Origin of the sequence: Erythrobacter tepidarius, assembly GCF_002155695.1 — a bacterium.
GTDB lineage: Bacteria > Pseudomonadota > Alphaproteobacteria > Sphingomonadales > Sphingomonadaceae > Erythrobacter > Erythrobacter tepidarius.
Genome location: NZ_MUYJ01000016.1, coordinates 1 through 51450, shown reverse-complemented (window position 1 = coordinate 51450; position 51450 = coordinate 1). Strand labels below are relative to the sequence as shown.

Below are 51450 nucleotides of genomic sequence, written 5' to 3'. Positions count from 1 at the left end.
GAGTTCAACAGCCTCGACGCCCAGCGCGAGGCTTGCGAGGCCTTCGTGACGAGCCAGAAGGCCGAAGGCTGGGCCACCATTCGCGAACGCTACGATGACGGCGGCTTCTCCGGTGGCACGCTGGAGCGCCCCGGCTTGAAGCGCCTCATTCAGGACGTCGAGGCCGGTCTGATCGATGTGATCTTGGTCTACAAGATCGACCGGCTGTCGCGCTCGCTGATGGATTTCGCCAAGCTGGTCGAGATCTTCGACCGCAATCGGGTGACCTTCGTGTCGGTCACGCAGTCGTTCAACACCACGACCTCGATGGGCCGGCTGACGCTGAACATCCTCCTCAGCTTCGCACAGTTCGAGCGGGAGGTGATCGGCGAGCGCATCCGCGACAAGGTCGCGGCATCCCGCAAGCGCGGCATGTGGATGGGCGGTCACGTCCCGCTGGGCTACGACGTGCGCGACCGCAAGCTGGTCGTCAACGAAGCGGAAGCCGCGACGGTCCGGATGATCTTCGAGCGCTTCGTCGCCATCGGCTCCGCCACGACGCTGGCGAAAGCGCTCGCGGCCGAGGGCGTTCTGAACAAGCGCGGCAAGCCGATCGACAAGGGCTTCCTCTACAAACTGATCAACAACCGGGTCTATCTCGGCGAAGCCGTGCACAAGGGCAAGGCCTATCCCGGCGAGCACGAAGCCATCATCGATCAGGTCCTGTGGGACAAGGTTCACAGCATCTTGGCAGAAAGCCCGCGCCTGCGGGCGAAGAATACCCGCCGCCAGACGCCAGCCCTGCTGAAGGGGATCATCTTCACCGAGACGGGCACGGCGATGACGCCGACGGCGACGAAGAAAGGCACGCGCCTCTACCGCTACTACGCGTCCATGGACCTGATCCGAAACCGCCCGACCGGCGACGCCTCGGGCCCGCTGCGCTTGCCCGCAGGCATGGTCGAGGACGCCGTGGTCGGCGAAATCCGCCGCATGATCCGCGCGCCCGAGATCGCGGCGCGGACGATCAAGGCCCTGCGCGACGAGAGCCCGACCATCGATCAGAAGGCGGTTGTCCAGGCGCTCGGCGAGTTCGACCAGCTCTGGGCGGCGCTGTATCCGGCGGAGCAAACCCGCATCGTCCAGCTTCTAGTCGAGCGGGTGACCGTCGGCAAAGACGGCATCGCCGTCGATCTGCGCCATGAGGGTCTGGGCTCGGTCCTGCGGGACATGATGGCCCCCCGCCAGACGGAGGCCTGTGCATGACCGACTCGACGAACACCATCCGGGTCGTCATCCCCCTGACGATCCGCAAACGCAACGGGCGGCCGATGATCCTGCCGCCCGACGAGGTGACGGTCCGGGACGGCCGGTTACAAGATCCTCATGTGCTGCGCGCCATCGCTCGCGCTTGGAGCTGGCGGCGGCAGCTGGAATCCGGTGCCGCTTCCACCATTCAGGATATCGCCGCGGCCGAGAAGGTCTCCGACCGGTTCGTGAGCCGAATAATGCGGCTCGCCTATCTGTCACCCGAGGTGCTTGAACACCTCGTCATCAGGCGCGTCCCACCGGCGCTGTCATTGAACGACCTTGTTTCGGTCGCCGATCGGCCGTGGGCGGAGCAGATGGACGCTGTATTCGATACCATTTACTCCTAAGAATATCGCCTCTGGCACGAAGGAAGCGCTCGACCATTCTTGTTAGCTTATGCTCGAAACGGTGAGTGAAAACGTCAATGAGCTTACGGTAGGTTGTCTGCGAGATCCTCGAAGGTCATAAAGCGAACGCCGTAGGTCTCGGTAAGCCATGAGCGATGGATCGGGTCGAGGACAGAGTTGGTGGCGTTGCTGTTGCCCACGTCCGCCGAGCAGAAAACATCAATACCATAAGCGACATGGACGGCTACACTGTCGCCGTCAGCCCACTCGCTGAACGCTCGCTCTACACTGCGTTCTTGGTGGACATCGGTCGCTTGGTCGAGAGACTGAAACCAAGCGGATGCTGGGTCCGAAGCAGACATGTTCCTACCCAGCGCTTTCACCTGAGCGAAGCCTATCCCCCGAGCTTCGATCGCTCGCGCGACCTCATGAGCCTTGTCGATCCACGCTTTCAGATCATCGCCTTCGCCCCGTCCCAGATAGTATTCTCCAGCGTGGTCGGTCAGATGATAGGCACCTATCCTTGGCACGCCCTTTAATACTTTCACGCCTAATGTCTTGGCCGCCTTTACACGCTCTAGAACCTCGGGATGCAGCGGCTTTCGGCGTGGCTGTTCAACGCGAAATTCCATAGCGATAGTTTCCAAATCCCCGCTACCGACCTTCTCCTGGATTACGTTCGGCAGGTCTGCGTAATCGGTGATCTGGCTCGTTTCCGGATGCATAACTGTCTGGGTAGCAGCGAACACATCGGCTCGGTCACGGCGCATGATGCCCTCAATGGTGAGCATAGTCTCCGAATAGAAGCCCTTTAGCTTGCCATTCGCGAGCGCGCTGTGGACCTTTTTCATTTGCGGCTGTCGAGGGTCTTTTGGGAACCGCTCGGGCCGACATGCCAAGTCCAAGACGTTAGTGTCGAATGTGACGCGAAGCACCATAAAGCCCCCTGTGCTACATGCAGCGCGGACGCCATCGGCTCAACGCGCACCGATTGCCCGCTATCAGAGAGAGTGCTTTCCTCTCCGGGCGGAAAATATACTCTGCCACACCAAGCTCGTAACTACGCCGCATTTCGCTCCGCAATGCCTATCGTGTTTTTCCGCGGCGGCCACGCCAACCGGAAGAACGCCCGCTGAATGCATTGTCGAGCGAACTGCGAAACCCGTTGGAAACGCTGGTGTTCACGAAGCCGAACCGGGCCGGACGAGGTTCGGTCGGTTAGAGACGGAGGGCTGTTCAGAGACAGAAATTCGGCGCAGGGCCAGTCTCCGAGGTTCGGGCGTCTCGGCTAAGCGCCTTTGAAACAAAAAGAAAAAGGCCCCCAACGGGAGCCTCATCTCGGGTTCGCTACAAGATAATGGCGGAGAGGGTGGGATTCGAACCCACGTTACCGTTGCCGGTAAACCGCATTTCGAGTGCGGCGCATTCGACCACTCTGCCACCTCTCCGCGAGGCCTGTCGCGCATGGTCGGGCCGCATGGTCGGGACGGCAGGCGACAGGAAGCGCGCCCGTTAGCGCAGGGTTTGAACCTTGCCAAGTCCCGATGAACCACAAAATGCGGGCATATCTCGCAACCGCACAAAAGCCGCGCTTGTTTTGCCGGAGCAAAAGTCCATATTGGCGGCATGGAACGCGCAGAATTCTTCTCAAGTCAGGCAGGCCGCACGATCATCGCCCCGCGCCAGACCCGTGCGCGCTTCGCCATCGGCGATGTGGTGCGCCACCGCCTGTTCGGCTTCCGCGGCGTGGTGTTCGACATCGATCCGGTTTTCGCCAATTCCGAGGAATGGTACCAGTCCATCCCCGAGGACATTCGCCCGCGGCGCGATCAGCCGTTCTATCACCTGCTCGCCGAAAATGACGAATCCTCCTACGTCGCCTATGTCAGCCAGGGCAATCTGCTGGCCGATCCCGAGGGCGGCCCGGTCGATCACCCGACGGTTCGCCAACTGTTCGACAGCTTCAAGGACGGCCGCTACCGGATGCGAGCCTCGCTGACGCACTGATGCCTATGGCAAGCCATGCGGCTTGCTGGTTCTCGCAAAGGCTCGGGCGGGCGGTTGTCCTTGCGGCCCTTTCGGGCCGGGCAATGCCCGAGCTCCATGTCAGCTCTTAAGCTTCCATCCGCTGCGCAGCAGGGCATAAACCGCCGCCGCCATCACCAGGTTGAGCGCCAACAGCGCGCCCCCGGCGGCCGCCACGGCCTGCGCCCCGCCGATGTCGCTTTGCCCGAGGAAGCCATAGCGGAAGCCCGAAATCACATAGAAAAACGGGTTCGCGCGGCTCACCGTCTGGAACACCCCGTGCAGATTCTCGATCACATAGAACGTGCCCGACAGCAGCGACAACGGGGCGATGATGAAGTTGGTTATCGCGGCATTGTGATCGAACTTCTCGGCCCAGATCGAAGTCGCAAGGCCGAGCGTTGCCAGCATCAGCGAACCCATCAGGCCGAACCACACCACCGCCCAGACGTGCGCCACCGCCAGCGACACGCCCGGCCACAATGCCATCGCCAGCGCCACAGTGCAGCCGACAAGAATCGCGCGAGTCACCGCGGCCGCCAGGATCCCCGCCATCAGCTCGCCAGAGGACAGCGGTGGCATCAACAGATCGATGATCGTCCCCTGCATCTTGCCCGACAGCAGCGAGAAGGAGGAATTGGCGAAGGCGTTCTGCATCATCGCCATCACGATCAGGCCCGGTGCGACGAAGGTGGCAAAGGGCACGCCCAGCACCTCGCGCCCCTCGCGCCCCAGCGCGACAGCGAAGATCACCAGAAACAGCAGCGTGGTGAAGGCCGGTGCCCAGATCGTCTGTGTCTGCACCTTGAGAAACCGTCGCACCTCCTTCATATAGAGGGCGAAGAGACCCACGCGGTTGACCCCGGTGATCACCGGAACACCGCGCGGGGAAAACCGGGTGCCCCCGCCGGTCTTGTCATCAGCCATGATTTCCGTCACGGGGACGGCGTTGCCATCGGGGTGCGCTGAAGCAGTATCGGCCATGGTCTGAGCGCCTAGGCCGGAAGGGCTTGCGTGGCAAGCATGGCTCCCGGCAAGGGGTCGATGCGCAGGCACCGGATACAGGAACAGGTAGGTTTTATGAGCTGGACGGACGAGCGTATCGCGACGCTCAGGAAAATGTGGGAAGGTGGCGCGACTGCCAGCGAAATCGCGGCGGAACTTGGCGGGGTCAGCCGCAATGCGGTGATCGGCAAGGCGCACCGGCTGGGGCTGAAGGCGCGCCCTTCCCCGGTCAAGGCCAACGAGAAGAAGGCCAAGCCGGGGGCTGGCAAGAAGCCGGTGACACCCGCATCCAAGCCCGAGAGCGCCGCGCGCAGCGAAGCGCCCGAGCGGGTCGCTGCTCCGGCAGCCGACCGCGCCCCCGCGCGGCCCGCGCCGACCGCCACGGCACGCCCTCCGGCGGACGAGCGCGCCGTCGCCCCCAGTCCGTCGCAGCCCCTGCCCCATCCGCAGGCCGAACTGCCCAAGATCGTCTCGGTCGGCCCCGGCGGCTTCCTGCGCCAAGGCCCCGGTGACCAGCAGGCCCCGATCCCCCCGGCTCCGCCGCGTCGCCTGGTACCGGCCAAGCCCAGCCCAGAGATCGCCGGCAAGACCAGCCTGCTCGATCTGTCGGACAAGGTGTGCCGCTGGCCGATCGGCCATCCGGGTGAGCCCGACTTCCACTTCTGCGGCGAGCCGGTGAACCCCGGTTTTCCCTATTGCGTCGAGCATTGCGGCCGCGCTTATCAGGCCCAGCTGCCGCGCGGGGTGCGCCGTCCGCCGCCGCCGCTGCCCTTTGGCGGCCCGCGGGTCCGTTGAGCTCAGCGCTGACGCCCATCCCTGCGAATCCGACGGTGCAGCCGGCAAACCGTTCAGCTTGAAGGCCACTTTGCTGAAGTTGGAGACAGATGAGACACTGTCCGGAAGCGAAAAACCGCCCCGCGCAAAGGCGCAAGGGCATTGGTTCGGCCAGGTCAGGAACGGGCGCGTGCGGTTCATCGGCGCAACGTGAACCGCAGGACACAGTGTAGGAAAGCCCCGCACGAGCTTCGGCCCATCGCCCGTTACGGACGCGAAATTCGCCGGTCCGAACCGGCACCCCCACGCGCTGGCTTGCCCTCGGGATGCGCTATCGCCCCGCGCTGGAAGCAGACGGGCAAGGCCGCCGGGCCGCCGCGTCCGCGGGTGCCGCGTTCGGCAGCAAGCCTCTTGCCCGCCTCAAGCCGAGGCGGCTAGGGCTGCGGCATGATCTGCCGGATTCCTGCCACCCTCGGCCCCGCGGCCCTGCTGTGCGCGTCCTGCCCTGCCCTTGCCATGCTGCCCGAACCGGTGCGCGCCATGATCGATGCGGCGATCGCCACCAATGATGAAGCCAAGGTGCGCACCGTCGTGGAAATCGCCAAGCAGACCAATCCCGACGCCGTCGCCGAGATCGACGCGATGCTCACCGCCTTCGAGACCCGGCTGACCGAGAAAAAGACCGCCGAAGCGGCTGCCAAGGAAGCCGCGATCCGTTCCGCCGGGTTGTTCGATAACTGGTCGGGCAAGGGCGAATTCGGTGCCTTCCGCGCGACCGGCAACAGCTCGAACACCGGGATCACCGCCGGCCTCTCGGTCGCCCGGCAGGGCATCGCTTGGCGCCACAGGCTGACCGGGCGGGTCGATTACCAGCGCGCCAACGGCACCACCACGCGCGAACAATACCTCGCCCGCTACGAGCCCAACTACGAGCTTTCGGACAAGATCTACCTCTATGCGCTGGCGCAGTACGAACGTGACCGGTTCCAGGGATTTTCGGGCCGTTACGCGATCTCGGGCGGGCTCGGCTATCAGGCGCTGAAGCGGGACGACATCCAACTCTCGCTCAAGACCGGCCCGGCCTATCGGGTCACCGAATTCACCGACGGGCGCAGCGAAAGCCGGATCGCGGGGCTTGCGGCGCTCGATTTCGACTGGAAAATCACTGAGCGCCTCACGCTGACGCAGGATGCCAATGCGGTGGCGGAAGCTGGCGGTTCGGCAGTCGCGATCATCGATTCGCGCAACACCACGCTCGATCTCGTCACCGGGCTGAATGCCGCGATCAGCAGCAAGCTCTCGGCGCGCTTTTCCTATGCGGTGGAGTATGACAGCAACCCGCCGCCCGGCGCCGTGCAGACCGACACGCTCAGCCGCGTGACGCTGATCTACGATTTCTGAACCAGCACCCACTTTCAACAAGGCAGACGACCCAAGCTCATGGAGCTTGGGCGTCAGGTCTTGTGCGCGAACCAGATGAGGTGATGGGCGCCCTTGTTGCCCGGGCGCGAGCGGACCTTCCACTCGGTGACCGTCAGGCCTGTGTCGCGCAGCCGCGTGCGGAAGGACGGATCGGGCGCGGCTGACCACACTGCGAGAATTCCGCCAGGCTTGAGTGCATCGCGCGCCCTGGCAAGGCCGGTGCGCGAATAGATGCGGTTGTTGGCTTCGCGCGCGATCCCGTCGGGGCCGTTGTCAACATCGAGCAGGATCGCATCGAATTTCGCGGCGGTGCCGTCAACGGCATCGTCGATCAATGCCGCGACGTCGCAGATCCTGAGGTCGAGCCGTGGGTCCGACAGGCCATTGCCGGTCAGCGCCGCCATCGGCCCTCTGGCCCATGCGATGATCGCCTCGCAAATCTCGGCGACCACTATTTGCGCCTTCGGCCCCAGCCGTGCCGCCGCCGCGCGATAGGTGAAGCCCAGACCGAAACCGCCGATCAGGATCCGGGCATCGTCCCTGCCAAGCTGGTCGATGGCGAGATCGGCCAGCTGCTCCTCGGAAAAGCGCATCCGGGTGCTCATCAGCTCGTTGCGCCCCATCATGACCATGAAGTGGCCGGCGTGGGTGTAGAGTTCGAGGGTTGCGCCGTCCTCGATCCGGGCAGTGTCGATCAGTTCGCGCTTGCGCATCGGTGCAAATCCGAAGACAAGGCCGCCCGGATCGCTCCGGACGGCCACTTGTCGACACCTCGGTTGAGGCGATCAGTCCTTGAGGAAGTCGGGCAGAGCCGCCGGGCCGCTTTCGCGCTCGCGGCCGCCACGGCCGCCGCGGTCAGTGCCGCGGCCGCCCTTGGGCCCGCGACGATCGCCGCGCGGCTCGCGCGGTTCGCGCGGCTGGCGGGTGTCTTCCAGCTCCTCGCCGGTCTCCTGATCGACCACGCGCATCGACAGGCGCACCTTGCCGCGGTTGTCGATCTCGAGCACCTTGACCTTCACTTCCATGCCTTCGGAGACGACATCAGTGGGCTTTTCAACCCGCTCGTTGCGCATTTCCGAGACGTGGACGAGACCGTCCTTGCCGCCCATGAAGTTCACGAAAGCGCCGAAATCGACGATGTTGACGACCTTGCCGGTGTAGATCTTGCCCACTTCCGGCTCCTCGACGATCCCGAGGATCCAGCGCTTGGCGGCTTCGATTTCCTCGAGGTTGGACGAGCTGATCTTGATCACGCCTTCGTCGTCGATGTCGACCTTGGCGCCGGTTTCAGCGACAATCTCGCGGATCACCTTGCCCCCCGTGCCGATGACATCGCGGATCTTCGACTTGTCGATCTGGATCGTCTCGATCCGTGGCGCGTGCTTCGACACTTCGCTGCGGGCACCGGACAGCGCCTTGGCCATTTCGCCAAGGATGTGCTGGCGGCCGGCCTTGGCCTGCGCCAGCGCCTTGGCCATGATTTCCTGCGTGATGCCGGCGACCTTGATGTCCATCTGCATCGTGGTGATGCCGTTTTCAGTGCCGGCAACCTTGAAGTCCATGTCGCCGAGGTGGTCTTCATCGCCCAGAATGTCCGAGAGAACGGCGAATTCGTCACCTTCGAGGATCAGACCCATCGCGATGCCCGACACCGGTGCCTTGATCGGCACGCCCGCGTCCATCAACGAAAGGCACCCGCCGCACACCGTCGCCATCGACGACGAACCGTTGGACTCGGTGATGTCCGACAGCACGCGGATGGTGTAGGGGAAGTCTTCCTTGCTCGGCAGCACCGGGTTGAGCGCGCGCCAGGCGAGCTTGCCGTGGCCGACTTCGCGGCGACCCGGCGCGCCGAAGCGGCCCACTTCACCGACCGAATAGGGCGGGAAGTTGTAGTGCAGCATGAAGCTGGCATAGCTCAGGCCTTCGAGGCCGTCGATCATCTGCTCGGCATCCTTGGTGCCGAGCGTGGTGGTGCAGATCGCCTGGGTCTCGCCGCGTGTGAACAGCGCCGAGCCATGGGTGCGCGGCAGGAAGCCGACGATCGCCTCGATCGGGCGAACCTCGTCGAGCTTGCGCCCATCGATGCGGCGGCCGTCCTTGAGGATGGCGGTGCGCACGATGTCGGCCTCGACCTTCTTCAAAGTCTTGATCGCCACCATTTGGGTCTGCGGGGTTTCGTCGGCAAATGCAGCCTTGGCCTTGTCGCGCGCGACGTTGAGCGCATTGGCGCGCTCGGACTTGTTGGTCAGCTTGTAGGCCGCCGCAATATCCGCACCCACGAGCTGCATGAGCTTGGCCTTGATCTCGGCGGTGTTGTCCGAAAGATCGATTTCCCAAGGCTCCTTGGCGGCCTTTTCGGCCAGCTCCACGATCGCGCCGATCACCTTGCGGCATTCGTCATGCGCGAACATCACTGCGCCGAGCATCTCATCCTCGGTCAGTTCCTTGGCTTCGGATTCGACCATCATCACCGCCTTGTCGGTGGCGGCAACGACGAGATCGAGCCGGCCTTCGGCCAGCGCCTTGTCCTGCTTGGGGTTGAGCACATATTCGCCATCGATGTAGCCGACCCGGCAGGCGCCGATCGGCCCCATGAAGGGCAAGCCCGAGATGGTCAGGGCGGCCGAAGCGGCAATCATCGCGACAATATCGGCCTCGGTCTCGCCATCGAACGAGAGGACCTGGGCGATAACGTTGATTTCGTTGTAGAAACCTTCGGGGAACAGCGGACGGATCGGACGGTCGATCAGGCGGCTGGTGAGCGTTTCCTTTTCGGTCGCGCCGCGTTCACGCTTGAAGAAGCCGCCCGGGATACGCCCTGCGGCCGAAAATTTTTCCTGATAATGGACGGTGAGCGGGAAGAAGTCCTGCCCTTCCTTGACGCTCTTGGCGGCGGTCACGGCGCACAGCACCACGGTTTCGCCATAGGTCGCCAGCACGGCGCCATCAGCCTGACGGGCAATGCGCCCGGTTTCCAGAGTGAGGGTCTTTCCGCCCCACTCCAGCGATACGGTTTTCGTGTCGAACATCGGTTTTCCTTCTGACCCGCGCGGCCATATTGCCGGGCGGGGCCTCATGTGCCGGGGAAACAACCGTCCCGGTCCGGTGCGGGGCGCTGGTTCGGCCCCGAGGCGATGCAGGCCGGATGCCTGCCAAGCCCCAAATGCACGAAGGGCGGCCCCTTGAGCCGCCCTTCCCGCGAACTCTTACTTGCGCAGGCCCAGCTTCTGGATCAGCGCGTTATAGCGCTCGACATCCTTCTTCTTGAGGTAGGCGAGCAGCTTGCGACGCTTGTTGACCATCATCAGCAGGCCACGGCGCGAGTGATTGTCCTTGTGGTGATCCTTGAAGTGCTCGGTCAGGTTGCGGATGCGCTCGGTGAGGATCGCAACCTGCACTTCCGGGCTGCCGGTGTCCTTGGGGTCACGGGCGTTCGCGGCAATGATTTCCTGCTTCTTTTCGGCGGTCACCGACATGGTATTCTCTTTCTTGCTCAGCGACATCGGGAAGGTTGAAGCCCCTCACGACCTTGGCCGTGCCATCCGAAATCTCCATCAGCGCGACCGGGGCGGCGCCCAGTTTCGCGAGGTAGAGCCCGGATGATTGGGGCATGCCAGACAGCACCCGGCCCTGCCGGACCGCCTGCGCGCTTGCCTGGTCGAGTGCGAGGGCCGGGATGTCGTCCAGCCCCGCCTCCAGCGGCAGGAGGAGGTGTTCAAGCCCTGCGCCCTTAGCGACTTCCTCCAGATTGTCCAGCGAAATCGCCTGCTGCTCATGGAAGGGGCCGGCCTTGATGCGGCGCAGATAGGTGACATGGGCGCAGGTGCCGAGCGCCTGCGCGATGTCACGCGCGAGGCTGCGGATGTAGGTGCCCTTGGAGACGTGGGCCTCGAGCGTGACTTCATCCCGCCCTGGCGCATCCGGCAAGAGCGAAAGTGCATGGATCGTCACGCTGCGCGGTGTCAGTTCCACCCTCTCGCCTGCCCGCGCCCTGGCATAGGCGCGCTGGCCATCGAGCTTGAGCGCGCTGTAGGCGGGCGGAACCTGCGCGATTGCGCCGGTGAAACGCGGCAGCACGGCCATGACCGCATCCCGCGTCGGGCGCACATCGCTGGTCGCGACAACGGCCCCTTCGGTGTCGAGCGTGTCGGTCTGCTGCCCGAAGCGAAGGGTAAACACGTAGATCTTGGAAGCATCCAGCATCCGGCCGGCGAGCTTGGTCGCCTCGCCGAGCGCGATCGGCAGCACGCCCTCGGCCAGCGGATCGAGCGTGCCGCCATGGCCTACCTTCGTTTTCGCATAGCCGTGCTGCCGCAGCATCCGCTTGACCGCGCTCACCCCCTGCGTGCTGCCAAGCCCGCGCGGCTTGTCGAGGATCAGCCAGCCCGACAGCGGCACGGCCTTGCGCTCGTCACCCATGGTCCTGCTCAGGCAAAGGCCGCGTGGATCGCGCCGGCGAGCGAGAGGTAGAGCTGCATCGCGAACAGCACCGGCGGCATAAAGATTTTGCCCAGCCAGCTCGTCCCGAACACCCAGCTGGCCGCGACGAGGACAAGGATCAACGCCATGCCGATGCCCTGCAACCTTTCCCACACCGCCCGCATCGACGCCGGCAACACGCCGCCTAGGATGTGCGAGCCGTCAAAGGGCGGGATCGGCAGCAGGTTGAAGATGCCCAGAAACAAGTTGGCCAGGATGAAGTAGAACAGCCCGGTTCCCAGCCACAGCGGCTTGCCCAAGGCGTTCAGCACCAGCGCGGTGCTGCCGTCGTCGCTGAACGTGGCACCGTCGGGCAGCACGAGGCCGTAGAGCACCGCGCCGACCAGCGCGAGGAGGAAATTGCTCGCCGGGCCTGCCGCCGCCACCGCCATCATCCCGAAGCGCGGATTGTTGAGACGCCACTTGTTGACGGGCACCGGCTTGGCCCAGCCGAACATCGGCCCCCCCAGCAGCGCCAGCGTGCCCGGCACCAGCAATGTTCCGACCGGATCGACATGCGCGATCGGATTGAGCGTCAGCCGGCCGCGCTCGGAGGCGGTGGGATCGCCCAGCAGCCGCGCGGCATAGCCATGCGCGACCTCGTGAAACACGATGGCCATCACCAAGGCGGGCGCCAGCACGAGGATCAGGGCAAGGGTATCGGTCATCGCGCCCAAGATAGGGTGGCGGATCGGCCAAAACCATAGGGCGCGGGCAGGATCATCGTCCCAGCGCCTGGGTGAAGTGCTTGCGGCACAAGGCAAGATAGCGCTCATTGCCCCCGATCTCGGTCTGCTGGCCCTGTTTGACCGGCGCGCCGCTTTCGTCGACGCGCAGGTTCATCGTCGCCTTGCGCCCGCAGTGGCACACGGCCTTGAGCTCCACCAGCGCATCGGCAATCCCCAGCAATACTGCCGAACCGGGGAAGAGTTCGCCCTGAAAATCGGTCCTCAGGCCATAGCACAGCACCGGAATGCCGCCCTCGTCCGCCAGCCGCGCCAGCTGCCACACCTGTGCGCCGCTGAGAAACTGTGCCTCGTCGACCAGAACGCAATCGAGCGGTTCGGCAGCATGCGCCGCGCTGACTTCGGCCCACAGATTGGTGTCGGAATGGAAGCGGTGCGCCGCGCTTTCCAACCCGATCCTGCTTTTCACTAGCCCGCCCGAGCGGCTGTCAAGCGCTGCGGTCCACAGCATCGTGCGCATCCCGCGCTCGCGGTAGTTGAAGTCGGCCTGCAACAGGTGAGCGGATTTGCCCGCGTTCATGCTGGCGTAGTAGAAATAGAGCTTGGCCATCGCGCCAGCCTAACCAGAGGCTGGGCGCGGGGCGAGACGTGATTGAACCTTTTGCCCGGATCAAGCGTATAGGCAATGCCATGCTGAACCCCGTTGCCTGCCTCCGGATGATCCTGCTGCCCCTGCTGGCCGTCTTCGCGCTCGCCAACACGCCTAGCACGGCGCAGCGCTACATCCTCGATGCGGCGGCCAGCGATGTCTCGGCCAGGGTTCCGTTCTTCGGCCTTGCCAGCAAGACCGCCCGCTTCCCGCGGATGGAGGGCGCGGTAACGATCATCCCCGGCGCCCCCGAAAAGGCGGTGATCGATGTCACTTTCGATGCCAGCGCGATCGAGGCGCCCGATTCGGTCACGCTCGCAAGGCTGAAGGGCGAGAAGTTCTTCTGGGTCGAGAAATACCCCACGATCCGCTTTATCGGCCGTTCCATGAAGCTCGTGAGCGCGACCAAGGGCACGGTTTCGGGCGAGCTGACTGCGCGCGGCGTGACCATGCCGGCGACGCTCGCCGTGACCTTCGATGCCGACCCGGTGCGCAATGCGGGTCGGCCCGTAAGCTTCACCGGAACGACCACCATCGACCGCCGGCAGTTCGGGATGAAAAGCTATCAGCTGATCGTCGGCAACAAGGTCGATATCACCTTGCGGGCGCGAATGGTGCCGCGCTAGCCTGACCTATTGCTCTTCGTCCTCGGCGAGATCGCGGGCGACCTTGGGATGACGCAGCAGCGCCTCGATCCGGTCGGCCTCGGCAAAGCTTTCGTCCTTGCGGAACTTGAGCTTGGGCGCGAATTTGAGGCCGAGCCGCTGGGCCACCTCGCGCTGGAGGAAGGCGGTGTTCTGCCTGAGGGCATGGACCACGTCGTCATCCGAGGTCGTCGGCCCCGCCCCCAGCAGCGCCTTCACATAGGCCGTCGCGTAGCGCAGATCCGGGGTCATGCGCACCTCGGTCACCGCGATATGCGCCGCACTGACGATAGCGTCATGCACCGCGCCGCGCGCGAGCAGTTCCGAGAGGATATGCCGCACCCGCTCGCCGACCTTGAGGACGCGGACCGATTGCTGTTCGGCGGTGAAGGGCGCTCTGGCCATCAGCGGGGCATCCCGGTCTGCTCCGGGGTGGGGCGCGGAGTCGGGATCGCGGTCGACGTGGCGCGGGCGTGGAGCGTGCCGTCTTCCGCCAAGAGCTCGCCTTCGAGGAAGATCACCCGCTGCCCGGCGCGCACCACCCGTCCCTTGCCGATCAGCGGCCCTTCCGGGATCAGGCGGATGAGGCTCATCGAGATTTCGAGATTGAGCGGGGCCATCTGGCCGCCGGTGGCCGCGACATAGGCATAGCCCATCACGTCATCGAGATAGCCCGCGACCAGCCCGCCCTGCACGCCCCCGCGCCAGGTGGTCATCTCGCGCTTCACGTGAAAGCGCATGGTCGCGGTCTGGCTCGCTTCGTCGAAGCTGACGAACTCGGAGCCGAGCAGCGCCGTGTGCGGCGACTGCCCGGCATCCTCGGGAAAGTAGACCTTCTCGCTCACAGCGTCCGCTCACGCTCCTCGACCGAGAAGACTTCGAGCATGTCACCGGGCTTGATGTCGTTGGTATCCTCCAGCACCACGCCGCATTCGAGCCCGGCGCGCACTTCGTCGACGTCGTCCTTGAAGCGCCGCAGCGAGGCGATCTTGGTGGCGGAAACGATGACATCGGCGCGGGTGAGGCGCGCAAACAGCCCCTTGCGGATCGCGCCTTCCAGCACGAGAAGCCCTGCCGCCTTGTCCTTCTTGCCCGCCGGGAAGACCTGCTTGACCTCGGCCCGGCCGACCACGGTTTCGATCCGCTCCGGCCCGAGCTCGCCCGCCATCTCCTTGGCGACTTCCTCGGTGAGGTGGTAGATGACGTCGTAATACATCATCCGCACCCCGTCGCGCTTCACCAGATCGCGCGCCTTGGCGTTGGGACGCACGTTGAAGCCGATGATCGGCGCCTTGGAAGCCGCCGCCAGCAGCACATCGCTTTCGGTGATCGCGCCGACGCCGGCATTGAGCACGCGCACCTTGATCTCGTCGTTCGACAGCGCGTGGAGCGCATTGACGATCGCTTCGACCGAACCTTGCACATCCGCCTTCACCACCACCGGATATTCGATGACGTTGGAGGCGAGGTTGTTGAACATCGTATCGAAGTTGGTCGGCGCCAAAGCGGTGCGCTTTTCGGTCGCCTTTTCCTGACGATACTTGGCAACTTCGCGCGCGCGCTGCTCGTTCTCGACCACGGTGAGCAAGTCACCTGCGGACGGCACACCGCCCAGACCGAGCACCTCGACCGGCATCGACGGGCCAGCTTCCTTGAGCTGCTGGCCCTTGTCGTCGATGATCGCGCGGACACGGCCAGACTGGGTGCCGACCACGAAATTGTCACCGCGCTTGAGCGTTCCGCGCCTCACCAGCACCGTCGCCACCGGGCCGCGGCCCTTGTCAAGCTTGGCTTCGATCACGGTCGCCTCGGCAGGGCGATCGGGGCGGGCCTTGAGTTCGAGCAGCTCGGCCTGGAGGTTGATCGCCTCGATCAGCTTGTCGAGCCCCGCCCCGGTCTTGGCCGAAAGCTCCACGTCCTGGACCTCGCCGCTCATCGCCTCGACGATCACCTCGTGTTCGAGCAGGCGCTCGCGGATCTTCTGCGGGTTGTATTCCGGCTTGTCCGACTTGGTGATCGCCACGATCATCGGCACGCCGGCCGCCTTGGTGTGATTGATCGCCTCGATCGTCTGCGGCATCAGCCCGTCGTCACCGGCAACCACCAGCACGACGATGTCGGTGACATTCGCCCCGCGCATCCGCATCTCGGTGAAGGCGGCGTGGCCCGGAGTGTCGAGGAAGGTGATCTTCGAATTGTCCTTGGTGGTGATCTGGTAAGCGCCGATATGCTGGGTGATGCCCCCAGCCTCGCCCTTGGCCACATCGGTTCCGCGCAGGGCGTCGAGCAGGCTGGTCTTGCCGTGATCGACATGGCCCATGATCGTCACCACCGGCGGGCGCGGACGCAGCGTCTCTTCCGGATCGGTATCCTCGCTGGTGTCGATATCGACATCGCTTTCCGAGACGCGGGTGATGTTATGGCCGAACTCCTCGACCAGCAGCTCGGCGGTGTCCTGGTCGATCGTCTGGTTGACGGTGACCATCATGCCCATGTTGAACAGCGCCTTCACCAGATCGGCGCCCTTCTCGGCCATGCGGTTGGCGAGTTCCTGGACGGTGATCGCTTCGGGCACGACCACATCGCGCACCTGTTTTTCCCGCGGCTTGGACACACCGCCCCCCTGAAGGCGACGCTCCTTCTCGCGCGCACGCTTGAGCGCGGCGAGGCTGCGCGCCCGGCGGCCTTCGTCCTCGTTGAGCGCGCGCGTGACCGTCAGCTTGCCCGAGCGGCGGTTGTCCTTGCCGGCATCGATCGGCGCGGCGCGCTTTTCTTCCTTCTTCTTGCCCTTGATCTCGGGGCGCCTCGGCTCGGGCCGCTCGACCGGCGTGAAGCGGCGCGCTGCGGGCATGGTGTCGCTGCGCAAGGCCGGTGCCGTCGTTTCGGTCTCGGCCGTTTCCGGGGCCTCGACAACCTCTTCCCCTGCCGGCAAGGCCGCAGCTTCGGCGGCGTGCCTGGCAGCTTCTTCCTCGGCGCGGCGGTTTTCCTCGGCGCGGCGGCGCTCTTCTTCCTCGCGCTCGCGGGCCTCGGCCTCTTCACGCTTGCGCGCCTCTTCGGCGAGCCGGAGCCGCTCTTCCTCGGCCTCGAGCTGGAGCCGCCTGACGCGTTCCTGCGGAGTCTCGCCCACGGGTACCGGGCGCGCGGGACGCGGCGCCGGGGCCGGCTTGGCCGCGACCGGAGGCGTGGGCGGCGGCGGCGGTGCAGCAGGTTCGCTGACGGGCTTACCGAGCACGCGGCGACGCTTCACCTCGACCACCACCTTGTTGGTGCGGCCGTGGCTGAAGGTCTGCTTGACCTCGCCCGCATCGACCGAGCGCTTGAGGCCCAGAGGTTTGCGGATGCGCTGGTTGTCGTTTTCGTCGCTCATTATCGCTCGTCAGTCCTTCACGTATTCGTCTTGTGCCGAACGGCCAGCCGGGTGCGGCCGCTCGCTGTTGCCGGGGCTGTCCCGACCGGAATTGTCCCCCATACCGCTCATGCCGGCGGGCGCGCTGCCGCCAGCAACAAAGCGCGAAAGCCGGGAAACTGCCTGCAGCACCCGCATCGCGGCGCGCATGTCGCCGGGATGGCCGGCAACGCCGAGGTGGACGACATTGTCGCGGCCCAATGCCACAGACAATGCCATGCGGTCCAGAGGCAAGACCAGCCCGCGTTCCCCCGATCCTTCCGCCCCGCGCCCGACGCGCCAGGCCTGATCGAGCTTGCGCCGCCCGTCCTCACTGCTGTCGCTGGCGTGCAGCAGGGCCGCGAGCCTGCCGGCGCGCGCCTGCTCCGCGATCCGGGACGCGCCGAGCACGATGTTGCCGCTGCGCAATTCCAGCCCGAGCCGGTCACCGAGGTGGCGCGCCAGCGCGGCTTCCACCCGCGCGGGCAGATCGTCCGGAATGGTGAGTTGAGCACCCTTGAAGGCGCGCATCAGCGCCCGCTTCAACCGGCCGTCGGCCACCGCTGCCGCGAGCGCGTCGCGGCTCACGCCGATCCACGCACCGCGCCCCGGCGCCTTGGCCGCCGGATCGGGCAACACCAGCCCGTCCGGCGCAATCGCCAGCCTGACCAGCACAGCACGCGCGTCATGCGCGCCTGTAAGGATACAGCGCCGCTCGCTCCCGGCCACCCGATCAGAGGGGGCCGAAAGCAAAGGCGCGACGATGTCGGACGTCAGGCGCTCATTGGGTGGAGTCCGCATCGGCGGCCTCCTGCGTGTCGGGCTCGTCTTCGAACCAGTGCGCACGGGCAGCCATGATGATTTCGTTGCCCTGCTCTTCGGTGAGACCATATTCACCCAGCACGCCGCCCTTTTCGGCCTCGCGCTGCGCACGCCGCAGCGGCGGACCATCGGCATTGTTGCGGCGCCGCGGGGCCTCGCGCTTCTTGGCGATCAGTTCGTCGGTCGCCAGATCGGCGAGATCGTCGAGCGTCTTGATACCCGCCTTGCCGAGCGTGACCAGCATCGCTTCGGTGAGGTGCGGAAGCTCGGCGAGGGCATCCTCCACGCCCAGCTCGCGGCGCACCTTGCGGTGCGCTTCCTCCTGCCGTTCGAGCGCTTCGAGCGCCCGTCTCTGGAGTTCCTCGGCCAGTTCCTCGTCGAAGCCTTCGATGCTCGCAAGTTCGGCGAGATCGACATAGGCCACCTCTTCCAGCTCGGCAAAGCCTTCGGCCACCAGCAGCTGCGAGAGGGTTTCATCGACGTCGAGCTCTTCTTCGAACATCTTGGAGCGCTCGGCGAATTCCTTCGAGCGCTTCTCCGAGGCTTCTTGCTCGGTCATGATGTCGATCTGGTGCCCGGTGAGCTGGCTCGCCAGGCGCACGTTCTGGCCGCGGCGACCGATCGCTAGGCTGAGTTGCTCGTCGGGCACCACCACCTCGATCCGGCCGTCTTCCTCGTCGAGCACGACGCGGCTGACCGTCGCCGGCTGGAGCGCGTTGACGACGAAGGTCGCCGTGTCTTCCGACCAGGGGATGATGTCGATCTTCTCCCCCTGCAATTCCTGCACCACCGCCTGCACGCGGCTGCCCTTCATCCCGACGCAGGCGCCGACCGGATCGATGCTCGAATCATAGCTTATCACGCCGATCTTGGCGCGGCTGCCCGGATCGCGGGCGGCGGCCTTGATCTCGATGATGCCGTCGTAGATTTCGGGCACTTCTTGCGCGAACAGCTTCTTCATGAAATCGGGGTGGGCGCGGCTGAGGAAGATCTGCGGGCCGCGGTTGTTACGCTCGACCTTGGTGATCAGCGCACGCACGCGCTCGCCCACGCGCGCCGCCTCGCGCGGGATCTGCTGATCGCGGCGGATCACGCCCTCGGCACGGCCGAGGTTGACAATCACATGACCGAATTCGACCGATTTGATCACCCCGGTGATGATCTCGCCGACGCGGTCCTTGAATTCCTCGTACTGACGCTCGCGCTCGGCATCGCGCACTTTCTGGAAAATCACCTGCTTGGCCGACTGCGCATCGATGCGGCCGAGATCGACAGGGGGCAGCGGATCGACGATGAAGTCGCCCACCTTGGCGCCGGGCTGGAGCTTCTGGGCCTGCTTGAGATCGACCTGCTTGAAATAGTCCTCGACCTCCTCGACCACCTCGACCACGCGCCACAGCGTCAGATCGCCGGTCAGCGGATCGAGCTTGGCGCGGATGTCGTTTTCCGCACCATAACGGTTGCGCGCGGATTTCTGGATCGCTTCTTCCATCGCCTCGATGACGATCGCCTTGTCGATCATCTTTTCCGAGGCGACCGCATTGGCGATCGCGAGGAGTTCGGCCTTGTTGGCGGAAATGGCACTGGCCATCAGTCGTCTGCCTTTTCTTCCTGGGTGTCTTCGATGAGTTCGTCAGCCCCGCTGATATCGAGCGGGCGGGTGGCGGCGATCAGCGCGTCGGTGAGGACGAGCTTGGCCGAATGGATCTGGTCCAGCGGCAGACGCACATCGCCCGCCTTGGCGTCGGTGAGAAGCACCATGCCGTCCTCGATGCCGTGGAGCAGCCCCTTGTTGGTGCGCTGGCCGGCATAGCCCTTGACCATGACGATCCGGGCCACGTGCCCGGCCCATTTGGTGAAGTCCTTCTCGCGGGTCAGCGGCCGGTCGATACCCGGCGAAGAGACTTCGAGATGATAGGCCCCCTCGATCAGCACCTCGCCCGCTTCCTCGGCCGCGTCGATCACGTCCGAGACCCGGCGCGAGAGCGCGGCGCACTGGTCGATCACCAGCTGGCCGGTGGCCGGATCCTCGGCCATGATCTGCAAGGCCATGCCGCCGTCGCCCGCCTCGGACGGCAGGAACGCGACGCGCACGAGCTCGAAACCGAGGGCCGCAGCCTCGGGTTCGATCAATGCAGTCAGGCGCGCGATATCGGCCATGAGTTCTCCGGCGGGGCGGCATCGTTGCAACGCGGTTTGGGCCGGCCCCGTCAGGCGCCAGCATCCAAACCTTGTCACGACAATGTCGGGATGGATGCGCACTTAGGCGCGGACACGCGATTTGGCAAGAGCCAAGCGCAGATTGCGGCCAGCCAGGCGGCCTGCGATCAGAGGCGGCCTTCCCCGCTGACCCACCGCCGCACCTGATCGCGCAGGCAATCGCGCTGTTGCTGCGCAAAGCCCTCGGCATGGCGGCGCACAGCGAGGACAGCGGCATCGGACAAGGGCTCGTCGAAGGCCAGACCATTGATGCCTCCGCCGGTGCCGGCCTTGCGCCAGATGACCTCGGCAAAAACCTCGAACCCCGCGACCCTGAGATAGAGGCACATTCCCGGCGCGAGTGGTTCGGCTAGGCCGATCCGCGCGCCGGTGCGCGACAGATCGAGCAGGATGCAATTCTGCGTCGCATGGGTCGAGACCATCCGCACCGGAACCGCCAGCCGCAGACGTGCCGCGCTACGCCGCCCGGTCAGCGGAGGCGTGGCCGGCTCGGACCCCGGCGCGCGACGTGGAAGGGCGACTGGCTGCACCATGACATGGCAGCCTGCGGCATTATGGCGGAGAAGCGCTGAACCGCGCCCTAAGGAAAGTTACGCGGCACGGCGCGGCTGTGCGCCGGCTTACGGTGCAAACCCGATCGTCCCGTCAGCTCGCCGCGCTATCCTGGCCTTCCATGATCCCATGCTTGCGGATTGCATGGCGCAGCTGGTCATAGGTCAGGCCCAGCGCCCGCGCGGTCTGGCGCTGGTTCCAGCGGTGCTTGCCGAGCGCATGTTCGAGAATGGCACGCTCATGCGCATCGACCGCCGCGCGCAGATCGTCGATGCTGTCGAAATCAGGCGCGCAAGGCGCAGGCGCGGGCGGCTTTGCATCCGCTACCGGTGCACCGCGATGGGCCGGCGGGCGCGGACGCCACGGGCTGTCGAAGGGATCGAACTGCACGTGAGCGATGGGAATGTCGGGTTCGCCCCAGCGATAGACCGCGCGCTCGACGACATTGCGCAGCTCGCGGACATTGCCCGGCCAATCGTAGTTCTCCAGCTGCTCCATCACGTGCGGGGCGAAACCGGGCCAGCGATCCCAACCAAGCTCGGCCGCCATGCGCCGTCCGAAATACTCCGCCAGCACGCCGATGTCGCCCTCGCGCACCCGCAATGGGGGCAATGTGATGACCTCGAAGCTCAACCGGTCGAGCAGGTCGGCACGGAATTTGCCGCTGGCCGCGAGCGCGGGGAGATCGTCGTTGGTCGCGGCCACGATCCGCACGTCGACCCGGATCGGGCGCGAGGCGCCGATGCGGGTGACCTCGCCATATTCGATCGCGCGCAGCAGCCGCTCCTGCGCGCCCATCGAAAGCGTGCCGAGCTCGTCGAGAAACAGCGTGCCGCGGTCTGCCTCTTCAAAGCGGCCCGCGCGGGCTCTGGTCGCGCCGGTGAAGGCTCCCGCCTCGTGCCCGAACAGCTCGGCCTCGATCAGGGTTTCCGGCAGAGCCGCGCAGTTCATCGTCACGAGCGGCTCGTCCCAGCGGGTGGACAGGCGGTGCAGGCGTTCGGCGATCAGCTCCTTGCCCGTCCCGCGTTCGCCGATCACCAGCACCGGACGGTTCATCGGCGCGGCACGGCTGGTGCGCTCGACCGCGTCGAGAAAGGCGCCCGATTGGCCGATGAACTGGCTTTCACGCTTCATCGACCAATCTATAGTAAAATTCCCCAAAGCTTGGCAATAGAGACCAATACACATCCGCTCGAACGGCCCAAAAACCGCGGATTTCCGCCTTTTCCGGGGTTTGGCACGGCGATTGCTTTTTCGCTGACAAGACCACCGCTTTTGACTTTGGGAGGCCCGAATGATCAACAAGAACTCCGCGCAAGGCAGTTTCTGGAGCACCAAGCTCGGACAGGCCGCGATGGCCAGCATCGCCGCGATGGTGCTAATGATCGCGCTGTCCGCGCAGATCCAGCCGGGTGCGGCCAAGGCTGCCCCGCTGGGCCATCCCGCCGCCGAAAGCGGCGCGATGGTCGAGATGGCCTGAGATGGGCGATCCGTTCGACCCCCTCGGGCCGGAGCGCCCCGCCCGGGATGCCCCCCCCGCCGATGCTGCCGGCGATGCCCGCCCCGAGCGCGTCGAGCCCGGCAGCGATGCTCCGGCCCAACCCTCCCGGCTGCTGTCGTCGGGACGGCTGTCGCGGCTCGACGAGGAAATCGAAGCCTTGCGCCGCAGCCCCACCCCGACGCAGTCTCGCGGACGCACCAACCCGCAGCAGCAGGAGCGAGTCGCTCCGCTTGATCGGGTCAACTCGTTTCTCGATGGAGTAGCCTTCATGGGCATTTTCAGCCGCACCCGCGATATCATTGCCGCCAATTTCAACGATATGCTCGATAAGGCGGATGATCCTAGCAAGATGATCCGGATGATCATCCTCGAAATGGAGGAAACCCTGGTCGAAGTGCGTGCCAGCGCCGCGCGCACCATCGCCGACCAGAAGGAAATGCATCGCCACTGCGTGAAGCTCGAGCGCTTGCAGGCCGACTGGGCCGAAAAGGCCCAGCTCGCCCTGTCGAAAGACCGCGAGGATCTCGCCCGCGCGGCGCTCGTCGAAAAAAAGAAGGCCGCCGACATGGCCGAGCAGCTCAAGGCGGAAATCGCCGTGCTCGACGATGCCCTGCGCGCCTATGAGGACGATATCCAGAAATTGCAACACCGCCTGCGCGAAGCCCGCAGCCGCCAGACCGCGATCGCCGCACGCCTCGAAAGCGCGGAGAACCGCGTCAAGCTGCGCACGCTGTTGAGCACCGAGCGCACCGACGAGGCGCTGGCTCGCTTCGACCAGCTCGAACGCCGGGTCGACTATGCCGAAGGCCGCGCCGACGCCTTGCAGATCGCCGAAGGCAAGACCCCGTCGCTCGCCGACGAAATCGCGGCGCTCGCCGGTTCGGATGCGATCGATGACGAGCTTGAGGCTATGAAGAAAGCGCTCGGCAAGAGCGGCGAAAAGAAGGGGGAATAGGCCATGGATTTCGAAGTCGTCTTTGTCGTCGCGACGCTGTTCATCGGCCTGCCCTGGGTCATTCTCCACTACATCACCAAGTGGAAGACCGCCGCAACCATCACCAGCGATGACGAGGTGCTGCTGGAGGAACTCTACAACCTCGCCAAGCGGCTCGATGAACGGATGGACACGGTCGAGCGTCTGGTCGCCGCCGATGATCCGGCCTTCACCCCCGCCCGCCGGCTGATCGCCGATCAGGAAAAGGACAACCAGCAGCTGCGCGAACTTGAACAGCTGATCGCCGAAAAGAAGGGAACCCGCGCATGAACAGCCCCCGCACCACGCTTTACCGCGACAACCACAATGCCAAGCTTATGGGCGTCTGCTCGGGCATCGCCGATTACACCGGGGTCAATGTCTTCTGGGTCCGGCTTGGCACGCTCGCGCTCTCGCTCGGGCTGGGATGGCCGATTCTCGCCTACTTCATCCTCGGCTTCATCCTCAACAAGAAGCCCCCCCACCTCTATCGCGATGAAAGCGAGCAGAAATATTGGCAAGGCATCCGTCAAAGCCCGAAGCGCACCGCCCGCGAGATCCGCGCCAATTTCCGCGATATCGACCGCCGTCTGGCCGCGGTGGAAGCCCACTATGTCAGCAGCAACCCGCGTCTGACCGCCGAGATCGAGCGGCTGCGCTGAACCGCCACCACGTCAACAGGGGACGCAAAACATGGATGCAGGAACCTTGGGTGTCATGATCCCGATCGTCGCGCTGATGATCCCGATCATCGCCATCTGGACCAAGCACCAGCAGAAGATCGCCGAGATGCAGCTGGGTGCCACTGCCGAGCAAACCGCCGAAAAGGCCGCGCAATATGCCAGCCAGATCCAGCGGCTCGAAGACCGGGTGCAGGTGCTCGAGCGCATCGTCACCGATCGTGGCTATGACATCGCCACCCAGATCGAAGCCCTGCGCGATACGCGCCGGGTCGATGAAGGCGCCGGCCTGCCGCTGGGCCTGGAAAAGAAGGAACGCGCGTAATGGAACAGCTTTCGCCCTTTCTCCCCTATCTGGGCTGGATCATCGCCGGAGCCTTCGTGCTCGGTGCGATGGGCATCCTCGTCTCGTTCCAGACCACCCGGATGAAGATCAAGAACGGCTATCCGCTCGAAGGGATGTGGGGGCAGTCGCTCAAGCCCGGCTCCGACAAGCAGACCGCGCACCGCGTCACCCTGCTGACTCAGGAAAACGCCGAACTGCGCGCCGAACTGGGCGCGATGAAGGATCGGCTTGCCAACATCGAACGGATCGTCACCGACGGTGGCTATCATCTCGGCGCCGAAATCGACGCGCTGCGTGACCGCGCGCTTTCGAACCTGATGGACAAAGGGGAAGCCTGATGCCCGAGCAGGCCATCATCGCGATCACCATCATCGCGATTGCCCTGATCGCGGGCATGACGCTCAACGGCATCGTCGACAAGGTGATGCAGGGCAAGCGGCTGCGCTACGAGGCCAAAGCCCAGGCCCAGCCGCAGGCACCGGAAATCCGCGAGATCGCCGAGCGCCAGCAGATGATCGAGGATCGCCTGCGCGTGCTCGAACGGATCGCTACCGACCGCAGCAATCTGCTGGCGGATGAAATCGAGGCGCTGCGCCGCGATCTTCCGGCACCCGCCGCGGCAGGTGGCGAGGAAGTCGCACGATGAGCAGCTGGGCGATTGTCGCGCTGGTCGGCATCGTGATCTGGGGGATCGTCCAATCCGTCCAGGCGCGGGCCGGAATCATCACCGACGAGGACGGCAACCAAAAGGTCATCCCGCGCGGCGAGGGACGCTGTATTGCCGAACTCGAAGCCACCCGGCGCGAGCTGGCGGACCTGCGCGAACGGGTGAAGGTGCTCGAACGCATCGCCACCGACGGCAACACCAGCGCGGCGCGCGAACAGGCGCGCATCGCCGCCGAAATCGAAGCCCTCAGGGCGCAGCCCCAATCCAAAGCGAGCACAGGCGCGCTGCCCGCGGCCAGAGAGGAGAAGAGCGAATGATCACCACCTTGCTCGACCCGACCCTGATCATAACCAGCGCAAGCCTCATCGGGCTGATCGTAATCGCTGCCAGCCTGCTGCGCGCCTGGCAGGGCTGGCTCGATCTCAAGCGGCAAGAGCTTGACCGCGCCTGTGCCCGTGGGGCGGGCGAGGACGGCTCGGGCATCGGCACCGCGCGCATCGAACTGGCCGATCTCAAGGAACGCATCCGCAAGCTCGAAGCCATCGCCAGCGGGGTGGAACTGTGAGCAGTGCCACCAGCTCTGCGGCGCAGGCCGGGATCGGCCTCGGCAGCGCGATCGCGGTGACGATCAGCTGGAGCCTGCACAAGTCGATCATCTGGGCCATTGTTCACGGCTTCTTCGGCTGGTTCTACGTGATCTGGCACGCCTTCACCCGCCCGGGGGGCTTGGGCGGGTAATTGCCTCTTCCGTTTCGCGCTGGCCCTGCCTAACTGCGGCCCATGCGCAGTTTGTCCGATATCCTCGAAGAATACGAATTTCTCGATGCCGACGAACGCTACGGCCTGCTGATCGAGCTTGGCCGCAGCCTTGAACCGATGCCCGATGCGCTCAAGACCGACGCGACGCTGGTACGCGGTTGTTCGGCTGCGGTGTGGGTCTATCCCGTCGGCACCCAGGCGGATCGTCTGCATTTCCTTGCCGACAGCAATGCCGCGATCACCAAGGGCATCGTCGCGCTGGTGATCGCCGCGGTGCAGGACCGACCCGCCGCCGAGATCGCCGCGATGGATATCGCCGCCGCGCTCGCGCCGTTCGATCTCAAGAACCAGCTGTCGAGCAACCGCACGCAGGGCGTGCCCAACATGATCGCGCTTGTGCAGCAGCACGCCGCGCGGCTGGCTGCCGCTTGAGAGGATAGAGCAATGGCTGACACCTTCGCTTCGCCGAGAATGCGCTCGTGGCTGTTCGCCCCCGGTGACAGCGAAAAGAAGATGGGCAAGGCAATCGCCAGCCATGCGGACATCGCGCTGATCGATCTGGAGGATTCGGTTTCGCCCGAGAACAAGTCGGCGGCGCGGCTGATGGTGTGCGAGCAGATCAGCGCTGCTGCCAACCGCGGGCGGCTGTGGGTGCGGATCAATCCGGTCAGCACGGCCGACTGCATCGCCGATCTCGCCGCAATCATGCCTTCGCGCCCGGGCGGGGTGTTGCTACCCAAGGCGGAAGGCGCGAGCGACATCACCCGCCTGCACCACTATCTGACCGCGCTGGAAGCCGCCAACGGCATCCCGCCGGGGCGCACGGCTGTAGCCGCGCTCGTCACTGAGACCGCGGCAGCCATGTTCCGCACCGGCGACTATGCCGGCACCTATCCAGGCCGCGAGCGGCTGGTGGCGATGAGCTGGGGAGCGGAGGACTTGTCCGCGGCGCTGGGCGCGCGCGAGCAACGGGGGCCGGACGGGGAATATTCGCACACCTACGAGATGGCGCGCAGCCTTTGCCTGCTTGGCGCTGCGGCGGCGGGGGTGGCGGCAATCGAGACGGTGCAGCCCGAATTCCGCGATCTTGATGCGCTGGCGGCGCGCGCCCAGCGGGTGCGGGCGCAAGGCTTTGCCGGGATGCTCGCGATCCACCCGGCGCAGGTCGATCCAATCAATGCCGCCTTCACCCCCAGCGCCGAGGAACTGGCCCACGCCCGCGCCGTGGTGCAGGCCTTTGCCGACCACCCCGGTGCAGGCGTGGTTGCATTGGACGGCGCCATGCTCGATCGGCCTCATCTGGCGCTGGCGCAGCGGCTTCTGGCCGAAGCGGGCGAGAAATAGGTTAATTCATTTTCCTACTTTAACCTAATTGGTCATTTTTGGGCGACTCACAGTCAAGGAGCGCACCGCATGGCCCTTATCGACATTCTCATCGGCCCCATCGCCTCGATCATCGACAAGATCATCCCAGACAAGGAGGCCCGCGCCAGGGCCAAGCTCGAGCTGATTGCGCTGCAAGGCACGCAAGAGATGCAGATGCTCGAAACGCAGTTGAAGGCGATCGTCGCCGAGGCCAATTCTGCTGACCCCTGGACCAGCCGCGCCCGGCCGAGCTTTCTCTACGTGATGTACATCCTCCTGCTGACCGCGCTGCCGATGGGAGTGCTCTCCGCTTTCCACCCCGCCGCCGCACGCGACATTGCCGCAGGGATGAACGCCTATCTCAATGGCCTGCCCGAACCGCTCTACGCCCTGTTCGGCACCGGCTACCTCGGCTACACCGCCGCACGCCAGTGGGGGAAGGTCAAGGGGGTGGATCGGTAGTTGGCCATGACGCGAGCCTCACCCAGCCGCCGGATTTCCAGTGAAACCCGAGGATCGGGATATGCATGAAGCCAGGGCAGAGACGCAGATGGCTGAGATCGTCATTCCCTCGCTCGCGTTGGAGTTCGTTTGGAAGACCGATCACCCCGGCGCCGGTTCGGCCTTCCAGCCCCTTGCGATGCAAGAGCTTGGCGACCATTCCGCGGCGCGTGTCGTCCCGTATATCGGCAGACCGCCAACGCTCGGCGCCGCGTGGCTGTGACGGTAGGAATGCGGCAATCCAGCAATTGGTGCGCGCACCCTTCCCTGCCCCGCCCCTTCCCGCTATCCGCGCTGCCATGACCAACCTCGTCTACGTTCTCAACGGCCCCAATCTCAATCTCCTGGGGCTTCGCGAGCCGGAGATCTACGGCACCACCACGCTCGACGACATCGCCGGAATGCTGGAGGATCGCGCCCGCGAATTGGGCCTCGAAATCGAGATGCGCCAGACCAACCACGAAGGCATGCTGGTCGACTGGCTGCACGAAGCCCAGGCCGAAGGCGCGCGGGCGGTGCTGCTCAATGCCGCGGCCTATACCCACACCTCGATCGCGCTGCTCGATGCGATCAAGGCGATCAGAACGCCCGTGATCGAGGTGCACCTGTCCAACCCCAAGACCCGCGAGAGCTTCCGCCATCTCTCCTATGTCGGCATGGCCGCGGCCAAGACCGTCGAGGGCCACGGGGCGCAGTCCTACCTCATCGCGCTCGAAGCCGTAGCGTCGGGCGAGGTCTGAAATCGTCACCCAACTTTCACAAATTGCACCCTTGCCACTTGCCAGCCGCAATTCGCGGCAATAGTCCCCGGCGCTTCACGGGCCTACCAGATAACAAGAGGCATACATGGCAAACGACGCTGGCCATTCCGGCAAGGCAAACGGGCGCAAGCCGGGCATGAACATCGACACCGCGCTGGTGCGCGAGCTGGCCGAACTGCTCAACGAAACGGGCCTCACCGAGATCGAGGTCGAGGACGACGACCGCAAGATCCGCGTGTCGCGCGCAAGCGTGGCCGCCGCCGCTCCGGCCTATGCCGCTGCGCCTGCGCCTGCCGCTGCCGCGCCTGCCCCCGCTGCCGCAGCGCCTGCCCCGGCGGAAAGCCCCGCGCCGGCTGGCCCTGATCTCAAGGACGCGGTCAAGTCGCCGATGGTCGGCACCTGCTACCTCGCCCCGGAACCGGGCGCTGCCCCCTTCATCACGGTCGGCAAGAGCGTGAAGGAAGGCGACACCCTGCTGATCGTCGAGGCGATGAAGGTGATGAACCCGATCACCGCGCCCAAGTCCGGCACGGTCACAGCAATCCTGGTCGAAAACGCCCAGCCGGTCGAATTCGACCAGCCGCTCGTGGTGATCTCCTAAGCTCATGAGCATCAAGCGTATCCTGATCGCCAATCGTGGCGAAATCGCGCTGCGCATCCATCGCGCCGCGCACGAGATGGGCATCGAAACCGTGGCGGTGCACTCCACCGCCGATGCCGACGCCATGCATGTGCGGCTGGCCGACCATGCCGTGTGCATCGGCCCGCCGCCTGCTTCCGAGAGCTATCTCAACATCGCCAACATCATCTCGGCCGCGGAAATCGCCCAGTGCGACGCCATCCACCCGGGCTACGGCTTCCTATCGGAGAACGCCAAGTTCGCCGAGATCGTCGAGGCGCATGACATCATCTGGATTGGCCCCAAGCCCGAACACATCCGCACAATGGGCGACAAGGTCGAGGCCAAACGCACCGCGGGCGCTCTAGGCTTGCCGCTGGTGCCCGGCAGCGACGGCGCGGTTTCCGACTTTGACGAAGCGCGCCGCATCGCGAAGGAGATCGGCTACCCCGTGATCATCAAGGCTGCCAGCGGCGGTGGCGGGCGCGGCATGAAGGTGTGCGAGAGCGAGGACAAGCTCGAGACCCTGATGCAGCAGGCCGGATCAGAGGCGAAGGCCGCCTTCGGCGACGCGACCGTCTATATCGAGAAATATCTCGGCAACCCGCGCCACATCGAATTCCAGGTGTTCGGTGACGGCAAGGGCAACGCGATCCATCTGGGCGAGCGCGATTGCTCGCTCCAGCGCCGCCACCAGAAGGTGCTCGAAGAGGCCCCTTCCCCTGTCATCTCGAGCGAGGAGCGGATGCGCATGGGCGAGGTCTGCGCGCAGGCGATGCGCGACATGGGCTATCGCGGTGCGGGCACGATCGAGTTCCTGTGGGAGAACGGCGCGTTCTACTTCATCGAGATGAACACCCGCCTGCAGGTGGAACATCCGGTGACCGAGCTTATCACCGGCGTTGATCTGGTGCGCGAGCAAATCCGCATTGCCGAGGGCCGCCCGCTGTCGGTGAAGCAGGACGAGCTGGAGTTCCACGGCCACGCGATCGAGTGCCGGATCAACGCCGAAGACCCTTTCACCTTCGCGCCTTCGCCTGGCCTTGTGACCTACTACCACGCGGCCGGCGGGATGCACGTGCGCGTCGACTCAGGGCTTTACGCCGGCTATCGCATTCCGCCCTATTACGATTCGATGATCGCCAAGCTGATCGTTTACGGCCGCACGCGCGAAGGCTGCATCATGCGCCTGCGCCGCGCGCTCGAGGAAATGGTCGTGGAGGGCGTGAAAACCAACATCCCGCTCCACCAGGAACTGCTGCGGCAGGATGACATTCTCAACGGCGACTATTCGATCAAGTGGCTGGAAAAGTGGCTGGAGCAACGCGAGGCCTGATCGCGCGCCAGCCCTGACCGGTGCAATTATGCTGCACCGCAACAAGAAACCGTAGCGATTGCGGGCGGGAGGCTTGGCCCTTCCCGCCCATTTGGTTATCTCCCGGCCCGCCTCCCCTTCGAGAACGCTCATGCCGCAGTCCAGCGACATGATTTGACGCGATTTTGTTTTGCCGCCGGGCTATGGCCATGTCCGGGCCTGCGCGGCGCGCTTGCGCGAAGGAGTGTTCGATGAACCGCAAGACCCAGATTGTCGTCGTCGGCGGGGGCGCCGGGGGGCTGGAGCTGGTGCGCAGGCTCGGGGCCAAGTATGGGCGCAAGCGGCACGACATCATTCTGGTCGACAAGAACCTCTCCCACATCTGGAAGCCCTTGCTGCACGAAGTCGCCGCCGGGTCATTGGACGCGAACCTCGACGAGGTTGGCTATCGCGGGCATTGCTACCGCTGGGGCTACCGTTTCTTCCAGGGCAGCCTCGAAGGCATCGACCGGGCCGCCAAGACCATCAGCCTTGCGCCCGTGAAGGACGAAGACGGCAGCGAGCTGATCGCGGGCCACACCATCCGCTACGACATTCTGGCCCTCGCCATCGGCTCGATCTCCAACGATTTCGGCGTAAAGGGGGTGAAGGAGCATTGCCTCTACCTCGACAGCCGCGAACAGGCGGACCGCTTCCGCACCCGCCTGCTCAATCATTGCCTGCGCGTTAGCAGGGCGATGATGAACGACCCCACCGCCAACGAACAGGTGCGCGTCGCCATTGTCGGCGGCGGGGCGACTGGGGTGGAACTGGCGGCGGAACTCTACAACGCGGCAGGGGCGCTGAGGCACTACGGTCTGGAGGTGTTTGACGAGAGCCGGATGCACGTCACCCTGCTCGAGGCCGGCCCGCGCATCCTGCCTGCCCTGCCCGAAAAGTTGGCCAATGCCGCAGCCTATGAGTTAGGCCGGCTGGGCGTGGAAGTGCGGCCCGCCACGCAGGTGATCGAGGCCCGTTCCCGCCAACTGATCACCAAGTCGGGCGAAGTGATCGAGGCCGATCTGATCGTCTGGGCCGCGGGCGTGAAGGGCGCGGATTTCCTCAGCAGTTTGGGCCTGGAAACCAATTCGCGAAACCAGATCATCGTCACCGACACGCTCCAGACCACGGTCGATCCCGCGATCTTCGCTTTGGGCGACTGCGCCAGCTATACCCCGCCCGGCGCGGATCGCCCGATCCCGCCGCGCGCGCAGGCCGCCCATCAGATGGCCGAAACCGTGTTCACCAACATCGTGCGGATGCAGGAAGGCAGGCCGCTCGAACGTTTCGTCTACCGTGACAAGGGCTCGCTCGTTTCCCTCTCGCGCTTCTCGACCGTGGGGAGCCTGATGGGCAACCTGATCGGCGGGAGCATGGCGATCGAGGGGCGGCTGGCTCGGTTCATCTACACTTCGCTCTATCGGCTGCACCTGATCGGCATCCACGGCTGGATCAAGGCGATCTTCCTGATGATGATCGGCCGGGTGAACCGCATCGTGCGGCCCAAGCTCAAGCTGCATTAGAGCTTCTCTCGCGCAGCACCGCACCGTGCTTTCCGGTCATCAGGCCGGGCGAAGCCCTTGGCGCGCACAAGCCGCTGGAGCCACGGCTTGGGACTGGCCCTGCGGCATCCGGCGCAACTGCGCGAGACAGGCCCCTCTTTGTCCAGCCCCGCAGCCTTAGAGCGGGACGCCCGGCTCCTGCTTGGCGGTGCGGATCGTCAGCGAGGTCTTCACGCTTTCGACATTGGGCGCCGGGGTCAGCTTGCCGGTCAGGAATTCCTGAAAACTCTGGAGGTCCTTGCTCACGATCTTGAGGATGAAGTCGATCTCGCCATTGAGCATGTGGCACTCGCGCACTTCGGGAAGCGCCTTCATGTGTTCCTCGAATTCGCGCAGGGAACTTTCGGCCTGGCTCTTGAGGCTGACCATCGCAAAGACGGTGATGGCAAAGCCGAGCTTGGAGGGATCGAGATCGGCGTGATAGCCGCGGATCACCCCGTCTTCCTCGAGCCCGCGCACCCGGCGCAGGCACGGCGGGGCAGTCAGCCCGACACGCTGCGCCAGCTCGACATTGGTCATGCGTCCTTGCGCCTGCAGTTCCGCCAGCAGTCGGCGGTCGATGTCATCCAGATTGGCCACTCTGCTAAAGCTCCCTGCCGGCCGGCACGTTCTTTACACGCCAACGCCGCGGCCCGATGATCCCGAAAGTAAGAAGAGGCGTGCCGGATGGCTCGCTTCGCTAATATTATTAGGTTTGCCAGCAATTGTCCCGCTTTGCAACGCACCTTGCGCGTCAGACTGTGACAATTTCGCTATCCTGTTAGATCATGGCAGGCTGGTGGCGCTAGACAGTGGCAGGCGGAGGCAGAATCCGCCTCCGATTCGAACGGCGCAGCGCCGGTTGAACCAGAACTCGGGCCAGGTTTCAGGAGTCCCCGCTTGTTTTTCGATGACCGCCTTGCCACCGTGCTGCGCCAGCGCGCCTCTGGCGAGCGGGGCTTGCGCACGCAGTATCGGCAATTGCTCGACCTGCTCGGCAAGGATCGGGTCCATCGCGGCGGACCGCAGCACCAGAGCCTTGTCGCCGCCGCGTGGCTGCGGATGGATGCCTTGGCCGAAGCGATCCCCGCTGCCGAGCGCGCCGGCATGATCCGTGAGGCGGGCTGGCGTTTCCGCAGTCCCGATCTTGCCGCGCATCTCGCCGATCAGGAACCCGATGTCGCCATCGCCGCCCTGTCGCGCGCCGATCTGACGGCCGAGGACTGGACCGCGCTGATCCCGCGCCTGCCAGTGCGCGCGCGCGGCTTCCTGCGCCTGCGCCGCGACTTGCCGGTCGATGTCGAGGCGCTGCTGGCGCAGCTGGGTGTGCATGATCGCGCTCTCCCGTCACCCGAAGGCCGCAATGCCGAGGCGATGCCGGAGGCGACCATCCCCGTCGCGCCCCCGCATGCCGCGCCGCAGGCGCCGCCTCCGCCCGCCCCGCGGCCACGCCGCCGCGATCCCGCGCCGGCACCAGTAACCCGGCCTGATCGCGACGAAACCGGGCGCAGCGAGATTTCCGCTCTGGTCGAACGCATCGCCCAGTTCCGCCGCGAGCGCAGCAAGAGCGCCGGCGAGACCGATCTCTCGCCGCGCCTGCCGCTCGGCGAACTGGTCGAGCTGCCCGAACGTCCGGTCACCGGTTTCGCCTTCACCGCCGACGCCGCAGGACGGATCGAATGGGCAACGCCCGAAGTTGCGGCCATGGTGATCGGCACAAGGCTGGTCAGCCCGCAGCCGGCCGATGCCGCGCCCGGCGACAGTATCGGCCGGGCTTTCGCCCGGCGCCAGCCGATCACCGGCGCCCCTTTCGTGCTGTCGGGCGCACCCGCGATTGCGGGGGAATGGACACTCGATGCCCAGCCCGGCTTCAGCCTCGAAGGCCATTTCACCGGTTATGTCGGACGCTTCCGCCGGGCGCTCGCGGATCCGGCCCAATCACAGGCACCCGAGGCGCGCGAGGCCGACCGTATCCGCCAGCTGCTGCACGAGCTGCGCACCCCGGTCACCGCCGTCCAGGGCTATGCCGAGGTGATCCAGCAACAATTGTTCGGGCCCGCGCCCCATGAATATCGCGCGCTGGCCGCTGCGATCGCCGCCGATGCCGCGCATATCCTTGCCGGCTTCGAGGAGCTCGACCGGCTCGCGCGGCTCGAAACCGGGGCGCTGGGGATCGCGCCGGGGGAGGCCGATCTGGCCACGCTGGTGCTGCGAATGCTCGGCCAGATCGCGCCGGTGCTGGAGACACGCGGCGCCGGGATCGCGCTCGATACCGCGGCGCAAACCAGTCTGCTGGTGCCGTGCGATGCCGAGGATGCCGAGGCGATGCTGTGGCGCCTGCTGGCGAGTATCGGGGCGGCCTGTGGTGAAGGCGAAAGGCTGACGGCTGAGCTGGCGCCGGTGATCGGCCAGGGCCAGGCGCTCGCTCGACTGTCCTGCACCCTTCCCGCCGAGCTCGCCCGCGCAGAAGATCTGTTTGCCGCCACTGTCCGTCCGGCAGACGGGATGATCAACACCGGCCTGTTCGGCGCGGGTTTTGCCTTGCGGCTCGCGCGCGCAGAGGTCCGCGCGGCTGGCGGCGCGCTGGTGCGCGAAGGCAATGCTGTGGTGCTGACCTTGCCGCTCTTGACCGGCTCTGACACCTTGCCTAGCCCTGCTGTGGGTGGTGCGGCGGCACACGCGCCTTAGGGCAGACGAGGGAAGTGACGCATGGCGACGGAATCGATGCTGGTGCCGCCGCCTGCCGGTGCCGCAGCGCGGCTGGCTCCGGGGTTCGGCCCGCGCGTGCTGCTGACCGTCGACACCGAAGAGGAATTTGACTGGGATGCCCCCTTCAGCCGCGAAGGGGGCGGCCTGAGCCATGTCGCGGCGATCCCGCGTTTCCAGAGCTTCTGCGAGGCAATCGGCGCGCATCCCGTCTATCTGGTCGACTGGCCGATCGTCAGCGATTCGCGCGCGGTAGAGATCATCGGCGATGCAATCCAACGCGGCACCGCCGAGGTCGGGGTGCAGCTTCACCCTTGGGTCAACCCGCCGTTCGAGGAGGAGATTACCCACTTCAACTCTTTCGCCGGCAATCTCCCGCCCGCGCTCGAAGCGGCCAAGTTCAGCGCCTTGCGCGATGCGATAGAGGCCGCTTTCTCCAGCGCGCCGCTGATCTACCGCGCCGGGCGCTACGGGCTTGGGCCGAGAACCGCGGATATGCTCAAGGCCGTGGGAATTCGGATCGATACCTCGGTGCGACCGCTGTTCGATTACAGCAGCCAAGGTGGGCCAGACTATTCCTACCACCCGCTCGCACCCTACTGGGTCGATGCAGAGCGCAGGCTGCTCGAACTGCCAGTCACCAGCGTTCACGCGGGCCTGTTGCGCAATTTCGGCGTGCCGCTGCAGCGGCTCGGTGCGCGGATCCCCGGCGCGCTCGGCGCGCTGTCGCGGCTCGCCCTGCTCGAACGCATCGCGCTGACACCCGAAGGGGTCTCCATCGAAGAGGCGATGCGCGGCATCGACATCGCGCTCGACAGCGGCTTGCCGGTGCTGGTGCTATCGTTCCACAGTCCGACGCTGGCGCCCGGACTGACGCCTTATGCCTCTGACGAAGCGGCAGTCGAGGCGCTCTATGCATGGTTTGCCGCGGTGTATGCCGAGCTTGCCCGGCGCGGCGTGCGCAGCTGCACCGTGGCAGAGATTCTGGCGGCCAGCGTCGGCTAGGGAAAGCTTTGCGCGCTTGTCTCGGCCCTTGCGCCGGAGTAGGGGCTAACCCTCGCCCTGTCTCCGGTACGCATTGATCGGGGCCTGTAGCTCAGCGGTTAGAGCTGGCCGCTCATAACGGCTAGGTCGCGGGTTCGAATCCTGCCGGGCCCACCGGGGCGGGGGCGAGCAAGCAGAAATGGCCAGCGCGGCGGTGGTCAAGGGGAACGGCATCGGAAGGGTTCCGGGACTGTTTCGGGATTGCGGCTGGCGGTTCTGGCCTTGCTCTGTCACCAGCTGCCACTTGCCACACGTTCCGCTTGCACCGGAACGGCGCCAAACCTAAGGAAAACCGCAGCGCGGGGAGTAGCGCAGTCTGGTAGCGCATCTGCTTTGGGAGCAGAGGGTCGCAGGTTCGAATCCTGTCTCCCCGACCACTTTTCTTGCAAAGCATTGAAGGAAAACCGCTTTTCACCTCTCGGTGAGGCGGAGTGTTACGTAATGTATCACATGCCGGTTCACCGAGGCATCTCGGAGAGCCCTTCAATGCCCAAGATACCTTTCAGCATCCGCCGGTCCGGGCGCTACTACTTCCGGCGCCGCGTCCGCTTCCAGAACGGCAAGGATTTCACTATCGTAGTGCCGCTTTCGACCTGCAATGGGCAGGAGGCTCGCGAGCGCGCAACCGGGCTCGCCGCGCAATTCGACCAGGTGAGACGGACTGTGAATGCCTTCTACGAATCGAACCGGGAACTCGACGCGGACACGCTCAAGTCCCTGTTCGAAACGGAGCTCCGCCATTGCCTCGCGACCTTCGTATCGGAGTTCCACGACCCCTCACGCGACCCGCTTGCCCGCATCGCTGACCACCGCACCCAAGCTAGCGCCTATGACATCGCCCAGCGTCCTGGAACGACCAACGAACTCACGGATGCGCAGCGTCAGACACTTGCCGCTGCCGGCCACGACGACTGGGATATCGAGTTGGTGGCATGCGATCTCGACCGCACATGCGGGAAAGACACCATGGATGAAGAGACGCTGGCCTTGGTGGCCGAAGGTCTCGGCATCGAACCGACCGATGCTGTGATTGGTCGCCTCCGGCACATCCATCTGGCAGCCCGAGCTGAAGCTCATCGGCTAGCGGCACACTTCTTTGACGAGGATGTGCAGTCGGCATTCGACCAGGAAGCGGCGCTCCTCGCCAAGCGCCGCCGCAATGGCGAGCCGCTGACATTCGCGCCGCCCGCACCAGCGACGCCACAGCCTGCTGCTCTGCCCTCCCCCGCTTCCGCGGCTGTTGCGCCGGTCGCATCTGGCCGGGATGACTGCCTGTTCAAGACCTATCACACCGCGAAGTTCAGCGAGGTCATCCCCAAAATCCTCAGGCTTGCTCGGGCGGCGGGACACTGGAACAGGGGGCTGGCGCAATATGAGCGCGTGCTGCGCACCTTCGCCTGGGTAACTGGCGACAAGCCCCTCGGCGAATACAACCACGCCGACGTCGCGAAGTTCAAGAACGCCCTCCTCGAAATGCCGCGTGACTACCGTCCCGCCAAGGATTTCGATCGGCCGTTTGACGAGGTGGTTGCGACGCTGAAGGTCACACCCGCCAACGCCCGCTCGGTCAACACGATCAAGCGTGACCTCTCCTACATGTCGACCGCCTATCAGATCCTCGCTGAAGACGAGTGGGCACCTAAGGCCGCGAATACGAAGGCGCTCGACGTTGGCGCGGTCAAGTTCGGGAAGCACAAAAAAATATCCGAAAAGACTGAGCGCCCGCCGTGGACGCCGGAGCACATGAGGTGCCTTTTCTCGGCCCCGATCTGGACCGGTGGTGGTGGGCACCTGCGCCGTCTCAGTGCGGAAGCGGGAACGGCCGTGTATCAGGACGCGGCCTATTGGCTGCCGATCCTGCTCTACTACACCCACGCCACGCTGAACGAAATTGCTGGCCTGCGCGCTGACGAGGTGCACATCGACGATGCCGTTCCTAACCTCGTCATCCAGAACAACGAACTGCGCGCAGAGGATGGGGTCGATGGAGGGGAAAAGAATGCCAAGCGCGGCCGAATGATCCCGTTGCATGACGAGCTCCTTCGCCTCGGCTTCGCCGACTACGTGCGCGTCATCCGGGCTGAAGGCCACAAGGCTCTGTTCCCGGAGCTCTACCTCAATGAAGCGCGAGTCGGTGGGCACCAGTTCCGCAACATCGCCTGGGGACACATGAGGGACTGGATCGGGCTGCACATGCCGATCCCGGTCAACGTGATGTCAGGCAAGCAGGCGGACATGCACTCGATCCGCTCGCTGGGCTCTAGCTTCTACGCCACGTCAGAAGCCCCCGACCTCATGCGAGCTGACGTAATGGGCCATGCTCGGACCGGCACCAATGCCTTGCACTACTCCAAGCGCACCAAGACGCATGGTGTCGATAAGGTGCTCGCCGAATACAAGGCGTTCATGGCGAGGTGGACCGATGTCGCAACCGCTCATCTTCAGCCGCACCCCGTCAAGCTGCTGCCGATCAATCACCGGTCCCGGACAGGCAAGCCGCGCTTGAAGCGCTCTTAGCCGGTGGCGCGGGGCTGCTGCGATCAGCGGCAGTCCCGCGCTGTCCCTATAGCTCGCGTGCCGGAATACGGGTCGTGTTGAGGATCAGCGCCCCCGACCGTAGGTCAGGGTGATTTCATCGCCCTCGAGCTTCGGCGCCAGTCGCCGCATAACGGCGCCGTTGGCTCTGATCGGCGACGGCCATTCGCGTTCGGCTGGACAATCGTAGGAAATGTTCGCCGTCCGGAACGACAGCCCCTCGTCCGAGGACATGATGTCGACGTCGGCCTCCAGCTTAATGCCCTGCACCCTCAGCCCGGCGCGGGTGCGGACGAAGCCGATCGCCTCCAGCAGGTCGGGTTTCTGGATGACCGCGCGCCAGACGAAGCTCATGTGGCCTGCGCTGCGCCGCGCGTCAGCGCGCGCATCGCGTTGGTAATCGCGTCGCTCCCCACAATCAGCTTCGTGCGATGACGTCTCCGTGAGGGTAATCGCGAGCCTCACGGTATAGGATAACCCGCCCAGGCAAGCTAGTTGCCTGCCACCCTGCCGGAAGGGCAGCGACAATCGCTGAAAGAAAACCGCGCATGGTAAGGGGCACAGGGCACAGGGGCAGCGGGGTAGCGACCAGCTCGGGGTGCGCTTGGCGCCTGCCACCGGCCAGCTCGAAGCGGCACACATAAGGCACGGACGCCTTCACCCGGAACAGCGCCGCCGCGACAGTCTCGCACCCGGCAAGGTCCACGTTCAAGGGCCGGTCAAGGTCTAGCGGGAACGCAAGGTCGAAGTGCCCTTCCTTGGCCCGCGTGGTGTCCCGCTCCCGGCCCGGATCATTCGCGCCAAACCCGCTCCCGTTCCATCCGGCGGCTTCGCGTCCGTAATGGGCGATAAGCTGGGTTTCCAAGTCCACGGCGGTGAACACGAACACCCGGAGAGCTTTGAACTGCACCTCCCCCGGCTCAATCCCGACGCGGTGCTGCACGTTCCGACAGTGCCGCTCTAGGCGCGCCCGCAAGCCTGCCTCGGCATCCGTCTTGCCGATGTAGACCAGCTCGCCCCGATAGAGAAGCTGATAGACCCCTTGTGCGTCCGGTATCTCCGCCAAGTTTTCAGGCACCAGCGACCCCGGCTCGGCGGCGGTGAACCTCTCGACAATCTGCGAGAGGAGCGCCTCGGGGAGCTTAAACTCAAACTCGTAGTAGCCCCGCGTCACGCTGCGACCGCTTTCAGGTGCCCCGCCACGTCACGGGCGACGGTCTCCGCCAGCCGCACTGGCACGGCGTTGCCAAGCTGGCGCATGGTCTCCGTCCAAGAGCCGTGGAACTTGTAGTCGTCCGGGAAGGTTTGCAGGCGCGCGCTCTCTCGGACGGTGAAGTAGCGGACGCTCCCGTCCGGGCGGAGCAACATATTCTCGCCACCTGGCACCCCGTGGACGCCCGCCTTGAGTGTCTTTGCGGGGGCATCAAGCGGGCTTCCGGTGTGTCCGGGGTAGGTGCGAGCGCCGCCCTGAAAGCGATGGTTCAAGAGCAATGCCGAGGCGTGGGGCTGGTGCTCGGGGTCGGGCAAGTCCAACAGCGCCTCCCGGACGGTGCGCCACGCCTTCGTGGCGATAGCCTCCCGCCCGAGCTTGCGGAGAGTGCGAGCGCGGGCTTCGGCTCGGGGCGACAGCACCCGGTCCCGCTTGGCGACGCCCAGCCGCTCCCAATACTCGCCCGTCACCGCCTGCTCCCAGATTAGGGCATCGGCGCTGAACTCCCCGTCCGGGAAGCTCCATTCGACCCCGAGGTCCTCCCGGAACCCGACAAAGAACACCCGCTCCCGGCGCTGTGGAACCCCGTAGTCCGCCGCGTTCACCAGCCGTGTCACCAGCCGGTATTCCAAGGGTGCCCCGGAAGTGTGGTGCCGCTCCAAGCGGCCGAGGTGCTCCTGCCAATCCTCGGCGTCCCGGCGGGCGAGGGAGGGATATTGGAGCTGGAGCTGGATATAGGACAGATACGTGGCGAAGGTCGCCCGTGTGAGGCCCTTCACATTCTCAAAGATGAACGCGCGAGGGCGCGACTCCCGGACCGCCCGGACTGCCTGCGACCACAAGTCGCGGTCGTCACGGTGTGCCCGGTGCTTGCCTCCGAGGGAGAACGGCTGGCAGGGGGGACCGCCAGAGATCAGCTCGACCTTGCCTTCCCAACGGGTGAACGACACGTCGCGCACGTCGCCATGCACCAGCGACCACCCCTTTACGATAGACACGTCCCTGCCCTGATTTTCGCGGATGGTCTCGACGCAGTAGTCATCCCACTCGACCACCTCCACCGGCCGGAAACCGGCCTTCCCAGTGCCTATTCCAAGCCCGCCGGCACCCGCGAATAGCTCTATCGATTTCATGCGATCCCCTGCGAAACATGCCCATGAAGGCAAACCGGATGGAGGCGCCAAATATGCTTCGGCGCGCTCTAACATCATCGCCATCCGGATTGCTAGCTCTAGGTGCCGATCATCCACGTCAACCCATTTTCTGAGTCAAGCCGCCTCCTGGGATGCGCTGATCCATCGCTCGAGATCGGCGCTGAAGGCTTTGAGCGCAACCGCCATAGGATGCGCAGGGCGCTGGCGAAGGAAGGCGCCGATCATGCCGATCACGGCGGGTTCGAACCGAAGGCCAGGCGAACCCTGCGCGATACGCCAAGCGATCATCACGATGGCCGTGATGAGAGTATCCGCTTCGCAGTGCCCGAGAAGCAGGTGCCAGTCGGCCGGTGTCCGTGTCTCGAAGAACCGGGCCTTGTTGCGCAGGAGGCTTAGGGGAACGCCAATTCGATAGGCGACCTCGCTCAGGTGGTGCCACGTCTTGCCGCCTGCGCGCATTGCGAGTGACAGGTCAAGGTGCATGCGCTGACGCCCGCCGAATACGGGCTCGCGCAGCTGTGGTGGCAAGACCAACCCGTATTCCATCGCGGTGAGTGTCAGCACCTGCTGGTCGACTGGCAACCCGCCCCACGTGACGACCACGCGGTCGGCGCGCTCGGTGAGGCTGCCGAACAGGGCCTTGGTGACTGCGAGATCCGACTTGTGCGTGTATTCGCTCCAGGAATTCACGGCGCCAAATGACACGGCGCCGTCTGCCAAGATATCGAGGTCAAAGAGAGCGGCGGCGCTGATGCAGCGTGAGGCGATCCGATTGTGCTGGCAGTCCGGATGTATCTCCTCATTAGCCGCGATCAGATCGCGGTCCCATGCGCTCTCGGTGTCGAGGAAAGTGTATTTGTATGGGTGGGACAGGGTCATAGGTTCTCCTTGTGGTGGTGAGATAGGTGCTGCGCAGGCGCAGTTGGATCGCAGGCAGTGTCAGAACGGGACCGGCCGGGCCTGTTCGATGGCTCGCCAGGCATGGAAGGCCGCGAACAGGCACTCGGCTTCTCGCCGCGAGCAGAAGCCGGCGGTGTAGGCGGCCCACAGAGCCATCGCCTGCTCCGGTGCGCTACGGCTGCGCCTCAACGGTGTGGACTGCGGCCCCGGCAGGTCGAGGCCGATGCTCCGCCCCAACTCGGCAAGCTGCCTGTCGCGAACCGCGAGCGGCAGCATGGTCGAGCCGGGCAGGCGGCGGGCGATCAGCGTGTTGTCGCAAGGCGGCATGACGTCACCTGCTGTGACGATAAAGTGGAAGGCATGATCCGAAAGCCGCGGCTCACGCACCAGCACCTCGGCGCCTGGCGGGATGCGCGCGCACAAGCCGTCGATGATGGCAGCCCGCGGCGTAGTGGGATCGAAGGCGGCCTTGCTGACGCTGAAGCGAGCCGCCCGCCTGCCGCACCGGGTGACGGTGAACAGGGCGATGTGGGAGATCGCCGAGCCCCGTTGGAGGAAGGGGCGATTGCGGACGATGATGACAGAGGCCAACACCGGGGGATGGCCGGGATGGGGCATGGGAAGATCCTTGGACGAATACAGACGGGCGGCACTCCGCTTGGGAGCGCCGCCCGTCTGGTGGAGGGATGATGATGGGAGGGCGGACCGATCGACGGGTGGTCAGTGGCTGGTCAATCCACGTCCACGCGCCGAACGATGGCCGATCAGCTCGTCGGCAGGATATGGATTTCCACGCTCTTGTGACGGAAGACGCCGGCTTCTGTGATCAGCGCACGCATTCGGCGAACAAGTTCGCTCCAGCCCCGCTCGACGCCTTCTTTCACGCGGGCCGGCCTCGGCACCGGACGATCGACCATCCGGCCGTCCGGCATCATCTCGAAAGCCAACTTGCGATCGAGGGTCACGAGCATCATCGGCGCCCCCCTATGCAGCACGCACGGCTCGACCATGCTGACGAGGAGTCCGGCACCAGTGTGGCGCAGGATCACGAGACCGCTGCACATCGTGGTGACCTCGTCCCGAAAGTTGGCCATGAGCCAGTCCTTGCCGGACCGCATGGCGATGGCGGCGAGCAGATCAACGCCGGCCGCCATGCTGCCGTTGATCGCAACCACGCCGAGGTCGCAGTCGCCGAGGTCCCCATCCTGTGGTGCATGGGGGTCCTTCATGGCCCTGGGGAGCGCATGGGTGATGGGTCGGCGGGGACAGGCCCCGCCGAGGTTCAGATCGATCATCTTCGTATTTCCTTGGGTTGGAGTGACGGGCCGCTCCTCATGGGACGGACCCAAGCCTTCCTTTTTTCCTTCTCTCAGGCAGGCTCACTCATTCTCTGACAACGTGAGGAATGCCGGGCGGGTGTGCTGCCCGCCCGTTTCACACTCCTGCAGGCGACACCGGAGCACCGGCGTGGCCTGCAGCCTTTCATTCAGCAGTGGCGATCGAGCCAGGTGACCGGTGTCCTTGTGACCGTCACGCGTGTGCAGTGCCGCGCGATCCAGCTTTCCTCCCAATCGGCCTGGAACTCGCTGGTCTCGAGCGACCAGACTTTGCGGTCCCAATCCCACCGATAACCTCGGCGCTTGAGATCGCCACGCGCATCGAAGGTCTGGCCTTCGACGTCCAACCGGATGGTCGTGGTCTGTGCATTCGCCAGCGCCTCTGCCAAGACCGTGCGGCCGTTCGGCAGCACCGTGGCGAGCAGGTTGATGGTCGCGGTCACGTCATCACCTGCATTGTGCGCCTTGGGTGCGAACAGGCCCTGCTGCATCAGCAGATGTCCGAGCGCCCTGCCATCGAAGCCCTGCGCGAGCCAGTCGACATCGTTCAGTGAACAGACCCAGGGGACATGCTCGATCCCCGGGAGGAGACGCCGGCAAAAGCCCGCGTCGAACCGCGCGCCATGAGCCAGGACCGCATCGGCACGGGCGAAGAAGGCGGTCATCCTCTCCACATCGATCGCGCGGCCTGCGAGCTTGTGGTCATCCAGGCCGGTGAGCTTTGTGATCTTCGGCGACAGCGGTCGGCCCGGATCCTGCAGGCCATAGGCCTTGTCGATGATACGGGTGATGCGGCCCTCGATGTCGGTCTGCACCAGGGCTGCGGCGAGTTCGATGATCTGGTCGCTGTCCGGGTCCAGGCCCTCGGTTTCGGTATCCACCACGGCGATCGTCATCCCTGGCCGGTCCGGGTCGCCCATCTTAGGCCAGTCGTCCAGCCGGGCGATCCGCCGCAGGACGCGGACGTTGTCGTCGGCTGCCTCACCGGCCTTCCGGCCAAGTTCGTCATTCAAGCTGTTCATGCATTACCTCGCTTCCACGAGGTCGGCCGAAGGAACCTTTTTCCTTCACCCAGCCAACCTCATGCAGCTCGGCTGCGAGAGGGCTTTTCCTTCACCGGCGGCATGGGTGCTGCGTTTAGCGGTCGACGCACATCGCGGTCGAAAGACTGAGCAATGTTCAGACCCGAAGCCCCTAGATAAAACTCGTGCAGCAGCCGACGAGCCCTCACGAATTGGCAAGCGCTAGGCTCCTTTCTGAGGCGATTACTTCCGAAAGACGTGCTGCCATGTTGCGTGATGCAACAGAGAGGCGGAAACTAAGCAGGATCGAAAAAAGAACATATTGGGATTATACGGTGAAATGTTGTTTTAACGCGATTAAGCGTGTGCTGGCAGGGGTGATGGGCAACCAGATGCGTAGAAGTCATTCTATAATACTCTTTTGCCTTTTTCTGAAAAAGGCTCGCTCTTCCACCCTCGTGGTGAAGCGATCACTCGAATCTGGCAAAAGGAAGTTCAATGCCTCAACGCAAAGCTCCGCCCTTCGTAGAGGTGGCTAGGATCCTCGACGGCTACTTCTTCACCAAAGGGCACGCACCTCCTGTGCGTGAGCTGCGGGGTTTGTGCGGCGGTGAAGGTAGCCTCGAGACCTACAGTGACTACACGAAACGATGGCTCACGCAGAAGATGTTGGGCTCAGGGGCCATGGCTTCCATCCTGGCGATTCAAGAGCAAGCTAAAGCTCACGTGCAGATCATCGACCAGCTTTTGGCCCAGCTGCAGCGAGCGCTTTCGATGCCGGTCATCGAAAATGACGACGCCGTCGACCTGGCCAGCGGCGAAGAGCAGTTGGTCTCCGAGACGGACGAGCATCGCGGTGTGCAACATCACGATAGTGAGCCTACCACGCCACAGACGTCGGCGGGATCGTCGAGCGAAACAGCAAACGTCGTCGCTGACACCTCCGCCCATGCATCATCACCTGAACCGAACGCGAACGGCAAACCTGTGCGGTGTTCCAACGGACAGGAGACCGCACCACCTGACGATGAAGAAGCCATCGTTGCCGTGGCGAGCGCAGCGCAAGCACCACGGCAGCCGACTGGTGGCCAGTCGTGTTCGCCGAACGTGTTCGCTTCATCCCCTGCCGAGCCGGACTTTGGCATCGACATGGATCGGTATACCTACCGTGATGATGATGACGAAGACCCTGTTCTCCGACATCATCTCTCGGCCGGGTCACGGAATGGCGAGCATGCAAGCGGCCAATCGGATGCCCGGTCATACTCGTCCGGTGAAAACAGCCGCGTAATCAAGGATGGGTCGCTCTCTCACGCCGACGGGGGTGGCAAAGCCACCCATCCGGCAGGCGTGAACAAGCCCTGCACGGGCGAGAGCGACACATCTGCGAAGTGCATGGGCGAAGCAGTCACTTCGCCGGTGAATGAGCAGCCGTCGGCCGGTGAGCCGACCCCGCGGGAAGCGGGGTCAGGCGAGCCGCCGCTCGTCAGCACAAAGCCAATACCGACAAGGGAGGCTCAGTGATGACGAACACGGCTGCTCCTTCACCGCATCAGCGTCCCCTTGCAAGGGGCGCTGTCCATCACCGCCGTGCGTGCGGTGAGCCGGCTTTCCGATGGATCGGAAAGCCTCGGACCGCAGGTCCGACGGGGGTCCAGGGGCTCTCCCCTGGCACGCTTTTTTCCGTCAGGAAAAAAACCGAGCGTGTTCGGCTTTTTTTGGGACTACCCCCCTTACCGTGGAGGCTGGCGACAAAAAAGAGCACCGCAGCCGCCACCAATCTTGCGAGGTGCTCAGCGTCCACGCTTCACGCCGCCCGCGCAGTCATCAACACGTCTGATCGCGAAGAAGACGCGTCAACTTCGTACACAGGTCTACAGCTTGCGCAAATTGCCTTCGGCGTCCGGCCGATCGTCGCGGATGCTCAACACCTCACCGTGTACTTTCATTACGTCCACAACATCGTCGCGCGGAGGGCAAAATGAGACGCAGCCCCGTCGCCGGTATCTCAGGTTCCATCCGAGCCGTGTGTCTGAGCAAAGCTGACCTCACCGCGGCAGAAAGGCACGGCAAGCGCCTCGATGTGACGTCGAAGGCCCGCGCGATCTCCAAGGACCCTCCCGTTACGAGCACCGGCCTCGATCTTTGGAAGCTGTACTGTAAGCATGTGCAGGACGCGTTCGTGCCAAAATGCAAGACCGTCGCGAAGCACGTCATTATCCAGTTCCCGAAGGATCTGGTCGATGGTGAAAACCCCCAGCACATGCTTCATCATGCACGGCGGATTGTCGAAACAATCTTTGGCGAACAGTCAATTTTCGCCGACCGGATCGATCGCGATGAGCAGGGTCGACACATCGTCGACATCTTCGTAGCCCCGAAATACATCAAGAAGACCAAGAAAACCTCCAGGTTGGCGGTGAGCGTCACGGTCCATGAAGAGGCGCTCGCGGAAAAGCACAACCGAAGCAACTCAAGTCGCGGGCGTGGGCAGGCCATGCAGGACGCAATCTTCGCGTATTTCCGCGATGAGATGAAGCTCCCAGGCGTGCAGCGTGGCGACCCCAAGGCTAATCCCGGCCCAGATTGGAAGAGCGCTGAAGAGCTCCGCAAGGAGGAGCTCGAGAGCATGAAGGCCGAGGCGGAGGAAGGAATACGGAAGGTCGCCGAACAGGAGAAGAGCTTACAGCAGTTGGTCGAGCAAGCCGCAGCTGAGCGAGATGCTGCTGCGTTGGAGCGCAAGAAGGCGCAGCGAGATCGGGATCAAGCAGAGCGCGAAAAAGCGTTCGCCGAACAGCTTCGGTATGAGGCGGACAGGTTGAAGCAGGAGGCTGAGCGTGCTCGCATCTCGATCGAACTGGAACGGCAATCGGCAGAAGAGGCACTGCGTCAGAAGACTTCAGAGATCGAACGGCGGCAAGCCGATCTCAAAACTCTGTTTGGCGTCGCATCGGAGGAATTGAGAAAGGCTGCAGCAGACTCAGAGGCTGCGCGCCGCAACCGTGTGGCTTCTGAAGCTGCAATCAATGAAGCCCGCGCCAGCATTTCGACGGTTCAGGCTGAGCGAGCTAGTTTTGAACAGGAACGGAAGTGGCACTATGCGCAATTGTCCCTCCTCGCGCGCGCTGCCGACGATCGGAATGGCCTTGAGCTTCGAGAGGGCAGCGACGGCGTCCGTATGGACCGTTCTAGAATGAGCGACGATGAGAAGGCTGCTTTTGCTTCTCCGTTGCCTAGCGCGATCGTCACGATGGCACGCGCATTGGCGAAAGCTCTCGAGCGAGTGCGCCAAGCATTGGCTGACTTGGCATCGAAGGAGAAGAAACTCGACGAGGAACGCGTAAAGGTCGAAGAGCGCAAGCGTCAACTTGCGGCTGAGAGGGAGCAGCACGATGCGGCCGTGCAGCAGCACACCGCTGCGATCGCCGACCTGAAGAGGCGCATGGATTATTGTGCTGCAAAAGAACGCCAACTCGAGGAAGCGATCGACGAGTTCGGCAGAAGCCTAGAGAGCGCCCGTGCAAGACAGGCCAAGGTCCAAGCAGCAGAGAAGACTCAGACGGAATGGCTCGAGGCTGTTCGCCTCATCAACCCGGCGCTTGGGCAGGCAAGCCTCAATATCGAAGGTAAAGTAATCATCAGCGCGGCACTGGCGAAGACGCTCCCTCCAAGTGTCGCGTCGACCCTGAAACAGAGAGCACCGGATTGGGTCATAGGCTTTGTCAATCAAGGTCAACTGCTTGCTGGACTGAAAAAGCAAGCCGCAGCTGATCTGGCCGAAAGTGAAAAACGTGCCGAAGCCATTGCCGCAGACCGCCGGCAACTTGAACAGTCTCGTAGCATCCTCGACGATGTTGTGGCTGGGAGGTGCGTCGCCACGATGGATGGTGATAATCTCTGCTTCAGCTACCGCGACAAGGGTCAACCTCCTCGCGTGTTGCGATTCAGCCGGTCGAAACTTGAGCCCACTATGGTGCATCTCCTCGAACATCACGTGCGAATTGCAACCGTGGCAGCGGAGGTGTCCTCGCTACAGGCTGAACTCAAGGCGGAGCGCGAAACGCTAGCGAAAGAGCATCCAGAGCGAGCGCTCGATCTGCAGCGGGATCAAGAGCGCACCGCACAAAGGGTGGCGCGAGTGATTTCCCCACCTCCTGAGTGGGGACAGAGCCATGGCAGATGATGGCGAACGCCCGGTTATGGATCGCGAACACGCAAGCACCGCATGCCCAGCCCTCGATCGCCAGCGTTAGCTTGCGTGTGGTGCGCAGGATATCCCATCCGCCCAACTCGATCAGAAACCGGCGGATTGTTGGGCCGTTACGCGAGCGGCGCCCGCGCTGCCCACCACTCTTCCAACTGCGAGGGCGAAATCGACCGTCCGGCGCAACCTTCGCGAGGCTGCTGTCAATCAATCCACCGATGTAGAACAGAATCGGAACTTGGCCCCTTGTGCCTATTCCCGACTCGTGGAATCCTGCACGTGATTGCTCCGGAAAAACAAAGCCCCCGGTGTCCTACCACCGAGGGCCTTTGGCCGGGGCAACTCCTGCTTTTCCTTGTCCGGCGAGCAGGAGCGGGAAAATCCCCAGCCAGCGTGGGAATATCCACATGGGTGGGGCCCCGTCAAGCCGGTCGACGCATGGCAAAGGAAAAACCATGGCCCGACGACCCAAGAGCCCACACCGGGCTCCCTACACCCTCGAAGTCTACCTCGAGGTTAAGCAGAGGCTCGCTGCTGGCGAGTTTCAGCACGATATCGCAGCGGATCTCGGTTGGAACCAAGGACGCGTGTCCGAGGTGAACACCGGGAAGCGTGGCGCTGGCTCCGACCAGCCCTCGCTCTTCTGATCTTTGCGGGGTCGGCTTCCGGGTCGGCCCCGCATTTAGCGATCCGCAGCTTGCGCGCTACTCAAGACGGGATAATCTATTGATCATGCAGTCCCTCATCGCCGCCCTTGCACTTCTTTCCGCCCAAGCGGCGCATGCTCAAGACTGGCCGGGGACGCCGGCTGATGGGGCATCTTGGGAAAAGGATCCGGTGATCGTAGACGCGCAAGGGCTCTGCAATCCTGAGGCATCGTCCAACGTCTTCGTTCAGATCGACGTGAAGCTCTGGCGCAACGAGTTCCGCCAGAATTGTTGGTGGCCAGCGTTCGCCGCATCGTCGCGCTATTTCATCAAGACCTATGATTGGGGCTCGGCACCGTCCTCGATCACGTTCGGGCCCAACGGCGTAACTCGCACACCAATTGAGGTTTGGGTGCAAGGCCTACATGATCGCGACGCTAGCGTGCCCTACCGGCGCTCTCTTACCCTCTACCGCGTCACCTGCGCTGCCGGAACGAACCGCTACGCCGCGGTCCAGTTTCTTGCTTACAGTGCCGGCGGCAAGGTGATCGAACAGTGGGAGAGGGCGAGCGCAGCATCGAGGGCCGCAGTGCCCGGATCGAAGGAAGAGGCCTTCGCTGCTGCCGTGTGCGGATAAACTGCAACTTCGTGCTCACGCGCGGGCGCGGCATGCGTCGATCAGGTTTCCGAAGGACCTATCCCGGCCCGCATTCGGCGCCCCGATGCCCGCAAGCCGTGCACCGCATTCGGGCGCCGAGGCTGCCCAGGTCACGCGGCCAGCCGCGGGCATGGCATTGCATGGCGATCGGCACCGGGTCGAGCAGTTCGCGGTGATGGCACGCGCGGCACTTCACCCAGAGCCTGTAACCCTTGCGGGCGAAGTCGGTGATCTGCTCAAGGCGCGTGCTTCCCATGGGTCGACCGTGCCGATGGGGCGATCTGTAGGAAACCAGCGATCAGAACAATCGGGGAACAGGTCTGTGGATTGTGGCGGCCGATGAAGGCAGGCCGAGGATGAGTGAGGCGGGGCTTTTCGGCCCCGCCTGCACCGTCTTAGCTGGCTTTTTTGGCCGGGGCCGGGAGCAGATGCCCAATGTGGGGCAGGGCCGCCGGGTCGCGCCGGTTGAAGTAACGCTCCGCTTCATTCGGGATCCAGACCTGATCAAGATATTCCCGGAAAAGGGGCAGCATTGCGTCGGGATACTGCCGTGCGTCGAACTCACCCGCAGGTGTCCAATGGCTGTAGAAGGTGTAATTGTCGGCCACGGTCGGATGGTTATCCTTCAACCATTTCGAGAAGCCCCGGCCGACGCTGATGTCAGGTCTGATTTCACGGCCATCTTGCGCGACATCAGCGAGGATGTGACCGAGGTGTTCAAACCGGCCCCATAGCCGCACCACAATCTCGTTGATGACCGAGAAGTGCCCAAGGGCGCACCGGTCCCAATTCTGATTGTAGCGACGGATGAACGCAGGCGTGTTCCGCCCATAGCCCCCGGTCTTGCGGATCGAGGGCAAGACTTCCTTGGTCACCCACTTCTTGAAGCGCTTGGCTTCGGCTTTCCGGCTCGTCAGGATCAGCGAGTAGAGGCCGGACTCGTTGATGATGACGGTTTTGCGCTGGCGGCCGATAGCATCGGTAATCCCGATGTTATCTTTTTCGTCGTCATCAAGCCGAGAAGCGGCGTCTCCGACATTGGCAATTTCGAGCTCGCGGCACACGTCTGCGAGCACGAACCAAGGCTCGCCGTTGATGTCGATGATGCGGAAGGGGCGCTGGTCCTCGTATTCGAAGACCTGCAAGGCATGCTGAATTGGCATTGTGTGTGACTCCTTGCGGAGCGCGACAGGAGCCTTGACTGCAACCCGAAGTTGAATACAACGGGAGGTGGAGAGCAGCTGAGGGCCCTGCCGGCCCCAGTTCAACAAAGTCCCGTTCAGCCCGAGTGGTTGAGCGGGACTTTGCTTTTTGACACGAGTCGCAGCCGCGCGAAAGGGCGCGGTAGGACTTTTTTCACCAATTTTGTTGTGGATACAGGGTATCCATCCGGTGAAGGCCGCACCCGTTTCAGTTAGCGGTCACTGGGTTTGATGATGCGTTTTGCTGCGGCGTTACGACGAGCGGCGATCCGGCCGAGGATGCCGTTGATCGGGAAGACATCGAGTTCGTCTGGATCGTAGTCGTCGAGCCATTCGCTGACATCGGCGTGATCTGGATGGTCCGGATCGTTTCTCGCCTCGAGCATTTCGTAGAACCCCGGGATGCCGCCGCAGTCCTCGGGAGGGCAGTTGCGCTCACCGGCGATGAAACGCGGATATGCCGTGGAGCGATCCCCAGCTCGGACATCCCTGATGATCAAACTGTGTTCCCAGTAATCGCCGAAATCATAGACATAATGAATCCGGGTAGTGCCGGGAGCAAGCACATCGCGCAGTCGTGTGCGGGAGGCGACCTTGCGGGGAGCGGTCCCCCAGTCCTCGTCCATGGGCAGGCCGTAGGTCTGGTGATCGATGACCATCTCCCAGAGGTGATAGTCGAGCCATCCCATGGCGGTCTGGACGATCTCGTGCAGCACCTTGAGGGTGATGGAGGTTGGGACTTCGAGCTCTCGCCAGATGAGCGGGTCGGAATCGTTCAGCTCGATACGCAGCGTGGCGATCTCGGTAAAACTGTCGATGGCGCTTTGGCGGGTCATGCCGCCTGCGATAGCAGACCTTCACTCTTGCGCCAGTTCCAAGGCAGCAGCTGATCGAGCCTGGTGGCGGGATGATCGGCGATGCGAGCGAGGACATCGGCGAGCCAGGCCTGCGGATCGACATCGTTGAGCCTGGCGGTCTGGATCAGGGTGTAGATGATGACGGCACGCTGGCCGCCGCGATCGGATCCGCAGAACAGCCATGCCTTGCGGCCAAGCGGGATGCAGCGGAGCGCGCGCTCAGCTGCGTTGTTGGTGAGGCAGATCCGGCCATCGTCGAGGAAGCGGGTGAACGCGTCCCAGCGCTTGAGCATGTAGAAGCAGGCCTTGGTGAGATCATGGCCGCGCGATAGCTTGGCGACCTGCTCGGTCAGCCAGGTGTGGAGCTCGGCCATGAGCGGCGCGCTGAGTTCCTGGCGAACTGCAAGCCGCTCGGCCGGGCTCTTGCCGTTGATGCCGCGCTCGATGTCGAACAGGGCATCGAGGCGCTGCACGGCTTCGAGCGCGATCGGATAGATCATGGCGGCGCTCTGTCCGCGACTCTTCTTGCGGGCCGAGCTTACGACATCGGCCAGCTCGAAGAACTTGCGCCTCGCATGGGCGAAGCAGCCTGCCTCGAGCACGG

The 51450-nt window shown here is 64.4% G+C and carries 57 protein-coding genes and 3 tRNA genes; 32 read left to right on the top strand and 28 right to left on the bottom strand.

Annotated features, from left to right (window positions below):
- Positions 1-1245 (top strand): recombinase family protein (locus tag BZF61_RS14345; RefSeq protein WP_086619866.1); only part of this gene is annotated, 1245 nt, incomplete at its 5' end.
- Positions 1242-1637 carry a hypothetical protein gene (locus tag BZF61_RS14340; protein ID WP_086620076.1) on the top strand — a complete coding sequence of 132 codons (396 nt, stop codon included), beginning with the start codon at positions 1242-1244 and terminating at the stop codon, positions 1635-1637. The genes BZF61_RS14345 and BZF61_RS14340, both read left to right, overlap by 4 nt.
- An 83-nt stretch (positions 1638-1720) precedes the next feature.
- Here BZF61_RS14340 and BZF61_RS14335 read toward each other — a convergent pair whose 3' ends face one another.
- Both BZF61_RS14335 and BZF61_RS14330 read right to left on the bottom strand, forming a co-directional pair.
- Positions 1721-2488 carry a hypothetical protein gene (locus tag BZF61_RS14335; protein WP_143737087.1) on the bottom strand — a complete coding sequence of 256 codons (768 nt, stop codon included), beginning with the start codon at positions 2486-2488 and terminating at the stop codon, positions 1721-1723.
- A gap of 507 nt (positions 2489-2995) precedes the next feature.
- A tRNA-Ser gene (locus BZF61_RS14330) sits at positions 2996-3085 on the bottom strand.
- A 178-nt stretch (positions 3086-3263) separates the two neighbouring features.
- Between BZF61_RS14330 and hspQ the strand changes: the two genes are divergently transcribed.
- The gene (gene hspQ / locus BZF61_RS14325) at positions 3264-3644 is read left to right on the top strand and encodes a heat shock protein HspQ (RefSeq protein WP_086620074.1); all 381 of its coding nucleotides are present in this window, start codon (positions 3264-3266) and stop codon (positions 3642-3644) included.
- A 99-nt stretch (positions 3645-3743) separates the two neighbouring features.
- Here hspQ and BZF61_RS14320 read toward each other — a convergent pair whose 3' ends face one another.
- Positions 3744-4589, bottom strand: coding sequence for an ABC transporter permease (locus BZF61_RS14320; protein ID WP_086620081.1), 846 nt, complete (start codon positions 4587-4589; stop codon positions 3744-3746).
- Between the two features lie 153 nt (positions 4590-4742).
- On the opposite strand from BZF61_RS14320, the gene BZF61_RS14315 reads away from it, so the two are divergent.
- Together BZF61_RS14315 and BZF61_RS14310 are read left to right on the top strand one after the other, a co-directional pair.
- Positions 4743-5462, top strand: a complete 720-nt coding sequence (locus tag BZF61_RS14315) for a GcrA family cell cycle regulator (protein WP_086620073.1) — start codon at positions 4743-4745, stop codon at positions 5460-5462.
- A 426-nt stretch (positions 5463-5888) separates the two neighbouring features.
- A complete protein-coding gene (locus BZF61_RS14310) occupies positions 5889-6842 on the top strand; it encodes a DUF481 domain-containing protein (RefSeq protein ID WP_086620072.1) in 954 nt (317 codons plus the stop codon).
- 53 nt (positions 6843-6895) lie between these two features.
- Here BZF61_RS14310 and BZF61_RS14305 read toward each other — a convergent pair whose 3' ends face one another.
- The 6 genes from BZF61_RS14305 to BZF61_RS14280 all read right to left on the bottom strand — a co-directional run bounded on the left by BZF61_RS14305 (position 6896) and on the right by BZF61_RS14280 (position 12641).
- Entirely contained in the window at positions 6896-7576 is a 681-nt protein-coding gene (locus tag BZF61_RS14305; RefSeq protein ID WP_086620080.1) for a polyamine aminopropyltransferase, read from the bottom strand.
- Between the two features lie 72 nt (positions 7577-7648).
- The gene (pnp, locus tag BZF61_RS14300) at positions 7649-9895 is read right to left on the bottom strand and encodes a polyribonucleotide nucleotidyltransferase (RefSeq protein WP_086620071.1); all 2247 of its coding nucleotides are present in this window, start codon (positions 9893-9895) and stop codon (positions 7649-7651) included.
- Between the two features lie 177 nt (positions 9896-10072).
- A complete protein-coding gene (rpsO, locus tag BZF61_RS14295; RefSeq protein WP_086620070.1) occupies positions 10073-10342 on the bottom strand; it encodes a 30S ribosomal protein S15 in 270 nt (89 codons plus the stop codon).
- Entirely contained in the window at positions 10290-11285 is a 996-nt protein-coding gene (gene truB, locus BZF61_RS14290) for a tRNA pseudouridine(55) synthase TruB (RefSeq protein WP_086620069.1), read from the bottom strand. Before truB ends, rpsO begins: the two co-directional genes overlap by 53 nt.
- Before the next feature lie 8 nt (positions 11286-11293).
- Entirely contained in the window at positions 11294-12013 is a 720-nt protein-coding gene (locus BZF61_RS14285) for a site-2 protease family protein (RefSeq protein ID WP_086620068.1), read from the bottom strand.
- 52 nt (positions 12014-12065) lie between these two features.
- Positions 12066-12641 carry a thymidine kinase gene (locus tag BZF61_RS14280; protein WP_086620067.1) on the bottom strand — a complete coding sequence of 192 codons (576 nt, stop codon included), beginning with the start codon at positions 12639-12641 and terminating at the stop codon, positions 12066-12068.
- Positions 12642-12721: 80 nt separating this feature from the next.
- Between BZF61_RS14280 and BZF61_RS14275 the strand changes: the two genes are divergently transcribed.
- Entirely contained in the window at positions 12722-13306 is a 585-nt protein-coding gene (locus BZF61_RS14275) for a YceI family protein (protein WP_086620066.1), read from the top strand.
- Between the two features lie 6 nt (positions 13307-13312).
- Here BZF61_RS14275 and rbfA read toward each other — a convergent pair whose 3' ends face one another.
- From rbfA to pspF, 8 genes are all read right to left on the bottom strand, one after another.
- Positions 13313-13729 (bottom strand): 30S ribosome-binding factor RbfA, encoded by a 417-nt coding sequence (gene rbfA, locus BZF61_RS14270; RefSeq protein WP_086620065.1) that lies wholly within the window; start codon positions 13727-13729, stop codon positions 13313-13315.
- Positions 13729-14169, bottom strand: a complete 441-nt coding sequence (locus tag BZF61_RS14265; RefSeq protein WP_086620064.1) for a PaaI family thioesterase — start codon at positions 14167-14169, stop codon at positions 13729-13731. The genes rbfA and BZF61_RS14265 overlap by 1 nt, the downstream gene beginning before the upstream one ends.
- A complete protein-coding gene (gene infB, locus BZF61_RS14260; RefSeq protein WP_086620063.1) occupies positions 14166-16691 on the bottom strand; it encodes a translation initiation factor IF-2 in 2526 nt (841 codons plus the stop codon). The genes BZF61_RS14265 and infB overlap by 4 nt, the downstream gene beginning before the upstream one ends.
- Before the next feature lie 9 nt (positions 16692-16700).
- Positions 16701-17510: a DUF448 domain-containing protein gene (locus tag BZF61_RS14255; RefSeq protein ID WP_086620062.1), complete on the bottom strand. Its 810-nt coding sequence runs from the start codon at positions 17508-17510 to the stop codon at positions 16701-16703.
- The gene (nusA, locus tag BZF61_RS14250; protein WP_086620061.1) at positions 17491-19122 is read right to left on the bottom strand and encodes a transcription termination factor NusA; all 1632 of its coding nucleotides are present in this window, start codon (positions 19120-19122) and stop codon (positions 17491-17493) included. Before nusA ends, BZF61_RS14255 begins: the two co-directional genes overlap by 20 nt.
- Positions 19122-19691 (bottom strand): ribosome maturation protein RimP, encoded by a 570-nt coding sequence (rimP, locus tag BZF61_RS14245; RefSeq protein WP_086620060.1) that lies wholly within the window; start codon positions 19689-19691, stop codon positions 19122-19124. The genes nusA and rimP overlap by 1 nt, the downstream gene beginning before the upstream one ends.
- A 167-nt stretch (positions 19692-19858) precedes the next feature.
- A complete protein-coding gene (locus tag BZF61_RS14240) occupies positions 19859-20284 on the bottom strand; it encodes a PilZ domain-containing protein (RefSeq protein ID WP_086620059.1) in 426 nt (141 codons plus the stop codon).
- A 112-nt stretch (positions 20285-20396) separates the two neighbouring features.
- Positions 20397-21437 carry a phage shock protein operon transcriptional activator gene (pspF, locus tag BZF61_RS14235; RefSeq protein WP_086620058.1) on the bottom strand — a complete coding sequence of 347 codons (1041 nt, stop codon included), beginning with the start codon at positions 21435-21437 and terminating at the stop codon, positions 20397-20399.
- 160 nt (positions 21438-21597) lie between these two features.
- Between pspF and BZF61_RS14230 the strand changes: the two genes are divergently transcribed.
- The 18 genes from BZF61_RS14230 to BZF61_RS14150 all read left to right on the top strand — a co-directional run bounded on the left by BZF61_RS14230 (position 21598) and on the right by BZF61_RS14150 (position 31352).
- On the top strand, positions 21598-21783 hold the full coding sequence (locus BZF61_RS14230) for a hypothetical protein (protein WP_086620057.1): 186 nt from the start codon (positions 21598-21600) through the stop codon (positions 21781-21783).
- A gap of 1 nt (position 21784) precedes the next feature.
- Complete coding sequence (pspA, locus tag BZF61_RS14225; RefSeq protein WP_425429636.1) at positions 21785-22759, top strand: phage shock protein PspA; 975 nt, start codon at positions 21785-21787, stop codon at positions 22757-22759.
- A gap of 3 nt (positions 22760-22762) precedes the next feature.
- A complete protein-coding gene (gene pspB / locus BZF61_RS14220) occupies positions 22763-23068 on the top strand; it encodes an envelope stress response membrane protein PspB (RefSeq protein WP_086620056.1) in 306 nt (101 codons plus the stop codon).
- On the top strand, positions 23065-23439 hold the full coding sequence (gene pspC / locus BZF61_RS14215; protein ID WP_086620055.1) for an envelope stress response membrane protein PspC: 375 nt from the start codon (positions 23065-23067) through the stop codon (positions 23437-23439). Before pspB ends, pspC begins: the two co-directional genes overlap by 4 nt.
- Before the next feature lie 55 nt (positions 23440-23494).
- Positions 23495-23782: a hypothetical protein gene (locus tag BZF61_RS14210; protein ID WP_245804663.1), complete on the top strand. Its 288-nt coding sequence runs from the start codon at positions 23495-23497 to the stop codon at positions 23780-23782.
- The gene (locus tag BZF61_RS14205; RefSeq protein WP_086620053.1) at positions 23782-24141 is read left to right on the top strand and encodes a hypothetical protein; all 360 of its coding nucleotides are present in this window, start codon (positions 23782-23784) and stop codon (positions 24139-24141) included. The genes BZF61_RS14210 and BZF61_RS14205 overlap by 1 nt, the downstream gene beginning before the upstream one ends.
- Positions 24141-24449 (top strand): hypothetical protein, encoded by a 309-nt coding sequence (locus BZF61_RS14200; RefSeq protein ID WP_086620052.1) that lies wholly within the window; start codon positions 24141-24143, stop codon positions 24447-24449. Before BZF61_RS14205 ends, BZF61_RS14200 begins: the two co-directional genes overlap by 1 nt.
- Entirely contained in the window at positions 24446-24787 is a 342-nt protein-coding gene (locus tag BZF61_RS14195; protein WP_086620051.1) for a hypothetical protein, read from the top strand. Before BZF61_RS14200 ends, BZF61_RS14195 begins: the two co-directional genes overlap by 4 nt.
- An 8-nt stretch (positions 24788-24795) precedes the next feature.
- Positions 24796-25035: a hypothetical protein gene (locus BZF61_RS14190; protein WP_086620078.1), complete on the top strand. Its 240-nt coding sequence runs from the start codon at positions 24796-24798 to the stop codon at positions 25033-25035.
- Positions 25032-25208, top strand: a complete 177-nt coding sequence (locus tag BZF61_RS15855) for a hypothetical protein (RefSeq protein ID WP_169711978.1) — start codon at positions 25032-25034, stop codon at positions 25206-25208. Before BZF61_RS14190 ends, BZF61_RS15855 begins: the two co-directional genes overlap by 4 nt.
- A 42-nt stretch (positions 25209-25250) precedes the next feature.
- Positions 25251-25661, top strand: a complete 411-nt coding sequence (locus BZF61_RS14185) for a SufE family protein (protein ID WP_086620050.1) — start codon at positions 25251-25253, stop codon at positions 25659-25661.
- 12 nt (positions 25662-25673) lie between these two features.
- On the top strand, positions 25674-26573 hold the full coding sequence (locus tag BZF61_RS14180) for an HpcH/HpaI aldolase/citrate lyase family protein (protein WP_245804662.1): 900 nt from the start codon (positions 25674-25676) through the stop codon (positions 26571-26573).
- Positions 26574-26642: 69 nt separating this feature from the next.
- Positions 26643-27056, top strand: a complete 414-nt coding sequence (locus BZF61_RS14175) for a holin family protein (protein WP_086620049.1) — start codon at positions 26643-26645, stop codon at positions 27054-27056.
- Positions 27057-27144: 88 nt separating this feature from the next.
- Positions 27145-27318 (top strand): hypothetical protein, encoded by a 174-nt coding sequence (locus BZF61_RS15795; RefSeq protein ID WP_158094107.1) that lies wholly within the window; start codon positions 27145-27147, stop codon positions 27316-27318.
- A 76-nt stretch (positions 27319-27394) separates the two neighbouring features.
- The gene (gene aroQ, locus BZF61_RS14165) at positions 27395-27835 is read left to right on the top strand and encodes a type II 3-dehydroquinate dehydratase (protein ID WP_086620047.1); all 441 of its coding nucleotides are present in this window, start codon (positions 27395-27397) and stop codon (positions 27833-27835) included.
- 106 nt (positions 27836-27941) lie between these two features.
- The gene (accB, locus tag BZF61_RS14160) at positions 27942-28457 is read left to right on the top strand and encodes an acetyl-CoA carboxylase biotin carboxyl carrier protein (RefSeq protein ID WP_086620046.1); all 516 of its coding nucleotides are present in this window, start codon (positions 27942-27944) and stop codon (positions 28455-28457) included.
- A 4-nt stretch (positions 28458-28461) separates the two neighbouring features.
- Positions 28462-29811, top strand: coding sequence for an acetyl-CoA carboxylase biotin carboxylase subunit (gene accC / locus BZF61_RS14155; RefSeq protein WP_086620045.1), 1350 nt, complete (start codon positions 28462-28464; stop codon positions 29809-29811).
- A 230-nt stretch (positions 29812-30041) separates the two neighbouring features.
- Positions 30042-31352 carry an NAD(P)/FAD-dependent oxidoreductase gene (locus tag BZF61_RS14150; RefSeq protein ID WP_086620044.1) on the top strand — a complete coding sequence of 437 codons (1311 nt, stop codon included), beginning with the start codon at positions 30042-30044 and terminating at the stop codon, positions 31350-31352.
- 156 nt (positions 31353-31508) lie between these two features.
- Here the strand turns inward: BZF61_RS14150 and BZF61_RS14145 are convergent, their stop codons facing one another.
- Positions 31509-31970: an Lrp/AsnC family transcriptional regulator gene (locus BZF61_RS14145; protein ID WP_086620043.1), complete on the bottom strand. Its 462-nt coding sequence runs from the start codon at positions 31968-31970 to the stop codon at positions 31509-31511.
- A gap of 300 nt (positions 31971-32270) precedes the next feature.
- Between BZF61_RS14145 and BZF61_RS14140 the strand changes: the two genes are divergently transcribed.
- From BZF61_RS14140 to BZF61_RS14120, 5 genes are all read left to right on the top strand, one after another.
- The gene (locus BZF61_RS14140) at positions 32271-34058 is read left to right on the top strand and encodes a histidine kinase dimerization/phospho-acceptor domain-containing protein (RefSeq protein WP_086620042.1); all 1788 of its coding nucleotides are present in this window, start codon (positions 32271-32273) and stop codon (positions 34056-34058) included.
- A 21-nt stretch (positions 34059-34079) separates the two neighbouring features.
- Positions 34080-35081 carry a polysaccharide deacetylase family protein gene (locus BZF61_RS14135; protein WP_086620041.1) on the top strand — a complete coding sequence of 334 codons (1002 nt, stop codon included), beginning with the start codon at positions 34080-34082 and terminating at the stop codon, positions 35079-35081.
- Positions 35082-35161: 80 nt separating this feature from the next.
- Positions 35162-35234: transfer RNA gene (locus BZF61_RS14130), tRNA-Ile, on the top strand.
- Between the two features lie 186 nt (positions 35235-35420).
- Positions 35421-35497, top strand: a tRNA-Pro gene (locus tag BZF61_RS14125).
- A 109-nt stretch (positions 35498-35606) separates the two neighbouring features.
- Positions 35607-37637 (top strand): site-specific integrase, encoded by a 2031-nt coding sequence (locus BZF61_RS14120; RefSeq protein ID WP_086620040.1) that lies wholly within the window; start codon positions 35607-35609, stop codon positions 37635-37637.
- An 84-nt stretch (positions 37638-37721) separates the two neighbouring features.
- Here BZF61_RS14120 and BZF61_RS14115 read toward each other — a convergent pair whose 3' ends face one another.
- From BZF61_RS14115 to BZF61_RS14085, 7 genes are all read right to left on the bottom strand, one after another.
- Positions 37722-38009, bottom strand: a complete 288-nt coding sequence (locus BZF61_RS14115; RefSeq protein ID WP_086620039.1) for a hypothetical protein — start codon at positions 38007-38009, stop codon at positions 37722-37724.
- A gap of 64 nt (positions 38010-38073) precedes the next feature.
- Positions 38074-38829, bottom strand: coding sequence for a GIY-YIG nuclease family protein (locus BZF61_RS14110; RefSeq protein ID WP_086620038.1), 756 nt, complete (start codon positions 38827-38829; stop codon positions 38074-38076).
- Entirely contained in the window at positions 38826-39998 is a 1173-nt protein-coding gene (locus BZF61_RS14105) for a DNA cytosine methyltransferase (protein ID WP_086620037.1), read from the bottom strand. The genes BZF61_RS14110 and BZF61_RS14105 overlap by 4 nt, the downstream gene beginning before the upstream one ends.
- Before the next feature lie 135 nt (positions 39999-40133).
- Positions 40134-40898 (bottom strand): hypothetical protein, encoded by a 765-nt coding sequence (locus tag BZF61_RS14100; protein WP_086620036.1) that lies wholly within the window; start codon positions 40896-40898, stop codon positions 40134-40136.
- A gap of 60 nt (positions 40899-40958) precedes the next feature.
- Positions 40959-41537 carry a hypothetical protein gene (locus tag BZF61_RS14095; protein WP_086620035.1) on the bottom strand — a complete coding sequence of 193 codons (579 nt, stop codon included), beginning with the start codon at positions 41535-41537 and terminating at the stop codon, positions 40959-40961.
- A gap of 146 nt (positions 41538-41683) precedes the next feature.
- Positions 41684-42214 (bottom strand): hypothetical protein, encoded by a 531-nt coding sequence (locus BZF61_RS14090; RefSeq protein ID WP_143737085.1) that lies wholly within the window; start codon positions 42212-42214, stop codon positions 41684-41686.
- 191 nt (positions 42215-42405) lie between these two features.
- The gene (locus tag BZF61_RS14085) at positions 42406-43278 is read right to left on the bottom strand and encodes a 3'-5' exonuclease (protein WP_086620033.1); all 873 of its coding nucleotides are present in this window, start codon (positions 43276-43278) and stop codon (positions 42406-42408) included.
- Positions 43279-43776: 498 nt separating this feature from the next.
- On the opposite strand from BZF61_RS14085, the gene BZF61_RS15660 reads away from it, so the two are divergent.
- From BZF61_RS15660 to BZF61_RS14070, 3 genes are all read left to right on the top strand, one after another.
- The gene (locus BZF61_RS15660) at positions 43777-44802 is read left to right on the top strand and encodes a hypothetical protein (protein ID WP_143737083.1); all 1026 of its coding nucleotides are present in this window, start codon (positions 43777-43779) and stop codon (positions 44800-44802) included.
- A 457-nt stretch (positions 44803-45259) separates the two neighbouring features.
- Complete coding sequence (locus BZF61_RS14075) at positions 45260-47461, top strand: coiled-coil domain-containing protein (protein WP_086620031.1); 2202 nt, start codon at positions 45260-45262, stop codon at positions 47459-47461.
- A 753-nt stretch (positions 47462-48214) separates the two neighbouring features.
- Positions 48215-48766, top strand: coding sequence for a hypothetical protein (locus BZF61_RS14070; RefSeq protein WP_086620030.1), 552 nt, complete (start codon positions 48215-48217; stop codon positions 48764-48766).
- A gap of 416 nt (positions 48767-49182) precedes the next feature.
- On the opposite strand, the gene BZF61_RS14060 is transcribed toward BZF61_RS14070, so the two are convergent.
- The 3 genes from BZF61_RS14060 to tnpC form a co-directional block, all read right to left on the bottom strand.
- Positions 49183-49950: a BRO-N domain-containing protein gene (locus BZF61_RS14060; RefSeq protein WP_086620028.1), complete on the bottom strand. Its 768-nt coding sequence runs from the start codon at positions 49948-49950 to the stop codon at positions 49183-49185.
- Positions 49951-50201: 251 nt separating this feature from the next.
- Complete coding sequence (locus BZF61_RS14055) at positions 50202-50825, bottom strand: plasmid pRiA4b ORF-3 family protein (protein WP_027443935.1); 624 nt, start codon at positions 50823-50825, stop codon at positions 50202-50204.
- On the bottom strand, positions 50822-51450 hold a 629-nt coding region (gene tnpC, locus BZF61_RS14050), incomplete at its 5' end, for an IS66 family transposase (protein WP_143736998.1). The genes BZF61_RS14055 and tnpC, both read right to left, overlap by 4 nt.

Coding starts and splice junctions, on each gene's coding strand:
- aroQ (WP_086620047.1), top strand. CDS start 27,395: ATGACCAACCTCGTCTACGTTCTCAACGGCCCCAATCTCAATCTCCTG.
- BZF61_RS14185 (WP_086620050.1), top strand. CDS start 25,251: ATGCGCAGTTTGTCCGATATCCTCGAAGAATACGAATTTCTCGATGCC.
- pnp (WP_086620071.1), bottom strand. CDS start 9,895: ATGTTCGACACGAAAACCGTATCGCTGGAGTGGGGCGGAAAGACCCTC.
- BZF61_RS14195 (WP_086620051.1), top strand. CDS start 24,446: ATGAGCAGCTGGGCGATTGTCGCGCTGGTCGGCATCGTGATCTGGGGG.
- BZF61_RS14070 (WP_086620030.1), top strand. CDS start 48,215: ATGCAGTCCCTCATCGCCGCCCTTGCACTTCTTTCCGCCCAAGCGGCG.
- hspQ (WP_086620074.1), top strand. CDS start 3,264: ATGGAACGCGCAGAATTCTTCTCAAGTCAGGCAGGCCGCACGATCATC.
- BZF61_RS14060 (WP_086620028.1), bottom strand. CDS start 49,950: ATGCCAATTCAGCATGCCTTGCAGGTCTTCGAATACGAGGACCAGCGC.
- BZF61_RS14285 (WP_086620068.1), bottom strand. CDS start 12,013: ATGACCGATACCCTTGCCCTGATCCTCGTGCTGGCGCCCGCCTTGGTG.
- BZF61_RS14095 (WP_086620035.1), bottom strand. CDS start 41,537: ATGCCCCATCCCGGCCATCCCCCGGTGTTGGCCTCTGTCATCATCGTC.
- rbfA (WP_086620065.1), bottom strand. CDS start 13,729: ATGGCCAGAGCGCCCTTCACCGCCGAACAGCAATCGGTCCGCGTCCTC.
- BZF61_RS14335 (WP_143737087.1), bottom strand. CDS start 2,488: ATGAAAAAGGTCCACAGCGCGCTCGCGAATGGCAAGCTAAAGGGCTTC.
- BZF61_RS14210 (WP_245804663.1), top strand. CDS start 23,495: ATGATCCCGATCGTCGCGCTGATGATCCCGATCATCGCCATCTGGACC.
- pspB (WP_086620056.1), top strand. CDS start 22,763: ATGGATTTCGAAGTCGTCTTTGTCGTCGCGACGCTGTTCATCGGCCTG.
- pspC (WP_086620055.1), top strand. CDS start 23,065: ATGAACAGCCCCCGCACCACGCTTTACCGCGACAACCACAATGCCAAG.
- BZF61_RS14105 (WP_086620037.1), bottom strand. CDS start 39,998: ATGAAATCGATAGAGCTATTCGCGGGTGCCGGCGGGCTTGGAATAGGC.
- rimP (WP_086620060.1), bottom strand. CDS start 19,691: ATGGCCGATATCGCGCGCCTGACTGCATTGATCGAACCCGAGGCTGCG.
- BZF61_RS14115 (WP_086620039.1), bottom strand. CDS start 38,009: ATGAGCTTCGTCTGGCGCGCGGTCATCCAGAAACCCGACCTGCTGGAG.
- BZF61_RS14275 (WP_086620066.1), top strand. CDS start 12,722: ATGCTGAACCCCGTTGCCTGCCTCCGGATGATCCTGCTGCCCCTGCTG.
- BZF61_RS15660 (WP_143737083.1), top strand. CDS start 43,777: ATGCCTCAACGCAAAGCTCCGCCCTTCGTAGAGGTGGCTAGGATCCTC.
- BZF61_RS14320 (WP_086620081.1), bottom strand. CDS start 4,589: ATGGCTGATGACAAGACCGGCGGGGGCACCCGGTTTTCCCCGCGCGGT.
- BZF61_RS14340 (WP_086620076.1), top strand. CDS start 1,242: ATGACCGACTCGACGAACACCATCCGGGTCGTCATCCCCCTGACGATC.
- BZF61_RS14120 (WP_086620040.1), top strand. CDS start 35,607: ATGCCCAAGATACCTTTCAGCATCCGCCGGTCCGGGCGCTACTACTTC.
- BZF61_RS14180 (WP_245804662.1), top strand. CDS start 25,674: ATGGCTGACACCTTCGCTTCGCCGAGAATGCGCTCGTGGCTGTTCGCC.
- BZF61_RS14150 (WP_086620044.1), top strand. CDS start 30,042: ATGAACCGCAAGACCCAGATTGTCGTCGTCGGCGGGGGCGCCGGGGGG.
- BZF61_RS14075 (WP_086620031.1), top strand. CDS start 45,260: ATGAGACGCAGCCCCGTCGCCGGTATCTCAGGTTCCATCCGAGCCGTG.
- pspF (WP_086620058.1), bottom strand. CDS start 21,437: ATGAAGCGTGAAAGCCAGTTCATCGGCCAATCGGGCGCCTTTCTCGAC.
- BZF61_RS14175 (WP_086620049.1), top strand. CDS start 26,643: ATGGCCCTTATCGACATTCTCATCGGCCCCATCGCCTCGATCATCGAC.
- accB (WP_086620046.1), top strand. CDS start 27,942: ATGGCAAACGACGCTGGCCATTCCGGCAAGGCAAACGGGCGCAAGCCG.
- BZF61_RS14100 (WP_086620036.1), bottom strand. CDS start 40,898: ATGACCCTGTCCCACCCATACAAATACACTTTCCTCGACACCGAGAGC.
- BZF61_RS14310 (WP_086620072.1), top strand. CDS start 5,889: ATGATCTGCCGGATTCCTGCCACCCTCGGCCCCGCGGCCCTGCTGTGC.
- BZF61_RS14255 (WP_086620062.1), bottom strand. CDS start 17,510: ATGCGGACTCCACCCAATGAGCGCCTGACGTCCGACATCGTCGCGCCT.
- infB (WP_086620063.1), bottom strand. CDS start 16,691: ATGAGCGACGAAAACGACAACCAGCGCATCCGCAAACCTCTGGGCCTC.
- BZF61_RS14090 (WP_143737085.1), bottom strand. CDS start 42,214: ATGATCGATCTGAACCTCGGCGGGGCCTGTCCCCGCCGACCCATCACC.
- BZF61_RS14280 (WP_086620067.1), bottom strand. CDS start 12,641: ATGGCCAAGCTCTATTTCTACTACGCCAGCATGAACGCGGGCAAATCC.
- BZF61_RS14135 (WP_086620041.1), top strand. CDS start 34,080: ATGGCGACGGAATCGATGCTGGTGCCGCCGCCTGCCGGTGCCGCAGCG.
- BZF61_RS14230 (WP_086620057.1), top strand. CDS start 21,598: ATGATCAACAAGAACTCCGCGCAAGGCAGTTTCTGGAGCACCAAGCTC.
- BZF61_RS14315 (WP_086620073.1), top strand. CDS start 4,743: ATGAGCTGGACGGACGAGCGTATCGCGACGCTCAGGAAAATGTGGGAA.
- BZF61_RS14085 (WP_086620033.1), bottom strand. CDS start 43,278: ATGAACAGCTTGAATGACGAACTTGGCCGGAAGGCCGGTGAGGCAGCC.
- BZF61_RS14200 (WP_086620052.1), top strand. CDS start 24,141: ATGCCCGAGCAGGCCATCATCGCGATCACCATCATCGCGATTGCCCTG.
- nusA (WP_086620061.1), bottom strand. CDS start 19,122: ATGGCCAGTGCCATTTCCGCCAACAAGGCCGAACTCCTCGCGATCGCC.
- BZF61_RS14305 (WP_086620080.1), bottom strand. CDS start 7,576: ATGCGCAAGCGCGAACTGATCGACACTGCCCGGATCGAGGACGGCGCA.
- BZF61_RS14205 (WP_086620053.1), top strand. CDS start 23,782: ATGGAACAGCTTTCGCCCTTTCTCCCCTATCTGGGCTGGATCATCGCC.
- truB (WP_086620069.1), bottom strand. CDS start 11,285: ATGGGTGACGAGCGCAAGGCCGTGCCGCTGTCGGGCTGGCTGATCCTC.
- BZF61_RS14055 (WP_027443935.1), bottom strand. CDS start 50,825: ATGACCCGCCAAAGCGCCATCGACAGTTTTACCGAGATCGCCACGCTG.
- accC (WP_086620045.1), top strand. CDS start 28,462: ATGAGCATCAAGCGTATCCTGATCGCCAATCGTGGCGAAATCGCGCTG.
- BZF61_RS14240 (WP_086620059.1), bottom strand. CDS start 20,284: ATGGTGCAGCCAGTCGCCCTTCCACGTCGCGCGCCGGGGTCCGAGCCG.
- rpsO (WP_086620070.1), bottom strand. CDS start 10,342: ATGTCGGTGACCGCCGAAAAGAAGCAGGAAATCATTGCCGCGAACGCC.
- BZF61_RS15795 (WP_158094107.1), top strand. CDS start 27,145: ATGGCTGAGATCGTCATTCCCTCGCTCGCGTTGGAGTTCGTTTGGAAG.
- pspA (WP_425429636.1), top strand. CDS start 21,785: ATGGGCGATCCGTTCGACCCCCTCGGGCCGGAGCGCCCCGCCCGGGAT.